Origin of the sequence: Jiangella asiatica (genome assembly GCF_004349065.1) — a bacterium.
GTDB lineage: Bacteria > Actinomycetota > Actinomycetes > Jiangellales > Jiangellaceae > Jiangella > Jiangella asiatica.
The window spans coordinates 57,672-113,528 of sequence record NZ_SMKZ01000021.1 but is presented as its reverse complement, the minus strand read 5'-3'; the positions used below and the strand labels follow the sequence as shown (position 1 = coordinate 113,528).

Below are 55,857 nucleotides of genomic sequence, written 5' to 3'. Positions count from 1 at the left end.
CGTGCGGTCGCGGTGCAGCCACCGCAGGTCGACGACGGCGGGGCTCTCGACCACCTGCTCCTCGCCGGCGTCGGGTACCTCGACGACGGCCAGCACCGGCAGCCCGGGCGATGCGGCCTCGAGGATGGCCGCCACCGCGGGCAGGCCGGTCTCGTCGCTGAGCATCACCAGAGCGTCGGCCTCGAACGATGGCACGGCGTGCGGGCGCGGTCCGGTGAAATCGATGGTGTCGCCGGGCCGTGCGTCGCGCGCCCAGCGCACGAACAGCCCGTCGCCGTGCAGGACGACGTCGATGTCGACGGTGCCGGCCGCGGCGTCGAGCCGACGGATCGTGTAGGTACGGCTGGGCGGTCGGGCGCCGCTCGTGCCGCCGGTGTCGACGTCGGCCGGCGGCGACAGCCGGAGCACGAGGTTGGGGCAGGACGGATCGAGCGGCAGGTGGGGCGCGTCGATCGCGAGGGTCAGCCGCAGCATGGCCGGGGTCACCGCCGCCGAGCCGACGACACGCAACCGACCGGTCGAATCCGCCACGCCCACGGAACCACCTATCGGGTCCACCGAAGCTGTCATACCACCCATCTCAGCAGGCCGCCCCCGCAGCCATGCGGCTGCGGGGGCGGTGCATGGTCCGAGACGGACTCAGTCGAACTCGCCGGCCTTCGCGCCCATCACGAATGCCGACCACTCGCCAGCGGTGAACTTCAGGATTCCACCGTTGGGGTTCTTGCTGTCGCGCACAGCCATGCCACCGTCGGTCAGGGGCGTCACCTCGACGCACTGACCGCCGTCCCCGTTGCTGTAGCTGGACTTGCGCCACACGGCGCCGGCCAGCTCCGACACCTCGCTCATAACTCCTCCAATACGTGGCGGATCATGTCCGCCGATTCGTCGGGAGACAACGCCTGCGCCCGGAGTACATCCATCCGGTCGACGGCATCGCTCACGACTCCTGCCTCCGTCATGATATGGCCACCGGTAGGGCCTTCGTAGTACAGGACCGGTTGTCCGTTGAGGCGATCAAATATCGTCATCTGCCCGTTCAGCGCGGCATGTGCCCCGGCGGCGAAAGGCATCACCTGAATGGTGATATGCCGCATCTCGCCCATTTTGAGTAGATGTTCGAGTTGATCACGTATGACATCCGCGCCACCGATCATGCGCCGGAGGGCGGCCTCGTCGATTACCGCTCGCAGTCGGGGCGGATCATCGCGCCGCAAGATTTCTTGGCGCCTCATCCGGGCCTCGACCTGGGTGTCGACATGGTTGTCATAGGCCATCCTGACGCCCGCCAACAGCTCTCGTGCATACGCCTGTGTCTGCAACAAGCCTGGCGGGAAGGTCTGTTCGTACGTGTGTATCGACTTCGCCCGTTCTTCCTCCTCGATGAACCCTCGATACTTCGCGGGCACCGACTCGCGGCTGACCAGTTTCCAGGCTCGCAGCAGGAGACCGTCAGTACCCAGGATCTCGTCGCAGCGTTCCGCGAACTCCCGCTGCGGTGGACGCTGCGCGGTTTCCACATTAGCCACGGCTCCGCGCGAGTAGTTCAGCTTTTCGGCCAACTGCTCTTGGGTGAGACCGGCACGGTGACGCGCGCGCGCCAGCTCACCACCGAAAAAGGCGGCGGCGGAATCCGGATCATGATCTGTCACGGCATCTCCCGGCGATGTCACAAAGTCGCGGTCGGCGTCACAAGGTGCGGACGTGACAGCCGAATTGTTCCCGCGGCGGCCTCAGATCATGCACGATACTTCGCCAAGGACCGCGGCGCAGGGTTTCGCCGACCTCAGGCCGGCACGTAGGGGCTGCCCCCGCCCGTCGCGGTGTCCGACACGACGGAGGAGAGATGTCCGGCTTCACGGCTCGAGCCCACGGGTACGGACTCGTCGACTGGAGCACCGCTGAGGTGGACGCTTACGCGACCAGGCTTCTGCACGCCCATGTCCCTGGGCGGCACTGGATGCCGCATCGGTCGTCGTCGTGCCGGGAGTGCGGTGAGACTTGGCCGTGCCCGGCGGCTACGTGGGCCGGCCAGTGGAGTGACAGCGCGACCAAGATCGAGAGTTGGTCGCGCAGCTGACCTGGTGAGAGAGATGACATCCATCCTCGTTGTGTCCGTCCTGCCCATGCTGTGGATCGCTTGCGTGATCATCTCCTGGGATCGCCACCGGCACCACTCATGACCGCCCACCCCTGACCGCTGACGTCAGTCTCCGGACCGATCCACCAGCGGAGTGCCCGGCGACACGCGGTCGCGACGGCGGACGGCCTCGGTGATCCGCCGCACCGGGTAGGCGGTCATCGCGAACGCCGACACCGACACCACTCCCGCGGCGCCGTACTCGTAGTGCATCGTCTCGCCGACCGGGCCGTACCCGCCGCCGCCGCTGAGGCGCAGCGTCCTCTCGTCGACGACGTCCAGGATCACCGGCTCGGCCGTCGGGTCCTTTTGCGTGGGGTCGAGCAGGTAGAGCCGGCCGGCGAGGTCCACGACGTCGAAGACCCGCCAGAGGTTGGCGAACCGGCCGGTGAACCGGGCCGGGTCCACGGGTGTCCCGCTCTGCGGCTCAGCCCGCTGGGCGAGGTTGACCAGCCGAAAGAGGCCCTCGGCGAGCATGTGGGCCGGACCGTCGATGGCGTTGGTCAGCACCGATACTGCGATCTGCCCGACCGGGTCGAACGACGTGCGGGTGATGTGCCCGGGGTAGCCGCCGCCGTGTCCGAAGACCAGTCGCTCGCCCAGCATGGCCCGGCCGAAGCCGAGACCGTACTCGGCGTCCGCGCCCTCGATCTTCCACTCCGCGCGCTGCATCAGCCGTTTCGACGCGTCCGAGACGAGTCGGGCGTCACCGAGGAAGTGTGCCGACGCGTAGTGCACGAGGTCCTCGGCGGTGCTGAAGAACCCGGCCGCCGCGGCCATCGCCGCGGTGTCGACGTGATCGATCGGGATGCGGCGGTCAGCATAGGTGAGCGCGGTGTAGCCGGTGGCGTAGTCGCCGGCGCGCGCCATGTCGTACTCGGGCCCGGTGTTGGCCAGGTCGAGCTCGTCGACGATGTGCTCGCGCACGTACTCGTGGTAGGAGCGGCCGGACGCGGCTGCGATGATCATCCCGAGCATCGAGTAGCCGATGTTCGAGTACTTGAACCGTTCGTTGGCCGGCAGCACCTCGGCCCCGTCGAGCAGGATCGCACGCAACCGGTCCTCGTCGGGGAAGGCGTGGACGAGCTGCCAGAAGTCGGCGTCGCGGCTGTCGCGCACGACTCCTCCGCCGTGCCCGAGCAGGTCGCGCACCGTCACCGTCGCCAGCGGCCGGCCGGACAGGAACGGCAGCCATTGGCCGGCCTGGTCGTCCAGCCGGAGCGCACCGCGCTCGACCAGCTGCAGAACGGCGGTAGCCGTGAAGGTCTTCGAGTGTGACGCGATCCGGAACAGGTGTCGCGGCGTCAGGGTCGTGGCGCTCTCGACGTCGGCGCAGCCGTGCGCCGTGGAGAGCAGCAGCTTGTCGTGGTGGAGCACGGCTGCCTGGAGGCCGGGGACCCGGTCGTACTGTTGGCGGAACGCCAGCCACGTGTCGAAATAGCGGGTGGCGTCGGCCACGGCGGTGTGGGAGGGGTCGGTCACGGGTCCTGACCTTATCGACCGCAATGACCGTAGTGTGACCATGATCGTCCCGATGTAGAGGAAAAGCTGTGATTTCTGCGTTTCGCTGGTTCCGGATCGCCGCCGTCGCCGAGGCCGTCTCGTGGGCGGGCCTGCTGGTCGGCATGTTCTTCAAGTACGTCGTGGTGGAGAACGAGATCGGGGTCCAGGTATTCGGGCCGGTGCACGGCGTGATCTTCCTCGTGTACCTGGTCACGGTGCTGGCGATGTGGTGGACCGAGCGCTGGAGCATGACGAAGACGCTGCTCGGCCTGACCTGCGCGATACCGCCGTTCATGACGGTGTGGTTCGAGCGCCGCGTGCTGCGCGAGCGGCAGGCCACCGACCGTGACCCGGACGAGATGGCCGTCTCGTAGGGTCTGTCCACATGGGAACGGCACTCGTCACCGGGGCCACGGCGGGCATCGGCCGGGCATTCGCGCGAGCACTGGCCGCACGCGGTCACGACGTCGTCCTCGTCGCCCGCGACGCGGACCGGCTGCTGTCGGTCGCGGCGGAGCTGCGCGGCGCGTACGGCGTGGGCGCCGAGGTGCTGCCCGCGGACCTGGCCGGCGACACCGAAGCGGTCGAGAAGCGGCTGCGCTCGACGGAGCGCCCCATCGACCTGCTGGTCAACAACGCCGGCTTCGCGCTGGGCCGGTCGTTCCTGAACAACGACATCGCCGACGAGGAGCGCATGCTCGACGTGCTCGTGCGTGCCGTGCTGCGGCTCACCCACGCGGCACTGCCCGGCATGATCGAGCGTGGGCACGGCGCGGTGGTCAACGTGAGCTCGGTGGCGGCCTGGGTGCCGCGGGGCACCTACAGCGCGGCCAAGGCCTGGGTGACGGCCTTCAGCGAGGGTCTCGTGCCCCAGGTGGCCGGCACCGGCGTGCGCGTCATGGTACTGGCGCCGGGCTACACCCGCACCGAGTTCCACGCCCGTGCCGCCATGAACATGTCGCGGCTGCCGTCGTGGATGTGGCTCGACTCCGACGCCCTGGTCGTGGCCGCGCTGCGCGACCTCGACAGTGGCCGGACGGTGTCGGTGCCGGGCCTGGTCTACCGGCTGGCTGGAGCCGTGCTGCCACGGCTGCCGCGCCGGCTGGTCCTGGCGCTGGGACAGCAACACCCGGCCAGGCGGAGCCGTTCCCGTCCGTCCCAGTGATCATCAACAGTCGGCAACGCTATGACGTCGCCAACGGTTGATGCTCATGGGAGATTCGCGATGACCTCCGCGAGCGCCGTCGCGAGGTCGTCGCCGTCGTCGACGGTGCTGACCGGCCAGGCGCGGGCTCGCGCCGAGCGGGCCCAGAAGTCCACCGGGCCGACGCCGGGCACCAGGCCGCCCGTGCTGACATAGGCGCACGGCGCGTCCGGCCAGTCCGGCGCCGGCGGCAGCCGCTCGGTCCAGAAGTCGTGGTCTCGTGGACGCGCCGCGGCCGGCGGCCACGTGGCGGTGCCGGGCTCGTGCAGCGCGGCGTGCGCGGCGTCGGCGGTGTCCGGGTCGGCGGCGCGCAGCAGGTCCAGTTGGCTGGGCGCACCGGGTCGGGGCAGGGTGGCGTCGACGAACACGTAGCCGCCCACGTGGCGCCGTGCGGCCCGCTGGGTGCGGGCCAGCGCCGGCAGGAGCGGGCCGGCCGTCCCGTGCCCGACGACGACGAGCGGCCCGCGCGGCGCCGACGCGTGCAGCGGCGCGGCCAGCGAAGCCACCCACCCGACGGCGTACGGCGGCCGGTCCGCGGCGCCGTCCGGTGCGACCGCGGAATACGGCAGCCGGCTGGCCACGTCCGCCCAGACAGAGTCCGGGTCGAGCGGGCCGGGTACGAGGACGACGGTGCCGGGCATCACGCCCGACAGCCTGCCGTACGCTGATGGCTCGTGAGTGCCTGGGATGAGCTGCGCCGCCACATCGTCGAGAAGGCCGTCGTGCACGGCCGGGTCGTGCTGTCGTCGGGCCAGGAGGCCGACTACTACGTCGACCTGCGCCGCATCACGCTCGACGGCGCCGCCGCACCGCTGGTCGGCGACGTCATGCTGGACCTCGCCGAAGGGCTGGACTTCGCCGCGGCCGGCGGGCTGACCCTGGGCGCCGACCCGGTCGCGGCCGCGATGCTGCACGCGGCGGCCCGGCGCGGCAACCGCCTGGACAGCTTCGTGGTGCGCAAGGGCGAGAAGCAGCACGGGCTGCGCCGGCGCATCGAAGGCCCGGACGTCACCGGCCGCCGGGTGCTTGCCGTCGAGGACACCTCCACCACCGGTGGGAGCGTGCTCACGGCCGTCGAGGCGCTGCGCGAGGCCGGCGCGCAGGTGGCCGCCGTCGTCGTCATCGTCGACCGCGGCACCGGCTCACGCGAGCGCATCGAGGCGGCTGGATTCGAATATCGCGCCGCATACACGAGCGAGGACCTCGGCCTGTAGATTGACGCCGTCACCCATTGCCGAGGGCACGCGAGATGGCGCTGACAAGGCCCGCGACTGCCCATGCCGTGGGTTGTTCATTCGACGACGTCACATCGAGGACCTGAACCCATCATGCGAAAGCTTGGAATCTCTGCGCTCATCGCCGCCACCCTCTTCCTGACTGCCTGCGGCGGTGACGACGAGTCCACCGACGACGAGACCACCACCAGCGAGGAGTCCGCCGGCGGCGAGGAGACCCCCGAGGAGACCGCAACCGACGACGCGGCCGAGGACGATGCCGCGGCCGACGAGGGCGGCACCGACCTGTCCGCGGCCGTGCTGGCCGCCGAGGATCTCCCGGCCGACGTCGAGATCATGCCGTTCGACGCCACCATGGTCAGCGACATGGGCGCGAGCATGGCGGGCATGCTGGAGGGCATCACCTACGAGCCGGCCGACTGCCAGGGCTACGCCGACGACCCGCTGCAGCGCGACGGCGTCGAGAGCGCCGGCATCAGTGCCATCAGCGGCACCGACGTGTTCGTCAGCGCCGTCTACACCGGCGCCAGCGCCGACGACGTCGCCGCGGTCGAGGACTACTACGGTCGGTGCGCCGAGATCGCCATCTCCGGCGAGGCCGCGGGCCAGCCGGTGGACATGACGCTGACCACCGAGATCGTCGACGCCCCGGCCGTCGACGCCGATGAGGCGATCGCGATCGAGACAACGACCGTCATGCCCGGGGTTCCGGAGACGCCGATGCGCATCATCTACATGATCGACGGCGACCGCGGCGTCTACGTGGCCGGCAACCCGGAGTCGGCCGTGTTCGAGCTGGACGCGCTGGCCCCTGCCGCGCTGGACAAGCTGCGCGCCGCGCAGGGCTGACCCGGGCACGAAGCACCGCCACCGACGGGGCGTCGTCAGTACCTCTCGAAGGTGCTCGCGCCCCGCCGGTGGTGTGAACGGCCCCGGCCAGGTCGTCCGGGTGGTCTCCATGGCCGCCACCGTACGGGGCGGCACCGACAGGCCAGCCGGGCACGAACTACGGTGTGTCCCGTGAGCGACGAGGCGGAGGTGCCGCCCGGGGTCGGGCCGTGGGACGGGCCGTGGCCGGACGACCCCCGGTACGACCACGACCTGCTGGCCGGCGGTGACCGGCGCAACGTCGTCGACCGGTACCGCTACTGGACCACCGAGGCCATCGTCGCCGACCTCGACCGGCGCCGGCACCCGTTCCACGTCGCCGTCGAGAACTGGCAGCACGACTTCAACATCGGCTCGGTGGTCCGCACCGCGAACGCCTTCCTCGCCGCCGAGGTGCACATCGTGGGCAAGCGCCGCTGGAACCGCCGCGGCGCCATGGTCACCGACCGCTATCAGCACCTGCGCCATCACGCCGACCTCGACGCGCTGGCGGCCTTCGCCCGCGAGCACGGGCTGCAGGTACTGGGCATCGACAACCTTCCCGGCGCGGTACCCCTGGAGACCTATCCGCTGCCGCGGGCGTGCGTGCTGCTGTTCGGGCAGGAGGGCCCCGGGCTGTCCGAGGCCGCGCGGGAGCATGTCGACGCCGTCCTGTCGATCGCGCAGTTCGGCTCGACCCGGTCCATCAATGCCGGCGCCGCCGCGGCCATCGCGATGCACGCCTGGGTGCGCACGCACGCCACCGTCGGAGCCGGACATGGCTGAACGGGTGGTGGTGATCGGCGCGGACGCCGCCGGCATGAGCGCGGCGTCCCAGGCGCTGCGGACGGCCGAGCGCACGGGCCGCGGCCTGGACGTCGTCGCCGTCGACCGCGGGCACTGGACGTCCTACTCCGCCTGCGGCATCCCGTACTGGGTGGCCGGCGACGTCGCCGGCCCGCACCAGCTGGTGGCGCGCACGCCCGAGGAGCACCGGGCCAACGGCATCGACCTGCGGCTGCTGACCGAAGCGGTGGAGCTGGACCTCGACGCGGGGTGGGTGGAGGTGGTCGACCACGCGGCGGGACGACGCGAGCGGCTGGGCTTCGACCAGCTGGTGCTCGCCACCGGCGCGGCGCCGATCCGGCCCGACGTCCCCGGCGCCGACGCGACCGGGGTGTTCGGCGTGCAGACGCTCGACGACGGCGGCGCGGTCATCCGGTACCTCGCCCGCGACGTGCGCCGGGCCGTCGTCGTCGGCGCCGGCTACATCGGCCTGGAGATGGCCGAGGCGATGGTCCGCCGGGGCCTCGCGGTCACCGTCGTCGACAGGTCACCTGAGCCGATGACGACGCTCGACCCCGACCTCGGCCGGCAGGTGCACGAGGCGATGGAGGGCATGGGCATCGACGTCGTCACCGAAACCGATGTCGAGAAGTTCGAGATCGACGGAGACGGCGTCGTGCGCGCGGTGATCACCGACGCGGGCATCTTCGACGCCGACGTCGTCGTCCTGGGCACCGGGGTCCGCCCGGCCACCGAGCTCGCCAGGGCCGCCGGTCTGCCGTTGGGCGCGACCCGCGGGCTGCGCGTCGATGACGGTATGCGGGTGGCCGACGGCGACCGCGTCGTCGACGGCGTCTGGGCGGCCGGCGACTGCGTGGAAGCCTGGGACCGTGTGCGGCGCGACTGGGTCCACGTGCCGCTCGGGACGCATGCGAACAAGCAGGGCCGGGTGCTCGGCACCAACCTCGGTGGCGGATCGGCCCGGTTCCCCGGCGTGGTGGGGACGGCGCTGACCAAGGTGTGCGACCTCGAGCTGGCACGGACCGGCTTGACCGAGGACGACGCCCGCGCGGCCGGCCTGGACATCATCGCCGTGACCGCGGAGTCCACGACCCGCTCCGGCTACTTCCCGGGCGCGATGCCGATCACCGTCAAGGTGGTGGCGGAACGGCCCGGCGGCCGGCTGCTCGGCGTGCAGATCGTCGGCCGCGACGGGTCGGCCAAGCGCATCGACGTGTGCGCGCTGGCGCTGTGGAACGAGATGACCGCGGCCGAGCTGGCGATGACCGACCTGTCCTACGCGCCGCCGTTCTCCCCGGTGTGGGATCCGGTGCAGATCGCCGCACGCAAGGTCGCCGATCGGCTGTGACCCGGGTACACCCTGAGACGGCTCTCAGGGTCACCCGTGGCGGCGGCATCGGGGAGGGTCGTGCTGGGGTACGACACGCGACGTCGTACCGTCGCCCGACGCGCTGGACGGGTCGCGGGCGGTAGCGTCGTGCCGTGCCTGTCATCCAGACCGAGGAGCTGACGAAGCGGTTCCCGGCGGTCACCGCGCTCGATCGGCTCACCATCGACGTCGAGCCGGGCGTCGTCGGGCTCGTCGGCGCGAACGGCGCGGGCAAGTCCACCCTGATCAAGATCCTGCTCGGGCTGTCGGAGGCGACGTCCGGGCAGGCGCGGATGCTCGGCCTCGACGTCACCACCGACGGGCCGAAGATCCGCGAGCGGGTCGGCTACATGCCCGAGCACGACTGCCTGCCCGGCGACGTCTCCGCCACCGAGTTCGTCGTGCACATGGCCCGGATGTCCGGGCTGCCGGCCGACGCCGCGCGTGAGCGCACCGCCGACACCCTGCGCCACGTCGGCCTCTACGAGGAGCGGTACCGGCCCATCGGTGGCTACTCCACGGGCATGAAGCAGCGGGTTAAGCTGGCCCAGGCGCTCGTGCACGATCCGGAGATCGTGCTGCTCGACGAGCCGACCAACGGGCTGGACCCGGTCGGCCGCGACGACATGCTGGCGCTGATCCGCCGCATCTACACCGACTTCGGCATCACCGTCCTGGTCACGTCGCACCTGCTCGGTGAGCTCGAGCGCATCTCCGACCACGTCGTCGTCATCGACGCCGGCCGGCTGCTGCGCTCGTCGTCCACGTCGGAGTTCACGCGGACCAGCCAGTTCGTTGCCGTCGAGGTGACGGCCGAGCCGGACACCGTCGCCGGCCAGCTGAAAGCCGCCGGGCTCGACGTCGTGCGCGACGGCCATCTCATGGTGGTGCCGCTGGAGGACGAGTCCGTGTACGACATCGTCCGCGACACTGTCGCGCAGGTCGGCGTCGGGCTGATCCGGCTCGAGCAGCGGCGGCACCACATCGCCGAGGTCTTCGGGGAGAGGGGCTCGCAGTGAGCCAGCAACAGCCCGCCGGTGTCATCCACGACATCGGCTACCGCGGGTACGACGGGCCGAGGCTCGGCCGCGGCGCCGTTGCCCGGGCACTGTACGTGCACAGCCTGCGCGGCGCGTTCGGCCTGGGCCGCTCGGCGCGCGCCAAGGTGCTGCCGATGCTGCTGCTCGGCGTCATGTGCCTGCCCGCGTTCATCATCGCGGTCATCGCCAACGCCACGTCCAGTGTGCTGACGGAGCTGCCGCTGCCGTACTCGCGCTACGCCGTGGTCGCCCAGGGCATCCTGACCATCTTCCTGGCCGCGCAGGCGCCACAGGCGGTCTCGCGCGATCTGCGGTTCAAGACCGTGCCGCTGTACTTCTCCCGGCCGCTGGAGCGCTCGGACTACGTGCTGGCCAAGTTCGCCGGGCTGTCGACGGCGATGTTCCTGCTGCTCGCCGCGCCGCTGCTGATCATGTACATCGGCGCGCTGCTGGCGGAGTTCCCGGCCGGACGCGAGACCACCGACGTCGCGCTGGCGCTGGTCGGCGCGGTGGCGTTCGCCATCGTGTTCGCCGGCGTCGGGCTGGTGATCGCGTCACTGACCGCCCGCCGCGGCTTCGGCGTCGCCGCCATCATCACCGTCTTCGCGCTGAGCTTCGCCGCCATCAGCTCACTGCAGGGCATCATCCGCTACGTCGAGGACGACGCCACGCTGGCCGGCTGGCTCGGGCTGTTCTCACCGATCACGCTGGTCGACGGCTTCCAGACCTGGGTCCTGGACGCCTCGTCGTCGGCGGTCGCCCCGCCGCCGGGTTCGGCCGGCGGCGTCGGGTACGTGCTGGTGACGTTCGGGGTGATCGGCGCCTGCTGGGCGCTGCTGAACCTGCGCTACCGGAAGGTCTCCTCATGAGCACAGGGCTCGCCGGGTCGTCGGTGCTGTCGGTCGACGCCGTCTCCCGGTGGTACGGCAACGTCGTCGCCGTCAACGACGTCACGATGACCATCGGACCGGGTATCACCGGCCTGCTCGGCCCCAACGGCGCCGGCAAGTCCACGCTGATCGGCATGCTCAGCGGGTTCCTGGCGCCATCGGCCGGGTCCGTCACGCTCGACGGCGCCGCCGTCTGGAAGAACCCCGAGGTGTACCGCACCATCGGGCTGGTGCCGGAGCGCGAGGCGGCCTACGACTTCCTCACCGGCTGGCAGTTCGTGCTGGCCAACGCCGAACTGCACGGGCTGCCCGACTCCGGCGCCGCGGCCAAGCGCGCGTTGGCGACGGTGGAGATGGAGTACGCCCAGCACCGGCGGGTCGGCGAATACTCCAAGGGCATGAAGCAGCGGGTCAAGATGGCCTCCGCGCTCGTGCACGACCCGGCCGTGCTGCTCCTGGACGAGCCGTTCAACGGCATGGACCCGCGGCAGCGGCTGCACCTCATGGATCTGCTGCGGCAGATGGGCGCCGAGGGGCGCACCGTGCTGTTCAGCTCACACATCCTGGAAGAGGTCGAGCAGCTCGCTCAGCAGATCGAGGTCCTGGTGGCCGGGCGGCACGCGGCGTCCGGCGACTACCGCGAGATTCGCCGGCTCATGACCGACCGGCCGCACCTGTACGTCATCCGCTCCACCGACGACCGCGCCCTGGCCTCCGCTCTGATCGCGGACGGCTCCACCGCCGGAGTGCAGCTGGACGAGGACGCCGGAGTGCTGCGCGTCGAGGCCGTCGCGTTCCTGCGGTTCACCGAGCTGCTGCCGCGGGTGGCCCAGCGCGCGGGCATCCGGCTCTACGAGGTCTCGCCCTCCGACGAGTCCCTGGAGAGCGTCTTCTCCTACCTGGTGAAGAGTTAGGGGTTTCGCGATGAACACGACAGTCGCCCAGCTGACCGCCCGGGCGCTGCTCGGCGGCCGGCGGGCCTTGCTGCTGCTGGTGATGTCGGCGGTGCTGCTGGCGCTGGCCGTGCTGCTTCGCCTGTCCGTGGGCGTCGACCACCAGGTGACCGCCGACTTCCTGGGCGCGGTCGCGCTCGGCGCGCTGATCCCGCTGTTCGGGCTGATCGTCGGCACCGGCGTGATCGGCCCGGAGATCGACGACGGCTCCGTCGTCTACGTGCTGTCCAAGCCGATCTCGCGGCCGACCATCATCCTCAGCAAACTGGTCGTCGCGGTGGCGGCGACGGTGCTGTTCGCGGCCGTCCCCACCTTCGTGGCCGGCCTGATCATGTCCGGCACCGAGGCCGGGCTGGCCGTCGGGTTCGGAGCGGCCGCCCTGGTGGCGTCCGTGGCCTACAGCGCGGTCTTCGTCCTCCTCGCCGTCGTCACCCGGCACGCCGTCGTGTACGGACTGGCGTACGCGCTCATCTGGGAGGGCCTCGTCGGCGGGTACGTGCCCGGAGCCCGCACGCTCAGCATCCAGCAGTGGTCCCTGTCGCTGGCCGAGACCATCGTGGAGCGCGACCTCGTCTCGTCCGACGTCCGGCTCGCCGTCGCCGGAGTGCTGCTGGCGGTCGTCATCGTCGGCGCCACCTGGTACGCCGGCCAGCGCCTGCGCGTTCTCTCCCTCGCCGGCGAGGAGTAGACGCCCTGGTGCGTGCGGCGTGCCGCGTGCCGCGTGCCTTCCGCAGCCGAAATGAGGCTCCCGGCCATCACGAGGACTTCATGTGCATCACCAGGCCTACAAGCATGGTGCGACATGAGATTTCGTGCTGAACGTGATCATTTCGAGGTCCCCCGAGTGCCGAGAGGGCGTTGAGCAAGGGACGTTGTCATTGGGGGAGGCTATGGTTCGAACATCTGTTCACTCCAGTAGGGAGGTTGCGATGTTCGCCTGTGAGCCGCCGCCGGAGGCACGCGCCGTCACCCCGCTCCAAGTGCAGCAACGGCTCGACCAAGAGGATGCGTGGCTGCGCGAGACGGTGCTCCGGCACGGCTGGGCCGTCGAGTCGGTCTACGGCGAGGGGTGCTGGGGCCCGCCGGGGTGTCCGTGCGGGCTGCCGCGCGGTGGCGATCCGCCGTACGCCTACACCGTCGGGCTCCACGACTTCGGGCATCCGGAGCTGGTGGTGTTCGGCCTGGGCGACGAGACCGGCAGCCTCGTGCTCAACGCGCTGGGCGAGCGGGTGCGCGGGGGTGGGCGCATGCTGCCGGCCCGGCCGCTGCCGGTCGACGGCTGGCACCACCGCGTGCGCTTCTTCCCCTTCCACGACGTCGGCGGCCCGCCGTTGCTGACCTCGGCCCAGCGGTACTACCGCCGTACGGCTGACGATCCGGTCTCCGTGCTCCAGGTCGTCTGGGACGACCACCAGGGTCGCTTCCCCTGGGAGGGCGGGTACGACTTCCCGACCGGGCTGCAGCCACCACCGCGGGTGTTCCTCGGGTAGTCGCCGGTGCTCGCGGGCCGAGGTCGCGGGCCCCAGCCGGGCACGCGAGGCCGCGGCCTCGAAGCCAGGAGTCGGGGCCGCGGCCTTGGTCGAAGGACGGTCAGGAGCGCGCGGCGCCGGTGGGCGGCTCCGAGCGCGTCGACGTCTCGTCGTCCGCCGCGTGCCGGCGACGCCAGCGTCCGGTCACGCCGTGGCGTCCGGCGGGCTCGGTCGTGGTGTCGGCGACGGGCTGGTCGCCCGTCGCCTGCGGGGTAGCCGTGCCGTCGTCGGCGACGTCCTGAGTGGCCACTTTCTCACGCAGGTGCCTGATCTCGGTGCGACGGGCACGGGCGCGTCGCATCGCGGCCGCGAGGGCGACGATGCCCGCCAGCGCGACCAGTCCGGTAGCGATTCCGGCAACGAACACACCCCAGACCGGCAGCTCGGTGTCCAGCCCGAACTGGTCGATCTCTACAGTGCCGCCGCCGTCGCTCACCGCTATCACCACGGCAAGGACGGCAGCGGTCAGCATGAGCAGCGCAAGCACGATCATCATGGGTCCGACCTCCTATGGCCTCGCGGCCAGTCGAAGGAATCCTCAGCTGTCCGCGTACCCGCCACCGGCGCAGTCAAACGCCCATGATCGGAGCGGGCCGCTCGGGCGGCGGGTCAGCGCAGGAGATCCGCCGGCGAGGTCACCACCTCGTGGGCCCCGCCGTCCAGGAGCACGCGCGGGTCCGATCCCGAGCTCACCCCGATCACCTGGCCTACGCCCGCGGCGACGGCCGAGTGGACGCCGGGCACGGTGTCCTCCAGCGCGACGGCGTCGGCGGGCTTCACTCCCAGTGCGGCCGCGCCGGTCAGATACGGCTCCGGGTGCGGCTTGCCGAGGCTGGTCGTCTCCCAGGTGATGAGTGCGCCGAAGCACTCGCGCACCCCGAGCACGTCGCCGACGGCGTACTCCGCCCAGTTCCGCTGGGCGGAGGTCACCAACGCGATCGCGACTCCGTTCGCGTGCAAGTGCCGGACCAGTTCGGCCGCACCAGGTAGTGGCCGGAGCGGATGGGCGTCGTGGTCGACGTGCGCCAGCACGCCCTCGACCAGGGCATCGGTGTCCTCGCCGTCCCAGGGCCCGGCCAGCTGGGTGAACACGTCCGCGCCGCGACGGCCGGCGAACTGACGGCGGACCTCCGGCGCGACGACCCAGCCTCGCGCGGCGAAGTACGCACCGTACGCGGCCTGGTTGGCCGGTTCGCTGTCCACCAGCGTGCCGTCCAGGTCCAGCAACGCGGCGCTCCAGGAAGGAGTCATCGTGACCAGGTGAACAGCACACCGCCGGCCGCGACCGGTCCCTCCGCCTGCCGGGCCACGACGGAATCGGGTGCGGCGTCCAGCGCGATCACCGGTATGACTGGCGAGCGCCCGCCGGCCTCGACCGCCGCCGGGTTCCAGGTCACCACCGGTGCGCCCGCGCTCACGTCGTCGCCTTCGGCCACGTGCAGCTCGAAGCCCTCGCCGGCCAGCTGGACGGTATCTATGCCGAGGTGGGTGAGCACGCCGGCGCCGTCGGCGGTCTGGATGACGAACGCGTGCGGGTGCAGCTTGACCATTCGGCCGGCCACCGGCGCCACGGCCACCGCGACGCCGGTCCGGTCCGGGTCGACGGCCAGGCCGGGGCCGACCAGCTCCTGGGCGAACACTGGGTCCGGCACCTCGGCCAGGGCGACCACCCGGCCGGGCACCGGCGCCAACACGTCGAGCTGGGTCACGTCTCCTCCGGTCGCATCGGGCGCCGCCGCGGGTCCGCTCACATGAGGTCCTCGATGTCCGTGGCGATGGTGTCCGCCTCGGGACCGACCACCACCTGCACCACGGTGCCGGCTGAGATGACCCCGAACGCCCCGGCCGCCTTGAGCGCCTTCTCGTCCACCAGGGACGAGTCGTGCACCTCGGTGCGCAGGCGGGTGGCGCAGGGCTCGATCTCCACGATGTTGTCGGCGCCACCCAGCGCCGCCAGGATCTGCTCGGCCTTGTCCATGTGTCCTCCGTTGGGTCTGCGGGGCGTCGAGTTACGCGTCGTTGGCGGGGTCGGTCTGGGTGATCTTCGAGAGGCCGCGGGGCGCGTCGGGGTTCAGGCCGAGCCTGCGCGCCAGCGCCTCCACCGTCAACTGGGCCGGCACGACGAGCGCGAGCGGAGCCACCAGCTCGGGCAGGTCCGGGCCGGGTACGCACACGTCGACGGCGGCGGCGAAGCCGGAGTCGCCGCCGATGCCGATCGTCGCCGCGGCGCCGCGGCGACGCAGGTCGTGCGCGAGGTCGGTCATGCCGGCCACCATCGGCCCGTCGGCCGCCGAGACCAGCAGCGCCACGTGTTCGGCGTCGACGACGGCGATGGGTCCGTGCCGGAGGTCGGCGTAGGAGAGCCCGCGCACCGGACGCAGGCAGGTCTCCTCGAGCTTCAGGGCCGCCTCCAGTGCGGTCCCGAACGTCAGCCCACGGCCGCTGACCAGGGTCTCCGGCGTCGATGCGAGCCGTTCGGCGGCCTCGTCGACACCCGTCCGCAACGAGATCAGCCGCGAGACCTCGGCGGGCACCCGGTCCAGGTCGGCGTCAAGTGAGCCGGGCTTGGGTGCGAACGCGTCGGCCATCACAGCCATTGCCGCCAGCTGGGTGACGTAGGACTTGGTGGCCGGGACGGCGAGCTCGGCGCCGGCCCGAGTGACGAGGGCCAGGTCTGCCGCCGCGGCGAGCGAGCTGTCGCCGTCGTTGGTGACGGCGACCGTGCGGGCGCCGCGTCCGGCGGCCCAGGCCTGGGTCTCGACGATCTCGGTGGTCTCGCCGGACTGCGACACCGACACCACGATCGCCTCAGAGAGATCGAGTTCGGCGTGGTAGTGCGTGGCGACGCTCGGCGCCGCGAGGCCGCCGGGGATGCCGGCGTGCACCTCCAGCAGGTATCGGCCGTAGATGGCGGCGTTGTCCGAGGACCCGCGCGCCACGAACAGGACCACCCGGCGGTCCTCGGCCAGCGAGCGGAGCTCACCGCGCAGCGGCAGCAGCGCCTCGAGGGTGCGGGCGAGCGCCTCCGGCTGCTCGGCGATCTCGCGGGCCATGATCGTCTCGGTCACGCGGCAACTCCTGTCGATGGTGGACGGTGGTCAGGTGGTGCGCTTGCTCGCGGGTCCCGGCGGCGCGCCGCGGTGACTCGTGGTTCTCCGGCGCGGTTCCTCGGGCGCGGCTCGCGCTGTCGCGGTCAACCCGTGCCGGGGAGGATCCTCTGTCACGATGGTGCCTTGCCGGCGGCGCGGGACGACCGGGGGGTTGGGTCGGGCCACCGGCACCCACAGCGTGTATCGGTCCGAGCGGTACGCCGACCGGCTGTACTCGATGGCCTGGTCTCCGGTGAAGGCCCGCCGCGAGATCCGGAGCACGGGCTTGCCGGGCTTGATGGTCAGCAGCCGGGCTTCCTCGTGGTCGGCTTCGCCGGCGTCGATGGTGTCCTCGCCCCAGTCCGGGACCAGCCCGCGAGCGTCGAGCTCCACGTACACGCTGGACGGTGAGCCGTCGTCGAGGAAGCCGGGCAGCCGGACGGCCGGGAGCCAGGTGTGCTCGACGGCCATGGGCTCGTCGTCGGCGAAGCGGAGCCGATGCAGGTGGATGACCTCGGCGCCGGGCTTGACCTCGAGCGCGTCGGCGATGTCGGCCTCGGCGGGGATGATGCCGGCGGAGAGCACCCTGACGCCGGCCGTCATGCCGCGGCGGGTCATCTCCTCGGTGAACGATGCCAGCCGGATCTGCAGGTCGACCTTGGGCGGCGCGACGAACGTGCCGCGTCCCTGGACCCGTTCGAGGATGCCCTCGACCACCAGCGCGTCGACCGCCTGGCGCACCGTCATCCGGGACACGCCGAAGCGTTCGCACAGGACCCGCTCCGAGGGCACGGGGTCGCCGGGGCGCAGCTCGCTGCCGACGAGACTCCGCAGGTAGTCGCGCACCTGGAGGTACTTCAGCGTCGAACGGCGCAAGGACAGCACGGGACTCGCATCAGGTCGGGGCCCCGGGAAATGCCGGCAGCCGGTCGATTCGGGTCGCTCACCTCTTGACAAGCGCGGTGCGCAGCCACATTGTATGGCCCACTGGTCAAGACATCTAGACCAGTGCTTACCACTGGCCGAGATGCTCCGTGAAAGAGGCTCCGTGAACGTGGTCGACGGCCCGGTGCCCAAGCACCGGCAGTTGCGGGAGATCCTCCTCGCCATGATCGAGGGCGAGCTCGTGCCGGACGCTCCGGTCCCGTCCGAGCGCGAACTGGTGACGCGGTTCAAGGTCAGCAGGGCCACGGTCCGAGAAGCCGTCGGCCGTCTGGTCGCCGAGGGCCGGCTCTACCGTGTCCGGGGCAAGGGCACGTTCGTCGCCGCTGCCAGCATCGAGTCGCAGATGCATCTGTCGTCGTTCACCGAGGACATGCGCCGCCGCGGCCACAAGCCCTCCACCGTCGTCCTCGGTGCCGACGAGACCGCCGCGCCGCCGCCGGCCCGTGCGGCGCTCGGCCTGGACGTCACCGACCGCGCCTACCGGATCGAGCGGCTGCGCTCCGCCGACGGCGCGCCGATGGCGCACGAGGTGTCGTGGCTGCCGGCCGCACCGCTGCCTGGGCTGCTCGAACGCGAGCTGACCAGCTCGGTGTACTCGATCCTGGCGCACGACTACGGCCGTGTCCTCGACTCCGCCGCCCAGACGGTCTGGGCCGAAGGCGCCGACCCGTTGCGGGCCCGGCTGCTGCGGGTACCCCCCGCGGCGCCGCTGCTCGTCTTCCGCAAGACCTCCTACGCCGCTGGCCGGCCGATGGAGCACGTCACCTCCTGGTACCGAGCGGACCGGTACCAGGTCCACATGACGCTGGAACGCACCCCACATGCCGGCCCGAACCGCGGGCCGGCACACATGTAGAGGAGAACGCACGTGTACCGTCTCATCCTCGATCTCGGTGCGGGGGTGCGCCCATGAGCGCCGCCACCGCGACCGCGACCGGAAAGCGCGGCTTCCCCGGCCTGGCGGTGCTGCAGCGCATCGGCCGCAGCCTGATGCTGCCGATCGCGGTGCTGCCGGCCGCGGCCCTCCTGCTGCGACTCGGCTCGAACGACATGCTCGGCGGCGAACCGGGCACCGTCCCGGAGGGCCTGCCCGCCGGCCTCGCCCAGTACGACGGGCTGCACTGGCTCCAGCCGGTGTCCGAGGTCGTGGGCGCCGCCGGCGCCGGCATCTTCAACAATCTGCCCCTGATCTTCGCCCTGGGTGTCGCCATCGGGTTCGCGCGCAAGTCCGACGGCTCGACGGCGCTGGCCGCGGTCGTCGGCTACCTGGTCTACAAGAGCGTCTCGGACGTGATGTCGCCGTACGTCCTCGGCGAGGCCGCGGAGGGTGAGGAGCAGGAGCTCATTAACTTCGGCGTGCTCGGCGGCATCATCATGGGCATCGTCGCGGCGTTGCTGTGGCAGCGCTACTACCGGATCAAGCTGCCTCCGTACCTGGCGTTCTTCGGCGGGCGGCGGTTCGTGCCGATCATCACGGCGTTCGTGGCGGTGTTCATCGCGGTCGCCATGAGCTTCCTGTACCGGCCGTTCGACGCGGGGCTGACGAACTTGGGTGAGTGGGTCACCGAGAACGACGTGCTGGGCGGCGGGCTCTACGGGTTCTTCAACCGCCTGCTCATCCCGCTCGGCCTGCACCACATCCTCAACTCCTTCCCGTGGTTCCAACTCGGTGAGTACACGCCGCCAGGCGGCGAGCCGGTCCAGGGCGACATCCTGCGCTTCCTCAACGGCGACCCGAGCGCCGGCGCATTCATGACCGGCTTCTTCCCGATCATGATGTTCGCGCTGCCCGCCGCGGCACTGGCGATCTGGCAGACCGCGAAGCCGGCACAGAAGAAGATCGTCGGCGGCATCATGCTCTCCGCCGCGCTGACGTCGTTCTTCACCGGTGTCACCGAGCCGCTGGAGTTCTCGTTCCTGTTCGTCGCGTTCCCGCTGTACTTCATCCACGCGGTGCTGACGGGCACGGCGCTGGCGCTCACGAACGCGCTGGGGCTGCGTGACGGGTTCGGCTTCTCCGCCGGCTTCATCGACTGGGCGCTGAACTTCCGGATCGCCGAAGGGCCGTTGTGGCTCGTGGTCATCGGGCTGGGCTACGCGGCGGTCTACTACTTCCTGTTCCGCTGGGTGATCACCAAGTGGAACCTGCGCACGCCCGGTCGCGAGGAGGACGCCGAGGCGGTCGAGGCCTCGCTCGGCGAGGAGGCCGCGGAGATCGTCCAGGAGGAGCGCACCCCGGCGGCGGCCACCGTGGCACCGTCGTCGGCCAGTACGACGACGACGGCGCCCGCGCCGCCGGACAGCGCGGCGAGGCCGGACGTCTCCGGAGGCCCGGACGGCGCGGAGGGCTCGGACGGGCGGGGCGACGACCAGAACCAGCGCCGGCCCGAGTAGCAGCACCACGTGTGATCGCCGGCACGTTCCACCGCGAACGTGCCGGCGATCGCGATGATTGGCGCAGACTGAGGACGAGAGGAGCGCGCAGTGGCAGTCATCAGCGGAGTGGGGGTCAGCCCCGGTCGTGCGGTCGGGCCGGTGGTGCGCATGCCGGACCCGGTGGCCGAGCCGGCACCCGATTCCCGGCTGTCCGACGGTGCCGACGTCGCCGCCGAGGCCGCCCGGATCGCCGAGGCGGCCGATCTGGTCCGCGCCGACCTGGAACGACGGGCGGCGACGGCGCACGGCGAGGGCTCAGCGGTCCTCGAGGCCACGGCGCTGATGGCGGCCGACCCGGCCCTGGTGTCGGCGGCGCAACGCAAGGTCGAGGAGGGTCTCGCCCCGCCGCGTGCGGTCTGGGAGGCCGCCGCCGAGGTCGCCGCGATGCTGGAGTCGCTGGGCGGCTACATGGCCGAGCGGGCCCGAGACGTCGGTGACGTGCGCGACCGGATCGTCGCGGTCCTGGAGGGGCGGCCGGCACCGGGCGTGCCCGAACGGGCCGAACCGTTCGTGCTGACCGCCCGAGACCTCGCACCGGCCGACACCGCGACGCTGGACCCGTCCACCTGCGTGGCGCTGGTCACGGCGGAGGGCGGCCCGACGTCGCACACCGCAATCCTGGCCCGGGCGCTGGGGCTGCCGGCGGTGGTCGCGGCACGCGGTGTCCTCGACGTCGTGGCGGACACGGTCGTGTTGGTGGACGGCTCGGCGGGCACTGTCGAGGCCGACCCGTCGCCGGCCGCCGTCGACGCCGTCTGGGCGGCCGCCACCCGCGTGCGGCACTTCGACGGCACTGGCCGTACCGCCGACGGGACGCACATCCAGCTGCTGGCCAACGTCGGTGACCCGAAGGGCGCGGTGGCCGCGGTCGAGGTCGGCGCCGAGGGCGTCGGACTGTTCCGCACCGAGTTCTGCTTCCTCGACCGGGCCGAGGAGCCCACCGTCGACGAGCAGACCGAGCAGTACCTGGCGGTGCTGGAGCCGTTCAAGGGCCGGAAGGTGGTGGTCCGCACGCTCGACGCAGGCGCGGACAAACCGCTGCCGTTCCTGACCGACGCCGACGAGGCCAATCCGGCGCTGGGCGTGCGTGGCTACCGGACGGCGGGCCGGCACCCGCAGGTGCTGGACCACCAGCTCGACGCGGTCGCCCGGGCCGCGCAGCGTTCCGGCGCGGACGTGTGGGTGATGGCGCCCATGATCGCCACCGCGGCCGAGGCGGCGGCCTTCGTCGCCCTCGCCGGTGAGTACGGGCTGTCCACGGCCGGGGTGATGGTGGAGGTCCCGGCCGCGGCGCTGACCGCCGACGCTGTGATGGAGCACGTCGCGTTCGCGAGCATCGGCACCAACGACCTCACCCAGTACACGATGGCGGCCGACCGGCTGCTCGGCGACCTGGCGGAGCTGAACGACCCCTGGCAGCCCGCCGGGCTGCGGCTGGTCCGGTTGACCGCGCAGGCCGGCGCGCGACGGGATCGGCCGGTCGGCGTGTGCGGCGAGGCGGCCGCCGACCCGGTGCTGGCGGTCGTCCTGGCCGGTCTCGGCGTCACCAGCCTCTCGATGACGCCGCGGGCCATCCCGGACGTCGCGGAGGCTCTGCGGTCGGTGACGATGGACGAGTGCGTGCGGTTGGCGGGGCTGGCCGTCGACGCGCCGGACGCGCGAGCCGCTCGCGACGCCGTCCGGGCCGAGCTCCCCACCACCCTGTGATGGCCGATGCCATGGAGCGGGAACAGAGCGGCACCTAATATTCTCCGACGGTAAGACATAAATCGTCTATTCGTTGACGAAATCGAGGTGCCATCGATGCCGCTCGTCGTGCAGTTCACCGGAACCCGGCAGGTCGGCGTCGCCGACGAGCCCTCGCCGCCACTCGGCGCTGGGCAGGTCCGGATCGCCACCTGGTACTCGGGCATCTCGGCCGGAACCGAGCTGACCGCGTACCGCGGGTCGAACCCGTACCTGACGAAGACCTGGGACGCCGGCGCGCGGCTGTTCGTCGACGGCTCGCCGTCGTTCTCGTATCCGGTCTCCGGCTGGGGCTACCAGGAGGTCGGCCAGGTCACCGAGGCGGCGCCCGACGTGTCGTCGCCGCGGGTGGGCGACGTGGTCTACGGCATCTGGGGTCACCGCGCCGAGTCCGTGGTCCCGGCCGCCATCGCTGCCCACCGGCTGCTGCCCGAGGGCGTCTCGCCGCTGCACGGTGTCTTCGCCCGGGTCGGTGCCATCGCGCTGAACGCGGTGCTCGCCGCGGACGTGCACCTCGGCGAGCACCTCGCGGTGTTCGGCCAGGGAGTCATCGGGCTACTGGCGACTCGCCTCACCACGCTCAACGGCGGCACGGTCACCGCCGTCGAGGGCATGGCCGACCGGGCGGCGCTCGCCTCTCGGTTCGGCGCCGCGCAGGCCGTCCGTCCGAACGTCGCCGGTGGCGCGGCCGCGGAGGTGCGGCGGGTCACCGACGGCGTCGGTGCCGACACCGCGATCGAGCTGAGCGGCAACTATCGGGCGTTGCACGAGGCGGTTCGATCCGTGCGCCCGGCCGGCCGGGTGGTGGCCGCTGGCTTCTACCAGGGGGAAGGTGACGGGCTGCGGCTCGGCGAGGAGTTCCACCACAACCGCGTCGAGATCGTCGCCAGCCAGATCGGCGGCACGCCGGGGGCGCTCGGCGACCGCTGGAACCACGACCGGCTGCTGCGCGTGTTCATGTCCTTGGTCGCCGACGGGCGGATGGGTGTCGGGCCGCTGGTGTCGCACGTCGTGCCGGTGACGGAGGTGGCGTCGGCGTTCGCACTGCTGGACGAGCGCCCGGCCGAGGCGCTGCAGGTGGTGCTGCGTTTCCCCGCCGCGCCGGAGTAGGCGGCCTCCACCAGGGCCCCGCAGCCCTCGGAATGATCACGTTCAGCACGAAATCTCGTGCCGCACCATGCCTGTGAGCCTCGTGATGCGCGCAAAGTCCTCGTGAGGGCCGCGCGACGCCACCGCGTAGAACCGTGGCCGTGCTGGTTCAGGGATGCCTGGGAACAACCCGTTGACGGGATATGGGATATCCGATTAGCGTCAGGCGAGATGGGGGATTCGCGACACAGGGAGGTGTCATGCGTAGAACAGGCGGGCGGGCCGGAGCAGCATGGACGGCACGCGTAGCGGCGGTGCTCGTCACCGCGGCCGTGCTGGCCGCGTGTGGAAGCGGCGACTCCGACGACGAGACCAGCGGGGACGGCGGCAGCACCACCGTCTCGCTGTGGCATTTCTACAACACGCCCGACACCCCCACCGGTGCGGCCCTCCAGAACCTGCTCGACCGGTACGAGGAGGAGCACGAGGGCGTCACCATCGAACCACGGCACATCCCGTACGCCGACTTCGCCCGGACGCTGCTGCAGGCCGCGGCCGGCGGCGACCTGCCGGACATCGCCCTGATCAACGCCTTCACCACGCAGTCGATGGCCGAGGCCGGCGTCATCCAGGACCTCTCCGACCGGGTCGAGGATTGGGGTGAGCAGGACGCCTACTTCGAGACGAGCTGGAACACCACGCAGGGCGACGGCTCCACCTACGGCATCCCGCACGTCGCCGACGCGTACGCCGTCTACTACAACGAGGCCATGTTCGCCGAGGCGGGACTCGAGCCGCCCACCACCTGGGCGGAGATGCAGGATGTCGCCACCCAACTGGCCACCGGCGACCGGTACGGCCTGGCGTTCAGCGGCATCGAAGGTGATGAAGGTGCGACGGCGCTGATCATCCGGATGCTCGCCGCGGGCGCCGATCCCTCCGACATCGACTCGCCCGAAGGCGTGGCGGCACTGACGCAGTTCTCGGACATGATCGCCGCCGGTGCGGTATCCAACGGTGTGCTCACTTGGACCGAGGAGGACGCGAAGAACCAGTTCGCCAACGGTCAGGCGGCGATGATGATCAACTCTGCCACCTATGTCAGCGTGTTGGCCGAGGAGTACCCGGAGCTGCAGTGGAACGTCGCGCTGCTGCCCTCGGACGCCGAGGCCTCGACCTTCCTGAGTGCTGAGAACCTCACGATCTCGGCCACCAGCGAGAACGCCGACGCGGCGTGGGACATCATCACCTGGATGCAGGAGCCGGACGTGCTCGCGGAGTACCTGCCCGAGCGCAACAAGCTGGCCGCTCGCGACGACGTCGACACCGGCGACGACCCGATCCGGGCCGTCTTCGCCGAGCAGCTGCAGCACGCCTGGGCCCCGGAAGGAACGCTCGCGGCCGCGTCGTCGGAGGTCTTCACCCATATCCAGAGCGCCATGCAGGCCGCGGTCAGCGGTGCGGCGAGCCCGGAGGACGCCCTCGCCGACGCCCAGGCGAAGATCGACGAGGCGCTGGCGAACGTCGAGTGACTGCCGTGACCCAGACGGAAACCCGGGACGCCGCGGTCGCTCCTCCCCGGAGCGGCCGCGGTGGCCTGCGCGGTCGTGCCCCCGGCCGCTGGACCGGCTACCTGTTCGTGGTTCCCGCGGTCGTCTTCGTCGTCGCGACCGTGCTGTACCCGCTGATCTTCAACATCGACCTCAGCTTCCGCGACGTCGGCGTGGCCCAGATCGTGGCCGGCGACGCCGAGTGGGTCGGCTGGGAGAACTACGCCGACCAGCTCGGCCGGGACGAGTTCTGGCACGCGCTGGTCACCTCGCTGCTGTACACCGGGTTGGCGGTGGCGTTCGCGTTCGCGCTGGGGATGGCGCTGGCGGTCTATTTCAACCAACGCTTCCCGGGGCGCAACGTGATGCGCTCGCTGCTGCTGCTCGCGTGGATCCTGCCGACGGTGGTCAGCGCGAACGTGTGGCGGTGGATGCTCGACGGCAGCTACGGGCTGCTCAACACGCTGCTGGACGCGGCCGGGCTCGTCGACGGCGACATCTTCTGGCTGGCCCGGCCGGTGCCCGCGCTGTTCGCGGTGGTGTTCGCCACAGCCTGGTCGTTCACTCCGTTCATCATGATCCTCTTGCTGGCCGGCCTGCAGGGCATCCCCGACACGCTCTACGAGGCGGCCACGATCGACGGTGCCGGCGCCTGGCGGCGGTTCGTCAGCGTGACCATGCCGTTGATGCGGCCGGTGAACCTGACCGCGCTGCTGCTCTGCTTCATTTACACGTTCAAGACCTTCGACACCGTGTTCCTGATGACCCGGGGCGGGCCGGGCGAGGCGACCATGGTCCTGCCGATCTACGCCTACAACGAGGCGTTCGAGTTCTTCCGGTTCGACACCGGCGCGGTCGCGACGACGCTGATGCTGGTGGTGCCGCTGGGCCTGTCGGTCCTCTACTTCCGCTACCTGCGCAAGGAGGAGACGGCATGACGGCCACCGTGACCTCGACCCCGTCGGCCATCACTCCGACGGCGCGCGCCTCGGCCGGCCCCCGGCGGCGCTGGTGGCTGAGCGCGGGCGGGCTGCTGATCACCGTCGCCTACCTGCTGCCGGTGTACTGGATGCTGGCGACGTCGCTGAAGCGGCCCTCGGAGATCTTCGCCACACCGCCACACCTGTTCCCGACGCCGATCAGCGTCGCGTCCTACACCGACACCGTCGCCAACCATCCCGGAATCGGCCAGGGCCTGATCAACAGCACGATCATCGGCGTCGGCACCACCCTGCTGACGCTCGTGGTCGCGGTGCCGGCGGCCTATGGCCTGGCCCGGCTCAAGATCCGGTTCGTGCCGCTGCTGATGCTGTTGTTCCTGATCGTGCAGATGATCCCGGCCGTCAACATCGCGCTGCCGATGTTCGTCATCTTCAGCCGGGTGGACCTGGTGAACACCTACACCGGGCTGATCCTTGCCACCAGCTCGCTGGCCATCCCGCTGGCGGTCACCGTGCTGCGGCCGTATTTCCTGTCGGTGCCGGGCGAGGTGATCGACGCGGCCAAGGTCGACGGCTGCACGACGTGGTCGGCGTTCCTGCGCATCGCGCTGCCGGTGTCGGTGCCCGGTCTGATCACCGTCGCCGTCATCAGCTTCCTGGGGGCGTGGGGCGAGTTCGTGTTCGGCCTCGCGCTGGCCTCCGACGAGTCGATGCAGCCCATCACGGTCGTGCTGGCAGGGCTGACGAACTCCTTCGGGACGCGGTGGAACGACTTGATGGCGGCCTCCGTCGTCGTCGCGCTGCCGATCATCGTCGTCTTCGTCTTCCTGCAGCGCTACATCGTCGGCGGCCTGACCGCCGGCGCCAGCAAGAGCTGATCCATCGACGAGGAGCCCTGGATGACCACAGACACCGCGGACGAGTTCGAGCTCTGGGCGGCGACCCCCACCCCGTTCCGGCCAGACCAGACGCTCGCCGCCGAGGTCGTCCCCGCCCAGGCCCGGCATCTGCGGCGGCTCGGCATCGACGGGGCGTTCGTCGGCGGCACCACCGGTGAGTCCATGGCCCTGACGGTGGACGAGCGAGCCGAGCTCATCACCGCGTGGGCCAAGGAGCGCGCCGATGACCTGCTGGTCGGTGCGCACGTCGGCGACCTCAGCGTCGTCGACGCGCGCCGGCTGGCACGGCATGCCGCGGACGCCGGAGTGGACCTGATCGCCGCAGTGGCGCCGTTCTACGGCGAGCCGCCGTCGGTCGGTGCGATCGTCGACTACCTGGCCGAGATAGCCGCGGCGGCACCGGACGTGCCGCTGTGCTACTACCACATCCCGTCGATGACGGGGCTGCGCGCGGCGCCGTCCGCCGTCGTCGCCGAGGCGTCCGCTCGCATCCCGAGCCTCACCGCGGTCAAGTTCACCGACGGCGACCTGCTGGAGTTCGTCCGGACCCGGGAGGTGTCCGAGAACGTCCGGGTCTACTTCGGCCGCGACGAGCTGCTGCCGGCCGGGGTGGCCTTCGGCGCTACCGGCGCCATCGGCAGCCTGTACAACGTGCTGGCGCCGGTGGCCCGCGAGGTCCGCGCGGCCATCCTGGCCGGCGACGTCGAGCGGGCGCTGGCGCTGCACCGACCGTTCCGCGACATCGTCGCCGTCGCCGACCGCTGGGGCTCGATCGTCGTCGTCAAGGAGCTGATCAACCGGTTCGGTCCCGACGCCGGTCCGGCTCGGGTGCCGTGGGGGCGGCTGAGCGAGGACGCGCAGGCCGCCGTGGACCACCTGGTGACGGCGCTGCGCGCGGTGGCACCCGAGACGGAGGACGGCGACGCGGTCTGACAGGCTGTGCGGGACCGACCGCCCAGCCTTCTCGACGGAGACCGCATGGACGACCGCATGGTGGTGTTGACGCGCGCCGGGGTGAGCCTGGTGCTCGACCTGGCGACGCCAGGACTGCCGCGGGTGCTGCACTGGGGCGCCGCACTCGACGGACTCGACGACGACGCGCGCACCGCGCTGCGCAGCGCCGCACTGCCCACCCGGCGGGGTGGCGCGCCGACCGAGCCGGCCGCGCCGACGCTGCTGCCGGCGCAGGTCGACGGCTGGGTCGGCCGCCCGGGTGTCGCGGGCAGCCGCGGGCGTGCCTGGTCCCATCCGCGGCTGGTGCCCTTCGACGTCGCCGTCGACGACGCCTCGGTCCGGGTCCGCTCGCGTGACGATGCGGCCGAGGTGTCGGTGGTCAGCGAGCTGGACCTGGACCCGTCCGGCGTGCTGCTGGTGCGGCACACGCTGACCAACGCCGGTGACACCCCCTGGTCGGTCGGTGGCGTGCGTGCCGTCCTCCCGCTGCCGGACCACGCCCTGGAGCTGATGCACTTCACCGGCCGCTGGAGTCTGGAGAAGGCGCCGCAACGGGAGGCGTTCGTCCACGGCATCAGGTCCTTCGAGAGCCGCCGCGGCCGCACCGGGCACTCCAGCACCGGCCTACTCATCGCCGGATCGGCCGGCTTCGGGTACGGCGCCGGCGAGGTCTGGTCGGTGCACGCGGGCTGGAGCGGCTGGACCGTCCACGACGCCGAGCGGATGGCCGAGGGATGGTCGACGCTGGGCGCCGGCGAGCTGCTGGCTGGCGGCGAGGTCGAGCTGGCGCCGGGGGAGTCCTACGCGACGCCGGTGGTGTACTTCGGCTACGCCGACGACGGCCTGGACGGCCTCGCGCAGCGGCTGCACAGCCACCTGCGCGCCCGGCCGCAGCACCCGTCGACGCCACGGCCCCTGGTCCTCAACACGTGGGAGGCCGTGTATTTCGACCACGACGTCGACAAGATGAAGCGGCTCGCCGATGTCGCCGCCGCCGTCGGCGTCGAGCGGTTCGTCGTCGACGACGGCTGGTTCCTCGGCCGCCGCGACGACCACGCCGGGCTGGGCGATTGGTACGTCGACCCGGACGTGTGGCCGCAGGGCCTGCACCCGCTGGTCGACCACGTCCGGTCGCTGGGCATGCAGTTCGGGCTGTGGGTCGAGCCGGAGATGGCCAATTCGCGATCTCGGCTGGCGCAGGAGCACCCGGAGTGGCTGCTCCACCTGCCCGAGCGCACCCCGCGCGAGTGGCGCCACCAGCACGTCGTCGACGTCGCCGACCCCGACGCCTACGCGTACCTGCTGAAGCGACTGGACGACCTGGTCAGCGAGTACGACATCGCCTACCTCAAGTGGGACCACAACCGCGACCTGCTCGAGGCCGTGCACGACGGCCACGCCGGCGTGCACGAGCAGACCCTCGCGGTGTACCGGCTCCTCGACGAGCTGCGGTCCCGGCACCCCGGCCTGGAGATCGAGTCCTGCTCGTCCGGCGGTGCCAGGGTGGATCTCGGCGTCATCCAGCACACCGACCGGGTGTGGGCCTCGGACACCAACGATCCGATCGACCGGCAGGCGATCCAGCGGTGGACCAAGCAGCTGCTACCGCCGGAGCTGGTCGGCGCCCACGTCGGCCCGGCCGCCACCCACGTCACCGGCCGCGTCACCAGCCTCGAGCTGCGCTGCGCGACCGCGCTGTTCGGCCACGCCGGCATCGAGTGGGACATCACCGAGTGCGACGACGCCGAGGTGGCGACGCTGACGCGGTGGGCCGCCGAGTACAAGCGGCTGCGCCCGCTGCTGCACACCGGCCGCACGGTCCGAGCCGAGGACACCCATCCGGAGCGGCTGCTGCACGGGGTCGTCGGCGACGGCCATGCCGTGTTCAGTTACGTCACGCTCGCGACGCTGCGCACCGACATCCCGCCCCGGCTGCGGCTTCCGGGCCTGGACCCCGGCGTGAGGTACCGGGTGGTGGCGCTGCCGGCGCTGTCGAACTCGGTGTCGCGCTTCGGCGTCCCGCCGCGGTGGCTGGCCGACGGCGGCATCGAACTGCCCGGCCGGGTGCTGTCGACGGTCGGCCTCCAGGCGCCGCTGCTCGGAACGGGCGAGGTGCTGACGCTGGAGCTGACCGCGCTCTGACGGCGCGGGCTCACGCGGCAGGGGTTGGTGCCGGACGGAGCCGGCCCCCGTGTCACGCGTCGCTGGAGGCGTCGCGCAGCTCGGCGACAGCGCGAGCGTCTCCACGCCGGCCGCGCGGGCCCGGGCGACTGTCTCGGTGTCGCTGTCGCCCGCGGCAGGTTCCAGGACCGCCGCCACATGTAGCCCGACCAGTGACAGTACCGGTCGGAGCAGGCCGGTGAACCACTGCCGTAGCGCTTCGACCAGGAGGTGGTGCCGTCGCGCGTAGATGCGCCGCATCCGGCGCACGTGCCGGGCCAGTCATCGAGCACAACCTCGACGTCGTCGCCGCGGCCGACTGGATCATCGACCTCGGTCCCGAGGCCGGCCACGACGGCGGGCAGGTGGTGTTCGAAGGCACACCGGCCCAGCTGGTCCAGGACGGCACCACCCACACCGGCGTGTACCTGCGCCGTCACCTCGCCGGCCGGTGATCGCCGGCGGGTAGGGTTCGTTCGTCGTTCCGTTCGAAGGGAGTGGATGCCCGTGCCCGCGAAGTCCGCCGGTTCGTCGAGCGCCTCGCAGCCGGCGCTGGTGTCCGCGGTGCCTGTCGCGAAGGCAACCCGCGGTCGCCGACCTCGGAAGCCGGCGATGCCGGTTCCCGACGGTGCCGTCGAGGTGTTCACCGACGGCGCCTGCTCCGGGACGCCCGGGCCCGGAGGGTGGGCCTGGGCGGTCGACCGCGACCGGTTCGCCGCCGGGTCCGAGCGCAGCACCACCAACCAGCGCATGGAGATCCGGGCGGCACTCGAGGCGGTACGGGCGCTGTCCGGGCCGCTGGTCGTCGTCAGCGACTCCGCCTACGTGGTCAACTGCTTCCGCGACGGATGGTGGCGCAACTGGCGGGCGCGGGGCTGGGTCACGTCGGCGCGCACGCCGGTGGCCAACCGCGACCTGTGGGAGCCCTTGATCGACCTGATCGATGACCGGGGCGACATCGTCTTCCACTGGGTCAAGGGTCACTCCGGCCACCCGATGAACGACCTCGTCGACGAGTTGGCTGTCGCCGCCAAGCTGGCCCAGTCGTAGGGCCCGCGGCCGCCGTGGTGAGCGCGCCGATCCCCGCCGACGTTCCCGATGCCCTGGTCGCGTCGTACGGACGCGACGACGCCGGGCGGGCCTGGCTGGCCGGGCTGCCGCGGCTGATCGCCGAAACGCTGGAGCGGTGGGAGCTGCGGCCGGACGGGCCGTCCGGCAACGGCATGGCCTCGATCGTCGTGCCGGTGATCCGCCCGGACGGCACCCGTGCCGTGCTGAAGCTGCAGCCGGTCAGCGACAACAACGCCGGTACCGTCCTCGGCCTGCGCACCTGGCCGGCGACGGCATAGTCCGGCTGCTGGACCACGACGCCGACACCGGCGCCATGCTGCTGGAACGGCTTGATGCCGGCCGGCCGCTGTCGACGGTTGCGGACGACGCCACCGTCATGACGACCGTCGCGCGGGACCAGCAGCGCCTCGACGACATCCTGGCCGCCATCATCGCGATCCGGTACACCTGACCAGAGGCGACTCGGTGGCCCGGTCGGGCAGGCCGCGACTACGGAGACGCTTCCGGAAGAATGATCGGCTCGGACGCGGCGGCGTTCCCGATGCCGGCGGCGTCGGCGCTCTCGGAGCTTCCGTCGTCGGTCGGCCCATCGCCGTTGGACGGCTGCGTCTGCGCGCCGTCCTGAGAAGACAGCGCCGTCGACACGAGAGCGGCGGGAACGTGTGGGCGATGGTCGCCTGGCTCGGGCTCGGGTCGCAATCGTGGTGGCGCGGCGGACCAAGCCTTCAGGTGCTGCATGACCTCGCCGTAGAACGCGTCGACAGCGCCGAGCACGGCGTCGATGAACGTGCCTCGGCCGCGGCCACGTTTGAGGCCCATGGGACTGCTCTTCGCCACCCGGAACGACCGCAACTCCTTGGCCGGGTCCGCGACGAGCACGCTCGGGTTCTCACGCACCGCGACCAGCAGTTCCGCGGCGCCGACGCCGCGGCCGTGTGCGACGAAGGCTTCGACACGGAGATCGTCGGGCGCGTTCTTCAACTGCCGGACCAGCCAGTTCACCCGTGTCGTCGGGCGGCCTTCGCGAGGAGCGTCGATGTCGACATGGCAGGTGATGCGGCTTGCATGCAGATCAGCGGTGAGGACGAGCTCTCCGACGGTATCCGGAATACGGATCGCGCCGGTCAAGGTGCCGTGTTCGACCAGGCTGCCGAGGAGGGCTTGTGTCCGCAGCGACGGGTCGGCGAGCTCCTTGCGGGACAGGACCGGGGTAACCTCGGTGCCCAACTGCCGACCCAGTCGCAGGCTTGCGAATCTCAGCAGGGCATCGAAGCGGTTGGTGACCTCGCTGACGCCTTTGTCGGTCGGCCGGAGGGTTCCCGCCGCTACCGCGTTGCGGGTGGCGACCCAGCTTTCACCCATGTCGTCGAACTCCAGAGCACCCGAGCGTGGATGCTCCAGATAGCGGATGAGCTCGCCGAGGATCCAGGCCTGATCCGGGTCGGCCACTCCACGGAACTCCTTCTGCATCACCGCCTCGGTGAGGACGTTGGTCCACGAGAGGTGCTGGAGCGCGACTTTGCGGAGCTTGCGCCGGTCGACCTTCGTCGGATGTTGCCCGGCGACGGCGGGAATCTCGTTGGAGATCGTGAGGACGGCGTCGAAACCGTGATCCCGGGCGATGTCGAGATAGTTCTCGAGCTGCTCGGCGACCAACTCGTTGCTGCCGGTCTTGACCTCGACGAGGGCGGTCCAGGTGCGCTGGCCGCGGCTGACTCTGACGAGCCCGTCCGGGAAGAGCTTCTTCTCGCCGAGGACGAACGGGACCTCGATAAAGGTCTCCACGTTCCCCGTAGGTGCCCCGAACGGCTTCGTGAGCGCGCGGCCGAACTCACGAACCGCGGTCATGACGGCCAGCAGGGCAGACGTGGCCCGACGCTCCTGCTCTTCTGCTCCGTTGATGCCCGACGTCGGTATCAGCCGTGCTTCATGCCAGGTCTCTTCGGTCATCGGATCCCCCAGGAATGTCGTCACCCCGTGCCGAGCGCAGAGTACCGGTGAGGTCGGACATTTCTGGGTCGGCGACGTTGCTCTCGTCCTACTCGGCGAGCCGACGCCGTCCTGCCTCGGCTGCCGCGCGAGAGGACTCGTCCTTGCCGGCGATAGCCAGGCTGCGGTCGATCTGTGTCGTCACCGACGAGGCGTCGGGGCGCTGCGGGTGCTCCGGTACCGAGATCGAAGGCTTCACATCGTCATCATGACCCGGTCCGCCGCGGCGTGATCAGCAGCTAGTCGACGATGAACCAGTTGCCGTCCTGGTAGGCCAACGTGGTGTCGCCGAGCTCTTCCTCGTCGAGGGTGGCATCGGCGACGATCGCTTCCACCGGGATGATGACCTGGCCGGCGGTGCTGTCGTCGACCAGATTGGGGTCGACGGTGGCCGTCTGCAGCGCCGTCGACTGCTCGGGCGAGGGCATCTCCACGACTATCGCGAACGTCGACTCGCAGGGGCCGAAACCCTCCGCCTCGGCGATCGCCGCGGCCGGGCCGGCGATCTCGCACATCGTCGCGACGTCCTTGTTGCCGAGGGCGTGCAGGAACTCCTCGAACCGAGCGATCGCGCCCTCGGTGGTGTCGGGGGCGGCGCCGGTCCCCGAGGGGGCGGAGGTGTCGGCCGGCGTTGGCGCGGGGGTCTCGGGGGCCGTCGCCTCCGGGGTCTCGGGCGCAGTCGCCGTCGCGGAGTCCGTCGGGTCCGTGGCGACGGTCTCGCTCGCCGACGGGGCGGAGGTGGTGTCGTCGTCGGCGGACGGGCTGTCGTCGCTGCCGCAGGCCCCGAGGACGACGGCGAGTGCGATGGCGGCGGGTGCCGCGACGCGGCGGAGGATCGGCTGCATGATGGCGTGGATTCCCGGGGTCGGAGACGGACGCCGCAGGCTAACACGGTGTCCGGCGAGGCGTGCCGCCGAGCGGCCCCGGTTCCGAAGCCGGGGCCGCGGACACACTGTCACCACCGGTGGGCGACGTCGATCACCAGCCGCGAGCCCGAGCCCGGGCCGTCGAGCGTGAACCCCCGGAACGGGAGCCGGGCGCGGACCCCGAGGCCGATGGTCGTCCGGCCCTCGAAGCTGCCGGCCCAGGAAGCCTGCCGGAACGTCTGCCACCCGGAGACCGCGACCAGCTCGCGCCGGTTCGCCGGGCGGTAGGTGGCCGCGCCCCGTGCGTCGTGGGCGGGTGCGACGGCGACCACCTCGAGGTATGCGCCGCCTCGCAGCGCCACCGGCTGCCCGGAGCCGTCCATCGTCACGGCCGGCACGTACCGCACGGCATACCCGTCGGCGTCGCCGGCGAAGTCCAGCACGAGGCGGTCGAAGCAGGGATGGCGGCCGGCCCGGACGCCGACCAGCGCGGCGGTGTCGGTGGCGCGGGCCTGTTCGGGCAGCGAGCCCCAGACCAGGCCGCAGGACGGGCCGGCCTTCCCGGCGGCGGTGGCTGCCAGGCCCGGCACCGCCATCATCCCCACGATCAGCGCCAGCAACCCGGACAGGATCACGAATGTACGCTTCATGACGATCACCCCTTCGGGCGTCAAATGCGAGATATGCCGGTATGACGCTCGACGGGGCGGTCGGGTTGACATCGATCTGGGGTCAACCGGACGCGACGACGAGGAACTCGCCGTCCGGGTGCCCGACGGGGTCGCGGTTCCAGCCGCGGATCGTTGAACTCGGCTTCTCGCGCGGGACGGGACGCGACGCTAACGATCCCGGTCCCGCCGCCACGCGTTGTGAAGAGCTCGAGCGGGTCAGGACCGCCGAAACAGCGAGCCTCCGGACGTGTCGGAGGAGAACCGCGACGGCTTGATGCGCTGTACGCCGGAACCGTCGGCGTGCCGGGCGCCGCCGGCCGGCGGCGGGGCCGGGACGCTAGAGCGGTCCGGTGCGGTCCAGCCGGCTCAGGATGGGTGCGTAGTGCTCGGACAGCGCGTCGTGGACGCCGTCGACGTCGCCGTCCATCGCTGCCTGGTAGATGGCGTAGTGCTGACGGTAGGTGTCGGTAGGGCGGTCGTCGGCGATCTCGGCGCGCTGGGCGACCGCGTGGCTCATGGTCAGCCAGAACGCGTCGAGGAGCTTCAGCGCGACGGCGTTGCCGGCGTCGGCGAACAGGGTGCGGTGGAAGCGGCGGTCCTCGGCCAGGACGTCCTCGCCCCGGTCGGACTTGGTCTTCATCTCGCTGAGGATCTGCGCGAGCTCGGCCTTGGTCTGGTCGCTCAGGTTGGCCACGGCCCGGGCGACGAGGTCGTTCTCGACCGCCCGGCGCACCTCGAGCAGGTCGGCGAGCTCGCTGAAGTCGAACAGCAGGTTGAACGGAAGGTTGTCGATGAGCAGTGACAGCGAGAAGTCCTTGACGAACACCCCGCTGCCCCGGCGGGTCTCGAGGATGCCCAGCGACACGAGACCCTTCACCGCCTCGCGGACGGAGTTGCGGCTGACGCCGAGCTGTTGCGCCAGCGCCCCTTCGGCGGGCAGGCCGTCACCGGCTCGCAAGCCGTTGGATAGGATGTAGTCCCGCAGCGCCGTCTGGACGGACTCGTGCAGGCTCGGCGGTCGCGGCAACGCTGTCAACTGTCTCAGCTGTTCCCCCTGAGCCACGTGAAACTCCTCCTAGCACTGGCAATGATTTGTAGGATAACCGAGTAATGTCCGATGGCACAAGGAACCACCTGCGGAAACAGCGACGCTGCAGGCGGACGAGCCACCTGCAGCGTCGGCGCGGAAAGACCAGGCTACTCGTCAAGGTCGCGTTCGAGCAGGCTGACGAGCGCGTCGAGTGCTTGGTCGGCTTTGTCCCCGTCGGCGGACAAGACGACCTCGTCGCCCTGCTCCACGCCGAGCGTCATGATCGACAAGATGCTGGCAGCGTCGACGGGGTCACCGTCCGGCTTGCGGATGGTCACCTTCGTCGGCTGCTCCGCCGCGGCCTTGACGAAGACGGCGGCGGGCCGGGCGTGCAGGCCCGCCTTGCTCGCGACGACTGCGGTGCGCTCTGGCACGGCGTCTCCTCTGGTGAGGTCGGGGTGGTCCGGGATCTCAAGCCTATCGGGGCCAGCCACCGCCCAGTCCCCCTCGCCGTGTCGATCACGGAGTAGGTCAGCTTCCCGCTCTCCCGGAGGCTGACCTACTCCATGATCAACACGAGGGGGTTGTGGGAGTTGCACCGACGGGCCGACGGGCCGCTTTCGCGTTACCGGGGCGTTACGGTGAATACTGGGCCTGACATGCGAGCCCCCCGTCGCCGTGGGGCAGTGAGACCGGACGGCCGGGCACCTGCCGTCCGACCGGAACGGAGCGTCTATGCCCATCGCCACCCCCGAGGTCTACGCCGAGATGATCGACCGGGCCAAGGCCGGCTCGTTCGCGTACCCCGCCATCAACGTGACGTCGTCGCAGACCCTGAACGCCGCCATCCGCGGCTTCGCCGACGCCGAGAGTGACGGGATCGTCCAGATCTCCACCGGGGGTGCCGAGTACATCTCCGGCCCGACGGTCAAGAACCGCGTCCGCGGCGCCATCGCGTTCGCCGCGTTCGCGCACGAGGTCGCGAAGAGCTACGACGTGCAGATCGCACTGCACACCGACCACGCGCCGCTCGACGCCGTCGAGCACTGGGTGAAGCCGCTGCTGGCCGCCTCCACCGAGCGGGTCAAGGCCGGCCAGGCGCCGCTGTTCGGCTCGCACATGTGGGACGGCTCGGCGGTGCCGCTGGACCAAAACCTCAAGGTCGCCGAGGAACTCCTGGCGCTGTCTGCGGAGGCGACGACCATCCTCGAGATCGAGGTCGGCGTCGTCGGCGGCGAGGAGGACGGCGTCGCTCACGAGATCAACGACAAGCTCTACACCACGGTCGAGGACGGCCTGGCCACCGCCGAGGCGCTGGGCACCGGTGAGCGCGGCCGCTACCTGACGGCGCTGACCTTCGGCAACGTGCACGGCGTCTACAAGCCGGGCAACGTCAAGCTGCGCCCGGAGATCCTGCGCGACATCCAGCAGTCCGTCGGCGAGCGCTACGGCAAGGAGAAGCCGTTCGACCTGGTGTTCCACGGCGGCTCCGGCTCCACCGCCGAGGAGATCTCGGCGGCGGTCGACTACGGCGTCGTCAAGATGAACATCGACACCGACACGCAGTACGCGTTCACCCGCCCGGTCGTGGACCACATGTTCACCAACTACGCCGGCGTGCTCAAGGTCGACGGCGAGGTCGGCAACAAGAAGGCCTACGACCCGCGCGCCTGGGGCAAGCTGGCCGAGGCCGGGCTGTCCGCCCGCGTCGTCGAGGCTTCGCAGCAGCTGCGCTCGGCCGGTCAGAAGCTGCGCTGATGACCGGAGAGAACCTGCTCGGCGGTCCGCCGGAGACGTTCCTGCCCGACGACCCCGAGGCGCGCGAGGCGCTGGCGTCGGGCGTCGACCCCGCCACCGTGGCCGCCGCGCATCCGGCGTTCTCGCTGGCCTGGGCGGAGCTGGCCGACCGCGCGTTCGCGGCGGGCGACGCGGTGACGTCGTACGCGTTCGCCCGCACCGGCTATCACCGCGGCTTGGACCAGCTGCGCCGCAGCGGCTGGAAGGGCCAGGGCCCGATCCCGTGGGAGCACGAGCCCAACCAGGGGTTCCTGCGGTCGCTGAACGCGCTTGGCCGGGCGGCCGAGGCCATCGGCGAGACCGACGAGGCCACCCGGTGCGCGCAGTTCCTGCGCGACTCCAGCCAGACCGCGGCCGAAAAGCTCCGGTGATCGACAGGGAGCAACTGGCCCCGCAGGGGTAGCCGCTCCCTGCCGATCACACCTCGAACCAAGGGGGATGCTCCAGCAATGCCCGCGATCGTCCTGGTCGGCGCCCAGTGGGGCGACGAAGGCAAAGGCAAGGCCACCGACCTCATCGGCAGCTCGGTCGACTACGTGGTGAAGTTCAACGGCGGCAACAACGCCGGCCACACCGTCGTCATCGACGGCGAGACCTACGCGCTGCACCTGCTGCCGTCGGGCATCCTGACGCCTGGGGTCACGCCGGTCATCGGCAACGGCGTGGTGATCGACCTCGCGGTGCTGTTCGCCGAACTCGACGGGCTGGACGCGCGCGGGGTCGACACGTCGAAGCTGGTCGTCAGCGCCAACGCGCACCTGATCCCGTCGTACAACCGGACGCTGGACAAGGTCACCGAGCGCTTCCTCGGCAAGCGCCGCATCGGCACCACGGGCCGTGGCATCGGGCCCACCTACGCGGACAAGATGGCCCGGGTGGGGCTGCGGGTTCAGGACCTGTTCGACGAGAAGATCCTGCGCCAGAAGGTCGAGGGCGCGCTGGACCAGAAGAACCAGCTGCTGGTGAAGGTGTACAACCGGCGCGCGGTCACCGTCGACGAGGTGGTCGACGAGCTGATGAGCTACGCCGACCGCTTGCGGCCGATGGTCACCGACACGTCGCTGCTGTTGGCCGACGCATTGGACGAGGGCCGCGTCGTCATCATGGAGGCCGGCCAGGCCACGCTGCTCGACGTCGACCACGGCACGTACCCGTTCGTGACCTCGTCGAACGCGACCGCGGGCGGGGCGTGCACCGGTTCCGGTGTCCCGCCGACCCGGATCGACAGCGTCATCGCCGTGCTCAAGGCCTACACGACGCGCGTCGGCGAGGGACCGTTCCCGACGGAGCTCTTCGGCGACGAGGGCGACCGGTTGCGCAAGGCCGGCGGCGAGTTCGGCACCACTACGGGCCGCCCGCGCCGCTGCGGCTGGTTCGACGCGGTCATCGGCCGGTACGCCACCCGCATCAACGGCACGACCGACCTGGTGCTCACCAAGCTCGACGTGCTGACCGGGTACGACCCTGTGCCGGTCTGCGTCGCCTACGAGGTCGACGGCGTCCGCCACGACGAGATGCCGATGACGCAGACGGAGTTCCACCACGCCGTCCCGATCTTCGAGTACTTCGAGGGTTGGGACGACGACATCACCGGCGCCAGGTCGATGGGCGACCTGCCGTCGGCCGCGCGCCGCTACGTCGAGGCGGTACAGGACCTCTGCGGCGCACCGGTGTCGGCGGTCGGGGTCGGGCCGGGTCGCGAGGAGATCGTGGCCGTGCGCGACCTGGTGCGCTGAGGCACGCCTAGCCTGCCGCGGCCCCGGTGCGCCGGGCCATCAGCCGGCCGCGGTCGGACGTCTCCAGCGTGGCGAATCCCATGCGCTCGTAGAACCCGATGGCGCGGGTGTTGGCTGCGCCGACGCCCAGGTGCACTCCGGGCGCGCCGGCGTCGTGCAGCGCGGTGAGCAACCGCTCCATGAGCGCGCGGCCCATGCCGTGTCCCTGGACCCGGGGCAGCATGTCGATGTGCAGGTGGGCCGGGTACTCGTCGACGACGGACGGGTCGGCGCGCCGCGGCTCGTGGATGAGCGCGACGCAGCGGGCGTCCGGTGTGCCGTCGGGGAACGCCTCGCGCGGGTACCGCTCGCGCAGCGGCGGCCACCACTCCCGCTCGCAGGACTTCGAGAACTCCGTCGTGTCACGCGCACCCAGCACGTACCCGGCCACCGCGCCGTCGTCGACCACGAACGCCAGCGAGGGCTCGAACCGCAGGTACGGACCGACGAAGATCTCGCCGAGCACCCGCGGGTCGGCGTACAGGTGCGAGGCGTCGCCGCCGTTGTCGCCGGTGCGCAGGCAGATGTCGTAGAGCGCCGCGTCGTCGCCGGGCGCGTAAGGGCGGACGATCACGAAGCGGCTCCTCCGGGGACGGCGGGGGCGGCCGGATCCGGGCCGGTCAGGCCGCGCAAGGCCGTGTCCATGACACGGTCGACGACGGCGTCGAGGCTCTCGGGCGGCACCTCGGACAGCGGTCCGTCGAGGACCAGCCGGGACATGCCGTGCACCACGGACCAGGCGGCGAACTCGGCCAGGGGGCGGCGCGCCGCGGGCATCCGGCCGGTGGCCACGAGGTCGTCCATGGTCTGCGCGACAAGCGAGAGCGGCCCCGACGACCGGTCGAACCGAACGGCGCCCTTCTCGCTGAACGCGACCCGGAAGACCCCGGGCTCGGCCAGCGCGACGCTCACGTAGGCGCGGCCGAGTGCCTCGAGCCGCCGCACCGCCGTCTCGCCGGGGTCGCCGGTGTCGGGGACGGCCTCCAGCCGCGACCGCATGGCGTCGTAGAGCGTCTCGAACGCGCGGTCCTTGACGGCGACCAGGAGCTCCTCGGCGTTCTCGAAATGCCGGTACGCGGCGGTGGGGCTGACGCCCACCTCGCGTGCCGCGGCGCGGACGCCGACGGCGTCGGGCCCGCCCTGCTCGGCCAGCCTCGAACCGGCCGCGACCAGTGCGTTGCGGAGGTCGCCATGGTGGTAGGTCGACCGCGTCGTCGTCTCGGCCATCGCCTCCGATGTTGACACCCATCCACATCGGGTGGCAAGTTAACACCCACCAAGTTAACGCGTGACTACATTCCGGCGCCGGCCGGCTGACATCTGTGGGGAATGATCATGCTTCAGCGTCTCGCCGCCTTCGTGGTGCGCCGGGCTCGTGCGGTCCTGGCCGTCGCCGTCGTGCTGCTCGTCGGTGCCGGCGTCGTCGGCTCCGGTGCCTTCGGCCAGCTTCAGTCGGAGGGCTTCAACGACCCCGCGGCGGAGTCGGTCGCCGCCGCCGACCTCATCGAGCAGGCCGGTGGGCTGGCCGACCTGGTCCTGCTCGCCGACGCCGTGTCCGGGGGCGTCGACGGCACCGCGGCCAGTGCGGCTGGTTCGGACCTGACCGAACGGATCGCCGCCGATCCCGCGGTCCGGGACGCGCGGTCGTACTGGACCACGGGTGCGCCCTCGCTGCGGACCGAGGACGGCGGCCAGGCGCTGGTGCTCGTCACGCTCGACGACCCCGACGCCGACGCCGCGCCTCTCGTCGAGGAGTACGCCGGCGACCAGGGCGAGCTGTCGGTGACGGCCGGCGGCCGCGCCGTCGTGCAGGAGGATGTCGTCGAGCACGTCGCCGCCGACCTGCTGGTCGCCGAGGCCATCGCGGTGCCGCTCATCCTCGTGCTGCTGCTGTTCGCGTTCGGCGGCGTGGTGGCCGCGCTGCTGCCGCTGGCCATCGGCGCGGTCGCGATCCTGGGGACGTTCGCCGAGTTGGCCGTGCTGGCGTCGATGACCGACGTGTCGGTGTTCGCGATCAACCTGACGACGGCGCTGGGCCTCGGGCTCGCGATCGACTACGCGCTGCTCGTCGTCGGGCGGTTCCGCGAGGAGCTGGCCCGCGACGGAGACGTCGGTGCCGCCGTCGTGCGCACCATGGGGACGGCGGGGCGCACCATCGTCTTCAGCGGGCTCGCGGTCGCCGCGGCGCTGGCCGCTCTGCTGGTGTTCCCTATGTACTTCCTTCGCTCGTTCGCCTACGCGGGCATCGGGGTCGTGGTCATCTCCGTGGTCGCGGTGCTGACCGTGCTGCCGGCGCTGCTGACGGTGCTGGGCCGCCGGGTCGACGCGGGCCGGGTGCCGTGGGCACGGGCGGCCCGCAGCGCGGCGGCTCCCGCCTGGGGCCGGCTGGCCGCCGGCGTGATGCGCCGCCCGCTGCTGGCGGTCGTCCCGGTCGTGGGTGTACTGCTCGCGCTGGCCGCCCCTGTACTCGGTGCCACGTTCGGGATGCCCGACGACCGCGTGCTTCCCACCTCCGCCGACAGCCGCCAGGTCGGCGACGCGCTACGCGACGACTTCCCGGCCGGAGAAGTCAACGCGCTGGACGTGGTGACGACCGGCCCGGTCGACGACGCCGAGCTGGCGGCCTACGCGGGGCGGCTGTCGGACCTGCCGGACGTGGAGCGGGTCGACGCGCGGGTCGGCACGTTCGCCGACGGCGCCCAGGTCGCTCCGGGCGGTGCGACCGAGGGCGCGCCGGGCGGCGGCGCCGCCGCGGCGGACCATGAGCTGCTCACCGTCGTCACCGCCGCGGACCCGGCGTCGGACACGGCACGCGACCTGGTCGGCACCGTCCGGGCGGTGCCGTCGCCGGCGGGCGCCGAAGCGCTGGTGGGCGGCTCGAGCGCGGAGCTGGTGGACACGATGGACTCCGTCGCGGCCGGGCTGCCGCTGGCCGGCGGCATGATCGCGGTGACCACCTTCGTCATCCTGTTCCTGTTCACCGGCAGCGTCGTGCAGCCGGTGCGCGCCTTGCTGTCGAACGTGCTGGTGCTCGGTGCCACCTTCGGGGTGCTGGTGATGATCTTCCAGGACGGTGCGTTCTCCTCGATCCTCGGCTTCACGCCGGTGCCGCTCAACACCGCGATGATCCTGCTGTTGTTCTGCATCGTCTTCGGCCTGTCGATGGACTACGAGGTGTTCGTGATGAGCCGCATCCGCGAGCGGGTCGAGGCCGGTGCGAGCATCCACGACGCGACGGTGGCCGGGCTGGCCCGGACCGGGCGCATCGTCAGTACCGCGGCTGCGCTGCTCGCGGTGTCGTTCTTCGCTTTCGTCACCGGGCAGGTGAGCTTCCTGCAGATGTTCGGCCTGGGTTGTGGCCTCGCGATCCTGCTGGACGCCACCGTGGTGCGCGGGCTGCTGGTGCCGGCGTCGATGCGGCTGCTGGGCCGGCACGCCTGGTACGCGCCGCGGGCGCTGCGGCGGCTGCACGCTCGGGTGAGCCTCAGCGAGGCCTGAGCCGGGTGGGATCATGGCGAGCGTGAACGACGTCGCCATCTCCGCCGTCCCGCTCGAGAACCGCTGGGTCACCCTCGAACCGCTCAGCACTGATCACGTCGGCGATCTCATGGCCGCCGCCACCGACCCGGACGAGATCTTCCGGTGGATGCACATGTGGCGGATCGGGGCGGCCAAGAGTTTGCACGGCGTCGTGTCGGCGATGGTCGAGGGCGGGCGCTGGGGCGACATGGCGCCGTGGGCGATCCGCCGTCAGGCCGACGGCCGGATCGTCGGCTCCACGTCCTACCTCGACATCGACGCCCGGAACCTGCGGGTCGAGATCGGCGCCACCTGGATCGGGCCGGAGTGGTGGCGCACCGAGGTCAACACCGCCGCCAAGCTGCTCCTGCTGGAGCACGCGTTCGACACGCTCGGCCTGGAGCGGGTGTCGCTGAAGACCGATCACCTGAACGAGCGCTCGCGGACGGCGATCGAGCGGCTGGGCGCGGTGCGCGAGGGCGTCCTGCGCCACCATATGCGCCGCCCCGACGGCACCTGGCGCGACACGGTCTACTACTCGATCCTGGCCGCGGAGTGGCCGGATGTCCGCGACCGCCTCACCGCCGTGCTCACCTCGCGCGCCTGATCGCCGCAACCGCGCTCACCGAACCGGCGTCAACGCGGTGCGGTCCTACCACCGTCGGCGCACGGTGCCCTTGGACCCGGCTACCAGACTCGCCGCCGGCACATCGTCGGCCACGATCGTCCCGGCCGCGACAACGGAGTCGCGACCGATGCTGACGCCAGGCAGGATCGTCGCGCCGGCACCGATCCACACGTTCTCCGCCACATCGATGGGCGCACCGGTGAGGAACTGTCGCCGCTCGTCAGGGTCCACCGGGTGGCCCATCGTGATGAACGTGGCTTTCGGGCCGACCATCACACCCTCGCCCAACCGGATGCCGGCGTAGTCGAGGAACGTGCAGCCCTGATTGATGAAGACACGCTCCGCCAGGTCCAGACGAAGGCCGTGATCCGTATAGAAGGGCGGGTAGATCGTCACCCTCGCCGGGAGCGGGCGGCCAAGGATCTGCTCGAGCAGTGCCGCCTTGCCCGCCTCGTCATCGAACGGGAGGACGTTGAGACGAGAGGTCAGCTCCGTGACCCGCAACACCCTCTCGCTCATCGCTGTGAACTCGGCACCCAGAACGCGCTCGCCACCGGCTTGGAACCCCGGGTCGTGGATCAGCATGAAGCGGTCGTTGGTCATGCGAGCAGGCGAGTGCGCAGCGCGTCGGTGTCCGACGTCGTCCAGCCGTGCCGGCCCAGCCAGGCCAGCGGGCCGCCGAAGCGTTCGTCGACGGTGTCGAGGAACGTGACCATCGACTCCGCTCGCGGCAGGTTGCTGTCGACCGGACGGCCGTCGAGGTCCGCCGCGTACGTGGCGGTGGCCCGGAGCCGGCCGATGATGGCTTCGATGCGTTCGCCGGTCTGGACGTAGTCGGCGATGATCGCGTCGCGCTCGACCCCAGCCACGGACAGCGCCAGCGCGCAGACCACACCGGTGCGGTCCTTGCCGGCGGCGCAGTGCACCAACGCGGCGCCGCTGCTGGTGGCCATGGTGCGCAGCGCGGCGACGACGTTGTCCGGCCGGTGGCGCAGGTAGTTGACGTAGTAGGTGCCGGTGTCCTGCCGGATGGTGTTGCCGTTCTGGCGGGTCCACGGCAGCACGGACTCGGCCTCGACGTCGGTACGCTCGCCGACCTCCGGGTACAGCGACAGGTGGTGGACGGTGACGTCCGGCACGGTGGTCAGCGGCCCCGGGCCTTCGGACGCCACCTCGACGCCGGTACGCAGGTCGAGGACGTCGCGGACGCGCAGTGCGCCGGTGAGCCGCTCGATGTCGTCGTCGATCAGATCCTGGAGGTTGTCCGAGCGCAGCACCCGGCCGAACCGGGTGGCACCTCCGTCCGTCGTGGGCAGCCCGCCGAGGTCACGGACGTTGACCGCGCCGACGAGGTCGATCCATCGCTGAGTCATCGCTTGTCACGCTAACTCATGGCTGTGCTCGTCGAGCGCGGCGACCAGCCGATGGACATGGGCGGGAGTGGCCGTGGCGGGCCGGAGACGGATCAGGTACGGACGGTGTAGGTGGCGGCGTCGCCGGCCCGATAGGGTCGGCGGACGTGAAGGTACTCGTCATCGGTTCCGGTGCCCGAGAGCACGCTCTCGTCCGCTCTCTGCGGCGCGACCCCGAGGTGTCCGAGGTGCACGCGGCGCCCGGCAACGCCGGCATCGCCGTCGACGCAGCCGTCCACCCGGTGGCCGCCGACCGGCCCGAGGCGGTGGCCGACCTGGCGGCGCGGCTCGACACCGACCTCGTCGTCATCGGTCCGGAGGTACCGCTGGTCGCCGGCGTCGCCGATGCCGTCAAGGCCCGCGGCATCGCCTGTTTCGGCCCGTCCGCCCGCGCGGCGAAGCTCGAGGGGTCGAAGGCCTTCGCCAAGGAGGTCATGGCCGCCGCCGGCGTCCCGACCGCGATGGCCGTCGTGTGCGACACCCGGGCCGAGGTCGTGGACGCGCTGGACCGCTTCGGCCCGCCCTACGTCGTGAAGGACGACGGGCTCGCCGCCGGCAAGGGCGTCGTGGTCACCGACGACCGCGACGCGGCGCTGGCGCACGCGCAGGCGTGCGGCACGGTCGTCGTCGAGGAGTACCTCGACGGCCCGGAGGTGTCGCTGTTCTGTGTCACCGACGGCCTGGCCGTCGCCCCGCTGACCCCGGCGCAGGACTTCAAGCGGGCCTACGACGCCGACGCCGGCCCCAACACCGGCGGCATGGGCGCGTACACGCCGCTGCCGTGGACGCCGCCGGGGTTCGTCGACGACGTCCTCGAGCGCGTGGTCCGGCCGACCATCGCCGAGATGCACCGCCGCGGCATCCCGTTCGCCGGCCTGCTCTACGTCGGGCTCGCCTTGACCTCGCGCGGCGTGCGGGTGGTGGAGTTCAACGCCCGCTTCGGCGACCCGGAGACCCAGGCCGTGCTGGCACGCTTGCGCTCAGGTCTCGGCGGGCTGCTGCGCGCCGCCGCCACCGGCACGCTGGCACAGCACCCGGAGCCGGTGTGGCGCGACGGAGCGGCGGTCACCGTCGTCGTTGCCGCACACGGCTACCCGGCCTCGCCGCGCACCGGCGACCGGATCCACGGCCTGGACGAGGCGGCCGCGGTGAAGGGCGTCGACGTGCTGCACGCGGGCACCCGGCTCGACGCCGAGGGTTCGGTCGTGTCCAGCGGCGGGCGCGTGCTGTCGGTCACCGCCGTCGGCGACGACCTCGCCGAGGCGCGTCAGCGTGCCTACGAGGCAGTCGACCTGATCCGCCTCGATGGCAGCCATCACCGGCGCGACATCGCCGCGGCGGCGGCGCGGTCATGAGCACGCAGCGGCCGGGCCGGCCCATCCGGTATGTCGCCGACCTGCCCCAGCCGCCGCGGGCGCTGGTGATGGGGGTGGTCAACGTGACGCCGGACTCCTTCTCCGACGGCGGCTTCTGGTTCGAGCCCGGTGACGCCGTACGGCATGGCCTCGATCTCATCGCCCAGGGCGCCGACATCGTGGACGTCGGCGGCGAGTCCACCCGGCCCGGCGCCGTGCGGCCGTCGATCGACGAGGAACGCCGCCGGGCACTGCCGGTCATCCGCGAGCTGGCGGCAGCCGGTGCCGTGGTCTCCGTCGACACCATGCGCGCCTCCGTCGCCGAGCAGGCACTGGAGGCGGGCGCCCGGTTGGTCAACGACGTCTCCGGCGGCCAGGCCGACCCGGACATGCTTCGGGTCGTCGCCGACGCGGGGGTGCCGGTCGTGCTGATGCACTGGCGCGCACACTCCGACCGGATGCAGCAGCTCACCGACTACGACGACGTGGTCGCCGACGTCATCGGGGAGATGCGGCCGCGGTTCGACGCCGCCTTGGCGGCCGGGATTCGGCCCGAACACATCGTCTTCGACCCGGGCCTGGGCTTCTCCAAGACCTGGGAGCACAACTGGACGCTGCTGGCCCGGCTCCACGAACTGGTGCGGCTGGACTTCCCGGTGCTGGTGGCCGCGTCCCGCAAGACCTTCCTGGGTGAACTGCTCGCCGACCCCGCGACTGGCGAACGCCGCCTGCCGATCGGCCGCGACGCCGCCACCGACGCGCTGTCCGTCCTGGCGGCGCTGGAGGGCGCATGGTGTATCCGGGTGCACACGGTGCCCGCGACGCTGGACGCGGTGCGGGTCGCTGCCCGATTGGGCATGGAGGACGGATGAGCGTGTCCAATGCCACGACCAAGGGGGAGGCGGCCGGCCGGGCGCTGCGACTAGTGTCGTGGCGTGCTTGACCGCATCGAGCTGCGCGGCCTGACCGCGACCGGACGCCACGGCTGGCTCCCTCACGAACGGGAGACCGGTCAGCTGTTCCGGGTCGACGTCTCCGTGAGCGTCGACACCCGGGCGGCGGCGCGCAGCGACGACCTGACCGACACCGTCGACTATGGCAGTCTTGCTGAACGGGTGGTCGGCCTCGTCGAGGGGGAACCGGTCAGACTGGTTGAGACCCTCGCCCAGCGCATCGCAGACCTCTGCCTGGAGGATCCCAGGATCGAGGATGCCGAAGTGACCGTGCACAAGCCGGAGGCGCCGATCTCGGTGCCATTCGACGACGTGACCGTGACGATCCGAAGGGCCCGAACGTGACCAATGTCCCCAACCCCAACGTCGTCGACGCCGACACCCTGACCGGTGATCTGCGCCCGCTGCGTCGCACCGCGTTCGCACTGGGCAGCAACCTGGGTGACCGGCTCGAGTTTCTCCAGGCGGCCGTCGACACGTTGACGGACTCCTCGGAGATCGTGGCCGTGGCAGTGTCGCCCGTGTACGAGTCCGAGCCAGTGGACGCCCCCTCGGACTCCCCGAAGTTCCTCAACGCCGTCCTGGTGGTCGACACCACTCTCTCCCCGCGCTCGCTGATGGAACGGGCGCAGTCCACCGAGTCCGCCTACGGGCGCACCCGAGACGTGCCGAACGGCCCGCGCACCCTGGACATCGACGTCCTGGCCGTCGGTGACGTCACCGCTGACGACGAGGACCTTCGGGTACCGCACCCGCGGCTGGCCGAGCGGGCGTTCGTGCTGATCCCGTGGGCCGACGTCGACCCAGAGTTCCGCATCCCCGGCCTCGGCCGGGTGCTCGACCTCAGCTCCGCCGTCGACGCCACGGGCGTCCGCCGGCTGGAGGAGAGCCTCGAGTTCCCCGCCTGACACGACCGGAGCGGTTCCGTGCAGAAGACGAAGATCGGCTCGCTGATCTGGGCCGCCCTGGTGGCGGTTCCGATCGGCTGGTCAATCAGCCGGCTGGTCGACGCCGCCTCGGGTTCGCTGCCGCCGGTGCCGTGGGTGCTGCCGCTCCTGCTGCTGTTCCTCGCCATCGCGATGTTCGCCGGCGCCCGGGCGGTGCGCGCCTGGATCACCGAGCGGCGCTTCGACCAGCGCATCGACGCGCTGCGAGTGGCTCGTTCGGTGGCGCTGGCCAAGGCGTCGGCGTACTTCGGCGCCGTCGTCGCCGGTGGTTACGGCGGCCTCGGACTGCTGGCGTCGACCATGCTCGACGTGCCGATGGGCCGCAACCGCGCCGTACTCTCCGGCATAACGGTGGTGTGCGCGGTGGTGCTCTCCGTCGCCGCGGTCCGGCTGGAGCGGGCCGGCGAGGTGCCGCCGCCGGCGGAGGACGAGAACGGCGACCTGGCCGCCTCCTGATCAACGCGCCAGGAAGTCCGCCAGCAGAGCCGTGAGCTGTTCCGGCCGCTCCAGCGGCGGCAGGTGGCCGGTGTCGGGCAGGTCCACCCGCCGGGCGCCGGCGATGCCGTCGGCCAGCATGCCGGAGACGTCCTGGATGTAGGAGAGGTCGGCCAGGCCGTTGACCACGAGGGCCGGTGTGCGCACCTCGTGCAGCCGTCCCTTCGCCGGTGGACGCAGCCCGACCTCGGTGTACGCCGGGCCGGACCACTCGCGCTGGAACACCAGGCGGCACATCGTCAGAGCGCGTTCCCACACCCGCGGGTCGAGGTCGCCCCGCTCACGGTCCGGGCCCACGACCATCAGGGCGAGCTGCGCCTCGGCCATCGCGGTGACGTCGTCGGCGTCGACGCTCGCGGCGGTGCGTTCGCGGTAGGCGCGCAGCCGCTGCGGCGGCAGCGCGGCGTGAATGCGAGCTCGCGCCAGCTCGCCCATCTCCGCCGGCCACTCGTGCCCAGACAGGCCCGACGAGACGAGAACCAGCGATGTCACCCGGTCCGGCGCGGTCAGCGCGACGTCAACGGCGTAGGCGCCGCCGTAGGAGCACCCGACCAGGGTCGCGCGCTCGATGCCGAGGGCGTCCAGCAGCCCGAGCAGGTCGGCGTAGTGCGCGAACTCGCCGCTGGCGTCACCGGAGCCGCCGTACCCGCGCCAGTCGTACCGGACCACGCGATGGTGTGCGGACAGGGCGGTGAACTGGTGGTCCCACATGCGCCGGTCGGCGAGCCCGGCGTGGACCAGCACCACCGCGGGGCCGGCGCCGGCGTCGTCGTAGGCGAGGTCGCCACCGTTGACCCGGATCGTAGGCATGAGCCGACGCTAGCGCGGCACCTGGCCGCCTCCGGCTCCGGTTCGCGACGGGCGAAGCCGGTCGGCCAGGGGGCATCGCGGTAGCCATGTCGACGAATGCCGGCTCGGCCGACGCGGTGACGGTGACCTGTGCCGCGCTCGCCGGTACCGCGCTGCTGGGCGGGGTGGGTGCGCTGGCCGTCCTGCGCTCGCCGCGATCGTCTGAAACCGCCGGTGTGGCGCGGCGTGTGAAGTCCGATTCGCGTCGTACAAGCAGGTACGGTGACGCCCATGGCCTCCGTCCGTCACCGCCGCCGCCTCACCGCTGTCCGCGTGCTCGCCGTCTTCGCCCCTGCTCTGGCGATGGGGCTGGCCGCGGCCGCCTTCGTTGCCGATGGGCCGTGGCCTCGGCTGGCCGCCGCGGAGGGTGCGGTCGTCGCGGCGGTCCTGGGCGCGTTCGTCCTGCGGCTCGAGCGGCGGCTGCGGGTCGAGGTGGCGACGGTCCGGGCCGAGCAGGCGGCGGAGTACTCCGAGGCACACGCGCGCTACTCCGAGGAGCACCGCGAGTTCACCGACCACATGGTCGGGCTGCTCGATGTCGCCTCCGAGCGCATCGACGTCATGCGATCCAAGCTCGACCTGCTGGAGGCCGAGATCGCGGCCGCACGCAGCGCCCGCCCGGGTGCCTCCACCCCGAGCGTCGAGCTGGCCCGGCTGGCCGAAGGCGCGGAGTGGAACGACCTGTGGCCCGACCTCAGCGAGGCCCCGACGGTGGTCGACCTCATCACGTGGGAGGACAAGAACACCGACCTGCTGCCGGAGGCCGACCGGCGCAAGGCGAAGTCCGCACCGGTCGAACCGCAGGAGCGCAGCGCCTGACCTACGCGTGACGGCGGAGCTTCTCCAGGCGCTCCAGCGTCGTACGTTCTCGCGTGCTACTGCGGCTTCGCGCCGGGGCTTCTGACCCGGTTGGGGGTGCAGCGCCCGAGCTCAGGCGTCTTGCACCGTCTCCAGCAGCACGGCGGCGCGCGGCACGTCCTGCACCTCGGCTTCCACGGAACGGCGCAGAGCGGTGTGCAGCGTGGCCGGCGTCAGCACGCCGACGTAGCGGTCGTCGTCGTCCAGCACCGCGATCCAGCCGGCGTTCCACTGCAGCATCTCCGCGAACGCCACCTTGAGGGTGTCGTCCAGCTCGACCCACGCCTCCATCCGCCGGGCCCGATCACGGACCCGGCCGCTGCCGGTCAGCATGTCGCGGCCGACCCACCCGGCCAGCTTGCCGTCGCCGTCCAGCACCACCGCCCACCGTCCCGAGCCCAGTACGGAGCCGGCGTCGGTGAGGTCGTCCTCGGCACGCACGACGGGTGGATGCTCGAGGTCGGCCTGGGTGATGGGGGTGACGGACAGCCGCTTCAGGCCGCGGTCCGCACCCACGAAGTCGGCGACGAAGTCGGTGGCCGGCGCGCCGAGGACGGCGGCCGGGGTGTCGTACTGCTCCAGCAGGCCGCCCTGCTTGAAGACCGCGATGCGATCGCCGAGCCGGACCGCCTCCTCGATGTCGTGGGTGACGAAGAGGATGGTCTTGCGCACGTCGTCCTGCAGCCGCAGGAACTCGTCCTGCAGCTGTGACCGGACCACCGGGTCGACGGCGCTGAACGGCTCGTCCATCAGCAGCACCGGCGGGTCGACGGCGAGTGCGCGGGCCACGCCGACGCGCTGGCGCTGGCCGCCGGAGAGCTCGTGCGGGTAGCGCGGGCCGTGCACGGCGGGGTCGAGCCCGACCAGCTCCATCAGCTCGCGGGCGCGGTCGGCGCGCTGCCGGCGCGCCCAGCCGACCAGCTCCGGCACGACAGCGATGTTGTCCTCGATGGTGCGGTGTGGGAACAGCCCGACGTTCTGGATGACGTAGCCGATGCCGCGACGCAGCGCCACCGGGTCGGCTTGGGTGACGTCGACGCCGTCGACGTAGATGCTGCCGGCGGTCGGCTCGACCAGGCGGTTGACCATCTTCATGGTGGTGGTCTTGCCGCAACCGGACGGGCCCACGAGCACCACCAGCTCGCCGCGGCCGACCTCGAGCGAGAGCTCCTGGACCGCGACGGTGCCGTCGGCGTATCTCTTCGACACGCGGTCGAGACGAATCATCGGTTCTTCGGTAGCGTCGACGGAATGGCGCTCTTCGGGCCCGCTCATGACGCAACCCTGACTGACAACTGCCTCGCACGCAACGACTGGGTGTGTGGCGAGTACGTGCGAACCCGTTGGGACGAGATCCTCGACGCCCTCGGCCAGCACATCACCATCACGGTGCTCTCGGTGGCCATCGGCTTCGCCGTCGCACTGGTGCTGGCCGTCGTGGCGCGGCAGGTGCAGTGGCTGCGGGGGGCGATCCTCGGGACCTCGACGGCGCTGTACACGCTGCCGTCGCTGGCGTTGTTCTCCCTGCTGCTGCCGTTCACCGGCATCTCGGCGACGACGGTGGTGGTCGGGCTGGTGCTGTACTCGCTCACCATCCTGGTGCGTGGCATCCTCACCGGCCTGGACGCGGTTCCCGCCGACGTGCGCGAGTCCGCGGTCGGCATGGGCTACGACTCGCTGCGGCTGCTGCGCAAGGTCGAGCTGCCGCTGGCGCTGCCGGCGGTCTTCGCGGCGCTGCGGGTCGCGACGGTGTCCACCGTCGCGCTCACGACGGTCGGCATGATCGTCAACCACGGCGGCCTCGGCAACCTCATCTCACGGGGGCAGCGCAGCAACTTCCATGCCGAGGTGCTGACCGCGTCGGTGCTGTGTGTGGTGCTCGCGCTGGCGGCCGACCTGCTGCTGCTGGCACTGCAACGATGGCTCATGCCCTGGCGACGGGCGGTGAGCTCGTGAACGCGCTGCTCGACGGCCTGAGCTGGCTGGCCGACGGAGACAACTGGTCAGGCCCGACCGGTGTCGGCACTCGGCTGGTGGAACACCTGTGGATCACCCTCCTGTCCATGGTCATCGCCTGTGCCGTCGCGCTGCCGGTGGGGCTCTGGCTGGGCCACCTCGGCCGGGGCGGGGCACTGGCCATCAACATCAGCAATGTGGGCCGGGCGGTCCCGACGTTCGCGATCCTGGCGATCCTGTACATGACGCCGCTGGGCCTGTCCATGTGGACCACCGTCATCGCGCTGGTGCTGTTCGCCATCCCGCCCATCCTCACCAATGCCTATGTCGGGATGCGCGAGGTCGACCGCGACGCCGTCGAGGCTGCTCGCGGCATGGGCATGGCCGGCGGACAGCTGCTGCGCGGGGTCGAGCTGCCGCTGGCGATTCCGATGATCATGGGCGGCATCCGGCTGGCGACCGTCCAGGTGGTGGCGACGGCCACGCTGGCGGCGGTGATCTCCGGACCGGGACTCGGGCGCATCATCACCAGCGGCTTCAACCGGCAGGACGTTCCGGAGCTGGTCGGTGGAGCGATCATGGTCGGTGCGCTGGCGCTGGCCGTCGAAGGGCTGATGGCGTTGTTGCAACGCGCGGTCGACCCCATGCGGCGAGCCGGCCGGCGAGCGTCGAGACCCGATCGTGACCAGGGAATGCCGCTGGTTCAGGAAGAGGTTGTCGGTAGCGCGTAGTTGACTGACTGCATGCGGGCGCTGTCCAGGTGCTCGCCGGACACGCGTGGCGGCCCGACGCTGTCACGGGACACAGAAGGTGACACCCGGAAGGTGACTGTGATGCCCCTTACCATGCGCAGGCGAGTGGCCGTGCTCGCGGCGGCAGCAGGGCTGGCGCTATCGCTCGCGGCGTGCGGCGACAGTGACGATCCGTTCGAGGAGGACGGCGGTGGCGACGCCACCGCGACCGATGGCGGCGAGGGCGGTGGCGACCTCACCGTCGGCGGCGCCAACTTCACCGAGATGGTGATCATGCAGGAGATGTACGCCGCGCTGCTCGAGGACGCCGGCTACTCCGTCGACATCCAGTCGGTGGCCAACCGCGAGATCTACGCGCCGTCGCTGGAGAGCGGCGACATCGACATCGTGCCGGAATACCTGGCCACGTTCGCCGAGTACCTCAACGCCGCGGTCAACGGCCCGGACGCCCCGGCCGACGCGCCGGTCGCCACGGCCGACGCACAGGAGACGGTCGAGGCGGCCCGGCCGCTGGCCGAAGGGCTCGGGCTCACCATCCTCGACCCGGCCGACGCGGCCAGCCAGAACGCGTTCGCGGTGTCGCGGCAGTTCGCCGACGACAACGGCCTCACCACGCTGTCCGACCTGGGTGCGTTGGGGGAGCCGATCAAGCTGGCGGCGGTAGAGGAGTGCCCGGACCGGCCGTTCTGCGAGCCGGGCCTGGAGTCCGTCTACGGCATCGACATCGTCGACCCGCCGCTGGCAACCGGGTTCAGCACCAGTGAGACCAAGCAGGCCGTCCAGCGCGGCGACGCCCAGCTCGGCCTGGTCGGCACCACCGACGGCACGCTCGACCAGTTCGAGCTGGTGCTGCTCGAGGACGACCAGCAGCTCCAGCTGGCCGACAACCTCGTGCCGGTGGTGAACAGCGAGGCCGCCGCGGACGAGCAGATCGCCGAGGTCCTCGGGCAGCTGGCCGAGGTGCTCACCACCGAGGACCTCGCCACGTTGAACGCCCAGGTCGACGCCGAGCGCCAGCAGGCGCCCGATGTGGCCCAGGCGTACCTGGAGGAGAAGGGTCTGCTCTGAGCTCCATCAGCGCCTTCGACGTCCTGGACTGGCGCCGCCGGGTTCACGCGCTCTATGCCAGGGTGCGCGCGGCGGCCGATCCGGCTCAGGCGCACGCCGAGTGGGTCGCGGGCCGCGACGAGCTGGTCCGCACCCACCCGGCGTCGCCGGTACCGGCGGAGCGCCGGTCCGCGTTCGCCGGTCTCCGGCACGCGCCGTACGACTCCGCACTGCGCTTCGTCGTCGCGGTCGACACCGAGGTCGAGCCGCACCGGCTGGAGGTCCCGACCGCCACCGACGGCGTCGTGCCGTTCGAGCTGGTGGGCCGGCTGCACCTGCCGCTGGGCGATCTCGACGTCTGGTGGCTGGACTCCTACGGCGGCGGTGTCTTCGTGCCGGTCAAGGACGCCCTGGCCGGTGCGCGGACGTACGGCGGCGGCCGCTACCTGCTCGACACCGTGAAGGGGGCCGATCTCGGCGGCTCGGTCGCCGCGGGCCTCGTGGTCGACCTCAACTTCGTCTACAACCCATCCTGCGCCTACGACCCGGCCTGGACCTGCCCGCTGGCGCCGCCGGGCAACCGGTTGGACGTCCCGCTGGAGGCCGGCGAGCTGGTACCGACCTGAGGTCGCGCCACGGTGCGCCGCGGCCGTCGCCTGCCACGAATGGCCGGGCACAGGGGTAGCCTCGTGTGCCGTGGATCAGGACCAGCTCTTCGCGCCACCCGGTGAGGCCTGGCAGCAGGTGTCGCGCAAGCTCGTCTCGCTGCGCCGGCTGGTACTCATCGTCTCGGTGGTGATCGGCACCGCGGTCGCGGGTGTCGGGCTCGGCCTGCTCTTCGACGAGGTCGGGGTCGCGGTTGCCCTCGCCGGAGGGTTGGTGGCCCTGGTGTGGGGGCTGTGGCTCATTCCGCGCAACTGGCGGGCCTGGGGCTACGCCGAGCGGCTGGACGACCTCCTCGTCACCCACGGCGTGATGTACCGCAAGCTCACCGTGGTGCCATACGGGCGCATGCAGTTCGTCGACGTCGCGTCCGGGCCGCTGGAGCGCCGGTACGGGCTGGCCACCGTTCAGCTGCACACCGCGTCGCCGGCCACCGACGCGAAGATCCCGGGCCTCCCGGCGGCCGAGGCGGCCAGGCTGCGCGACCGCCTCTCGGCGCTCGGCGAGGCCCAGGCGGCCGGTCTGTGAGCGACGGGGAGCGCCCTGGCGACTCGGTGAACGGAGTGCGACCCGAGGACTCTGTGAGCGGAGTGCGACCCGAGGACTCTGTGAGCGGGGTGCGACCCGACGCCGCGGGCGACGACGAGACGAGCGAGCCCTCCGGCAAGGCGTCCCGAGTCGACCCGACGCCGGAGCACTTCAAGCGGCTGCATCCGCTGACGCCGCTGCTGCGCGGCTGGGCGTTCCTGGCCGCGGCCATCGCCTTCGGCGGTCAGGACGCGCTGCGCTCCGGTGAGATGGGCCGGTTCGGCATCACCGTCGTCGGCATCGCGATTCTCGGCATGGTCACCGGACTGTTGTCGTGGTGGTTCACCCGCTACGGCTTCGACGGGGACGCCCTGCGCATCGACTCCGGCATGCTCAACCGGCGCTCGCGGCGGGTCCGGCTCGACCGATTGCAGGCGGTCGACATCAACCGGCCGCTGGCCGGTCGCCTGCTGGGGGTGTCGGAGCTGCGGCTGGAGGTGGCCGGCGGCGGCAAGGCCGAGGCGCCGCTGCAATACCTCGCCGTCGACGACGCGGTCCGGCTGCGGGCCGAGCTGCTGGCCCGAGCCGCCGGCATCGACGCGGACACCCCGGAGGCGCCGGAGCGGGTGGTGCACCAGGTGCCGCTGGACCGGTTGGTGTGGTCGACGGTGCTGTCCGGCGTGTTCGTCATGGGCCTGGTGATCCTCGTGGGGATGGGGGTGGCCTTCGCGTTCGTGCCGAACCGTACGGCGACGATGGGGGTGGCGTGGTCGATGCTGCCCGGCATCATCGCGATCGGTGCCGCCCTGTGGAACCAGCTCGGCCGCAACTTCGGCTTCGTCCTGGCCGAGTCGCCCGACGGCTACCGCATCCGCAAGGGCCTGCTGGACACCCAGCACCAGACCGTGCCCCCGGGCCGGGTCCAGGGAGTAGCACTGCGCCAGCCGTTGTTGTGGAGGGTGAAGGGTTGGGTGAGGCTGGACGTGGACGTCGCGGGATACTCCGGAGAATCCACTGACGACAGTCAGCGCACCTCCACGTTGCTGCCGGTCGCAACGTTCGACGAGGCCGCGGAGGTGCTCCGGCAGGTGCTGCCCGGGTCCGACCCGTTGGCTGTGCCGTTGTCGACGGCGCCGCGGCCGGCGCGCTGGCTGCGTCCGTTCGGGTGGAAACGGCTGGCCTACGGCTTCGACGATCACGTCGTCGTCGTGCGCGAGGGCGTGCTGTACCGCAACCTGACCGCGGTGCCGCACGCGAAGGCCCAGAGCGTGCGCATCAACCAGGGGCCGGTCCAGCGACGGCTGGGGCTGGCCACCGTGCACGTCGACACCACACCCGGCCCGGTCGACG

General features: G+C 71.4%; 62 protein-coding genes and 1 pseudogene (2 of these 63 running past the window's edge). 40 read left to right on the top strand and 23 right to left on the bottom strand.

All coding sequences use genetic code 11. The features are described from left to right. From E1269_RS16205 to E1269_RS16190, 4 genes are all read right to left on the bottom strand, one after another. A protein-coding gene (locus E1269_RS16205) for a siderophore-interacting protein (protein WP_162606443.1) crosses the window boundary here: on the bottom strand, positions 1-531 show its 5' portion. Its footprint begins 201 nt before the window's first position; the window shows 531 of its 732 coding nt (coding positions 1-531); its start codon is at positions 529-531; its stop codon lies beyond the left edge, outside the window. A 108-nt stretch (positions 532-639) separates the two neighbouring features. Beyond that, complete coding sequence (locus E1269_RS16200) at positions 640-849, bottom strand: DUF397 domain-containing protein (RefSeq protein ID WP_131896294.1); 210 nt, start codon at positions 847-849, stop codon at positions 640-642. Further along, positions 846-1,652, bottom strand: coding sequence for a helix-turn-helix domain-containing protein (locus E1269_RS16195; RefSeq protein WP_162606442.1), 807 nt, complete (start codon positions 1,650-1,652; stop codon positions 846-848). Before E1269_RS16195 ends, E1269_RS16200 begins: the two co-directional genes overlap by 4 nt. A 554-nt stretch (positions 1,653-2,206) precedes the next feature. After that, on the bottom strand, positions 2,207-3,622 hold the full coding sequence (locus E1269_RS16190) for a serine hydrolase domain-containing protein (protein ID WP_203433710.1): 1,416 nt from the start codon (positions 3,620-3,622) through the stop codon (positions 2,207-2,209). A 68-nt stretch (positions 3,623-3,690) separates the two neighbouring features. On the opposite strand from E1269_RS16190, the gene E1269_RS16185 reads away from it, so the two are divergent. Together E1269_RS16185 and E1269_RS16180 are read left to right on the top strand one after the other, a co-directional pair. Beyond that, the gene (locus E1269_RS16185) at positions 3,691-4,017 is read left to right on the top strand and encodes a DUF3817 domain-containing protein (RefSeq protein ID WP_131896288.1); all 327 of its coding nucleotides are present in this window, start codon (positions 3,691-3,693) and stop codon (positions 4,015-4,017) included. An 11-nt stretch (positions 4,018-4,028) separates the two neighbouring features. After that, on the top strand, positions 4,029-4,808 hold the full coding sequence (locus tag E1269_RS16180; RefSeq protein ID WP_131896286.1) for an SDR family NAD(P)-dependent oxidoreductase: 780 nt from the start codon (positions 4,029-4,031) through the stop codon (positions 4,806-4,808). A 44-nt stretch (positions 4,809-4,852) separates the two neighbouring features. Here E1269_RS16180 and E1269_RS16175 read toward each other — a convergent pair whose 3' ends face one another. Beyond that, positions 4,853-5,491, bottom strand: coding sequence for a hypothetical protein (locus E1269_RS16175; RefSeq protein ID WP_131896284.1), 639 nt, complete (start codon positions 5,489-5,491; stop codon positions 4,853-4,855). Positions 5,492-5,521: 30 nt separating this feature from the next. Here E1269_RS16175 and pyrE point away from each other — a divergent pair, with 30 nt between their 5' ends. From pyrE to E1269_RS16130, 9 genes and pseudogenes are all read left to right on the top strand, one after another. Next, positions 5,522-6,061 carry an orotate phosphoribosyltransferase gene (gene pyrE, locus E1269_RS16170; protein ID WP_131896283.1) on the top strand — a complete coding sequence of 180 codons (540 nt, stop codon included), beginning with the start codon at positions 5,522-5,524 and terminating at the stop codon, positions 6,059-6,061. Positions 6,062-6,175: 114 nt separating this feature from the next. After that, positions 6,176-6,931 (top strand): DUF5642 family protein, encoded by a 756-nt coding sequence (locus tag E1269_RS16165; RefSeq protein ID WP_131896281.1) that lies wholly within the window; start codon positions 6,176-6,178, stop codon positions 6,929-6,931. A 171-nt stretch (positions 6,932-7,102) separates the two neighbouring features. Beyond that, a complete protein-coding gene (locus tag E1269_RS16160; protein ID WP_239000919.1) occupies positions 7,103-7,735 on the top strand; it encodes a TrmH family RNA methyltransferase in 633 nt (210 codons plus the stop codon). Then, on the top strand, positions 7,728-9,104 hold the full coding sequence (locus tag E1269_RS16155) for an FAD-dependent oxidoreductase (protein WP_131896277.1): 1,377 nt from the start codon (positions 7,728-7,730) through the stop codon (positions 9,102-9,104). Before E1269_RS16160 ends, E1269_RS16155 begins: the two co-directional genes overlap by 8 nt. 134 nt (positions 9,105-9,238) lie before the next feature. Then, the gene (locus E1269_RS16150) at positions 9,239-10,144 is read left to right on the top strand and encodes an ABC transporter ATP-binding protein (RefSeq protein ID WP_131896275.1); all 906 of its coding nucleotides are present in this window, start codon (positions 9,239-9,241) and stop codon (positions 10,142-10,144) included. Further along, complete coding sequence (locus tag E1269_RS16145) at positions 10,141-11,034, top strand: ABC transporter permease (RefSeq protein ID WP_131896273.1); 894 nt, start codon at positions 10,141-10,143, stop codon at positions 11,032-11,034. Before E1269_RS16150 ends, E1269_RS16145 begins: the two co-directional genes overlap by 4 nt. A gap of 83 nt (positions 11,035-11,117) precedes the next feature. Next, positions 11,118-11,969 (top strand): annotated as a pseudogene (locus E1269_RS16140) (ABC transporter ATP-binding protein); the annotation flags it as partial. A gap of 10 nt (positions 11,970-11,979) precedes the next feature. Continuing rightward, the gene (locus E1269_RS16135) at positions 11,980-12,696 is read left to right on the top strand and encodes an ABC transporter permease subunit (protein WP_131896269.1); all 717 of its coding nucleotides are present in this window, start codon (positions 11,980-11,982) and stop codon (positions 12,694-12,696) included. Between the two features lie 241 nt (positions 12,697-12,937). After that, a complete protein-coding gene (locus tag E1269_RS16130) occupies positions 12,938-13,498 on the top strand; it encodes a DUF4262 domain-containing protein (RefSeq protein ID WP_162606441.1) in 561 nt (186 codons plus the stop codon). A gap of 100 nt (positions 13,499-13,598) precedes the next feature. Here the strand turns inward: E1269_RS16130 and E1269_RS16125 are convergent, their stop codons facing one another. The 6 genes from E1269_RS16125 to E1269_RS16100 all read right to left on the bottom strand — a co-directional run bounded on the left by E1269_RS16125 (position 13,599) and on the right by E1269_RS16100 (position 17,502). Beyond that, the gene (locus E1269_RS16125) at positions 13,599-14,033 is read right to left on the bottom strand and encodes a hypothetical protein (protein ID WP_131896265.1); all 435 of its coding nucleotides are present in this window, start codon (positions 14,031-14,033) and stop codon (positions 13,599-13,601) included. A gap of 113 nt (positions 14,034-14,146) precedes the next feature. Further along, positions 14,147-14,788, bottom strand: a complete 642-nt coding sequence (locus E1269_RS16120; protein ID WP_131896263.1) for an HAD family hydrolase — start codon at positions 14,786-14,788, stop codon at positions 14,147-14,149. Next, a complete protein-coding gene (locus tag E1269_RS16115; RefSeq protein WP_239000918.1) occupies positions 14,785-15,246 on the bottom strand; it encodes a PTS sugar transporter subunit IIA in 462 nt (153 codons plus the stop codon). The genes E1269_RS16120 and E1269_RS16115 overlap by 4 nt, the downstream gene beginning before the upstream one ends. A 38-nt stretch (positions 15,247-15,284) precedes the next feature. After that, positions 15,285-15,515, bottom strand: coding sequence for a PTS sugar transporter subunit IIB (locus E1269_RS16110; protein WP_131896261.1), 231 nt, complete (start codon positions 15,513-15,515; stop codon positions 15,285-15,287). Positions 15,516-15,546: 31 nt separating this feature from the next. Then, on the bottom strand, positions 15,547-16,590 hold the full coding sequence (locus tag E1269_RS16105; protein ID WP_131896330.1) for an SIS domain-containing protein: 1,044 nt from the start codon (positions 16,588-16,590) through the stop codon (positions 15,547-15,549). Positions 16,591-16,635: 45 nt separating this feature from the next. Further along, positions 16,636-17,502, bottom strand: a complete 867-nt coding sequence (locus tag E1269_RS16100) for a GntR family transcriptional regulator (RefSeq protein ID WP_203433706.1) — start codon at positions 17,500-17,502, stop codon at positions 16,636-16,638. A gap of 151 nt (positions 17,503-17,653) precedes the next feature. Here E1269_RS16100 and E1269_RS16095 point away from each other — a divergent pair, with 151 nt between their 5' ends. The 12 genes from E1269_RS16095 (at position 17,654) to E1269_RS33430 (ending at position 30,868) form a co-directional block, all read left to right on the top strand. Continuing rightward, positions 17,654-18,427, top strand: coding sequence for a GntR family transcriptional regulator (locus E1269_RS16095; RefSeq protein WP_131896257.1), 774 nt, complete (start codon positions 17,654-17,656; stop codon positions 18,425-18,427). A 53-nt stretch (positions 18,428-18,480) separates the two neighbouring features. Further along, positions 18,481-19,965, top strand: a complete 1,485-nt coding sequence (locus E1269_RS16090) for a PTS transporter subunit EIIC (RefSeq protein WP_131896255.1) — start codon at positions 18,481-18,483, stop codon at positions 19,963-19,965. Positions 19,966-20,115: 150 nt separating this feature from the next. Then, positions 20,116-21,714: a phosphoenolpyruvate--protein phosphotransferase gene (gene ptsP / locus E1269_RS16085; RefSeq protein ID WP_420810645.1), complete on the top strand. Its 1,599-nt coding sequence runs from the start codon at positions 20,116-20,118 to the stop codon at positions 21,712-21,714. A 96-nt stretch (positions 21,715-21,810) separates the two neighbouring features. Beyond that, the gene (locus E1269_RS16080) at positions 21,811-22,863 is read left to right on the top strand and encodes a zinc-dependent alcohol dehydrogenase (protein ID WP_131896251.1); all 1,053 of its coding nucleotides are present in this window, start codon (positions 21,811-21,813) and stop codon (positions 22,861-22,863) included. 239 nt (positions 22,864-23,102) lie between these two features. Then, a complete protein-coding gene (locus tag E1269_RS16075) occupies positions 23,103-24,374 on the top strand; it encodes an ABC transporter substrate-binding protein (RefSeq protein ID WP_162606440.1) in 1,272 nt (423 codons plus the stop codon). A 5-nt stretch (positions 24,375-24,379) separates the two neighbouring features. Then, entirely contained in the window at positions 24,380-25,330 is a 951-nt protein-coding gene (locus tag E1269_RS16070) for a carbohydrate ABC transporter permease (protein WP_131896247.1), read from the top strand. Further along, positions 25,327-26,211 (top strand): carbohydrate ABC transporter permease, encoded by an 885-nt coding sequence (locus tag E1269_RS16065; RefSeq protein WP_131896245.1) that lies wholly within the window; start codon positions 25,327-25,329, stop codon positions 26,209-26,211. The genes E1269_RS16070 and E1269_RS16065 overlap by 4 nt, the downstream gene beginning before the upstream one ends. Before the next feature lie 21 nt (positions 26,212-26,232). Continuing rightward, positions 26,233-27,165, top strand: coding sequence for a dihydrodipicolinate synthase family protein (locus E1269_RS16060; RefSeq protein WP_131896243.1), 933 nt, complete (start codon positions 26,233-26,235; stop codon positions 27,163-27,165). Between the two features lie 45 nt (positions 27,166-27,210). Next, positions 27,211-29,328 (top strand): alpha-galactosidase, encoded by a 2,118-nt coding sequence (locus E1269_RS16055; RefSeq protein WP_131896241.1) that lies wholly within the window; start codon positions 27,211-27,213, stop codon positions 29,326-29,328. A gap of 525 nt (positions 29,329-29,853) precedes the next feature. Beyond that, the gene (locus tag E1269_RS16050; protein WP_203433704.1) at positions 29,854-30,396 is read left to right on the top strand and encodes a ribonuclease H family protein; all 543 of its coding nucleotides are present in this window, start codon (positions 29,854-29,856) and stop codon (positions 30,394-30,396) included. Between the two features lie 17 nt (positions 30,397-30,413). Continuing rightward, a complete protein-coding gene (locus E1269_RS33435) occupies positions 30,414-30,695 on the top strand; it encodes a protein kinase family protein (protein WP_239000916.1) in 282 nt (93 codons plus the stop codon). 35 nt (positions 30,696-30,730) lie between these two features. Continuing rightward, complete coding sequence (locus E1269_RS33430) at positions 30,731-30,868, top strand: hypothetical protein (RefSeq protein ID WP_239000915.1); 138 nt, start codon at positions 30,731-30,733, stop codon at positions 30,866-30,868. A 38-nt stretch (positions 30,869-30,906) separates the two neighbouring features. On the opposite strand, the gene E1269_RS16040 is transcribed toward E1269_RS33430, so the two are convergent. From E1269_RS16040 to E1269_RS33425, 6 genes are all read right to left on the bottom strand, one after another. Continuing rightward, positions 30,907-32,073 carry a hypothetical protein gene (locus E1269_RS16040; RefSeq protein ID WP_203433700.1) on the bottom strand — a complete coding sequence of 389 codons (1,167 nt, stop codon included), beginning with the start codon at positions 32,071-32,073 and terminating at the stop codon, positions 30,907-30,909. Positions 32,074-32,455: 382 nt separating this feature from the next. Then, positions 32,456-32,605: a hypothetical protein gene (locus tag E1269_RS32290; RefSeq protein ID WP_162606439.1), complete on the bottom strand. Its 150-nt coding sequence runs from the start codon at positions 32,603-32,605 to the stop codon at positions 32,456-32,458. 40 nt (positions 32,606-32,645) lie between these two features. Then, positions 32,646-33,251, bottom strand: a complete 606-nt coding sequence (locus E1269_RS16035; RefSeq protein ID WP_131896239.1) for a hypothetical protein — start codon at positions 33,249-33,251, stop codon at positions 32,646-32,648. Positions 33,252-33,361: 110 nt separating this feature from the next. Then, positions 33,362-33,922 (bottom strand): AMIN-like domain-containing (lipo)protein, encoded by a 561-nt coding sequence (locus E1269_RS16030; RefSeq protein ID WP_131896237.1) that lies wholly within the window; start codon positions 33,920-33,922, stop codon positions 33,362-33,364. A gap of 358 nt (positions 33,923-34,280) precedes the next feature. After that, entirely contained in the window at positions 34,281-35,006 is a 726-nt protein-coding gene (locus E1269_RS16025; protein ID WP_131896235.1) for a FadR/GntR family transcriptional regulator, read from the bottom strand. A 134-nt stretch (positions 35,007-35,140) separates the two neighbouring features. Further along, a complete protein-coding gene (locus E1269_RS33425) occupies positions 35,141-35,407 on the bottom strand; it encodes an HPr family phosphocarrier protein (RefSeq protein WP_131896233.1) in 267 nt (88 codons plus the stop codon). A 301-nt stretch (positions 35,408-35,708) separates the two neighbouring features. On the opposite strand from E1269_RS33425, the gene fbaA reads away from it, so the two are divergent. The 3 genes from fbaA (at position 35,709) to E1269_RS16005 (ending at position 38,506) form a co-directional block, all read left to right on the top strand. Then, on the top strand, positions 35,709-36,731 hold the full coding sequence (gene fbaA / locus E1269_RS16015; protein WP_131896231.1) for a class II fructose-bisphosphate aldolase: 1,023 nt from the start codon (positions 35,709-35,711) through the stop codon (positions 36,729-36,731). Beyond that, entirely contained in the window at positions 36,731-37,141 is a 411-nt protein-coding gene (locus E1269_RS16010; protein ID WP_203433698.1) for a DUF3151 domain-containing protein, read from the top strand. The genes fbaA and E1269_RS16010 overlap by 1 nt, the downstream gene beginning before the upstream one ends. A gap of 78 nt (positions 37,142-37,219) precedes the next feature. Further along, entirely contained in the window at positions 37,220-38,506 is a 1,287-nt protein-coding gene (locus tag E1269_RS16005) for an adenylosuccinate synthase (RefSeq protein ID WP_131896227.1), read from the top strand. Between the two features lie 7 nt (positions 38,507-38,513). On the opposite strand, the gene E1269_RS16000 is transcribed toward E1269_RS16005, so the two are convergent. After that, the gene (locus E1269_RS16000) at positions 38,514-39,119 is read right to left on the bottom strand and encodes a GNAT family N-acetyltransferase (RefSeq protein ID WP_131896225.1); all 606 of its coding nucleotides are present in this window, start codon (positions 39,117-39,119) and stop codon (positions 38,514-38,516) included. After that, a complete protein-coding gene (locus E1269_RS15995; protein ID WP_131896223.1) occupies positions 39,116-39,772 on the bottom strand; it encodes a TetR/AcrR family transcriptional regulator in 657 nt (218 codons plus the stop codon). The genes E1269_RS16000 and E1269_RS15995 overlap by 4 nt, the downstream gene beginning before the upstream one ends. A 108-nt stretch (positions 39,773-39,880) precedes the next feature. On the opposite strand from E1269_RS15995, the gene E1269_RS15990 reads away from it, so the two are divergent. Next, positions 39,881-42,043 carry an MMPL family transporter gene (locus tag E1269_RS15990; RefSeq protein WP_131896221.1) on the top strand — a complete coding sequence of 721 codons (2,163 nt, stop codon included), beginning with the start codon at positions 39,881-39,883 and terminating at the stop codon, positions 42,041-42,043. 13 nt (positions 42,044-42,056) lie between these two features. Then, positions 42,057-42,671 (top strand): GNAT family N-acetyltransferase, encoded by a 615-nt coding sequence (locus tag E1269_RS15985; protein ID WP_131896219.1) that lies wholly within the window; start codon positions 42,057-42,059, stop codon positions 42,669-42,671. A 45-nt stretch (positions 42,672-42,716) separates the two neighbouring features. On the opposite strand, the gene E1269_RS15980 is transcribed toward E1269_RS15985, so the two are convergent. Then, positions 42,717-43,295, bottom strand: a complete 579-nt coding sequence (locus E1269_RS15980) for a sugar O-acetyltransferase (protein WP_203433696.1) — start codon at positions 43,293-43,295, stop codon at positions 42,717-42,719. After that, positions 43,292-44,065 (bottom strand): tyrosine-protein phosphatase, encoded by a 774-nt coding sequence (locus E1269_RS15975; RefSeq protein WP_131896217.1) that lies wholly within the window; start codon positions 44,063-44,065, stop codon positions 43,292-43,294. Before E1269_RS15975 ends, E1269_RS15980 begins: the two co-directional genes overlap by 4 nt. A gap of 146 nt (positions 44,066-44,211) precedes the next feature. On the opposite strand from E1269_RS15975, the gene purD reads away from it, so the two are divergent. The 5 genes from purD (at position 44,212) to E1269_RS15950 (ending at position 47,815) form a co-directional block, all read left to right on the top strand. Next, positions 44,212-45,459, top strand: coding sequence for a phosphoribosylamine--glycine ligase (gene purD, locus E1269_RS15970; RefSeq protein WP_131896215.1), 1,248 nt, complete (start codon positions 44,212-44,214; stop codon positions 45,457-45,459). After that, positions 45,456-46,331: a dihydropteroate synthase gene (folP, locus tag E1269_RS15965; RefSeq protein ID WP_131896213.1), complete on the top strand. Its 876-nt coding sequence runs from the start codon at positions 45,456-45,458 to the stop codon at positions 46,329-46,331. Before purD ends, folP begins: the two co-directional genes overlap by 4 nt. Before the next feature lie 63 nt (positions 46,332-46,394). Then, positions 46,395-46,757, top strand: a complete 363-nt coding sequence (gene folB / locus E1269_RS15960) for a dihydroneopterin aldolase (RefSeq protein WP_131896211.1) — start codon at positions 46,395-46,397, stop codon at positions 46,755-46,757. Continuing rightward, the gene (gene folK, locus E1269_RS15955) at positions 46,754-47,320 is read left to right on the top strand and encodes a 2-amino-4-hydroxy-6-hydroxymethyldihydropteridine diphosphokinase (RefSeq protein WP_131896209.1); all 567 of its coding nucleotides are present in this window, start codon (positions 46,754-46,756) and stop codon (positions 47,318-47,320) included. The genes folB and folK overlap by 4 nt, the downstream gene beginning before the upstream one ends. Positions 47,321-47,338: 18 nt before the next feature. Beyond that, complete coding sequence (locus E1269_RS15950; protein WP_131896207.1) at positions 47,339-47,815, top strand: DUF3180 domain-containing protein; 477 nt, start codon at positions 47,339-47,341, stop codon at positions 47,813-47,815. Here the strand turns inward: E1269_RS15950 and E1269_RS15945 are convergent, their stop codons facing one another. Next, entirely contained in the window at positions 47,816-48,664 is an 849-nt protein-coding gene (locus tag E1269_RS15945) for an alpha/beta fold hydrolase (RefSeq protein ID WP_131896205.1), read from the bottom strand. It abuts the gene before it with no gap. Between the two features lie 270 nt (positions 48,665-48,934). Here E1269_RS15945 and E1269_RS15940 point away from each other — a divergent pair, with 270 nt between their 5' ends. Continuing rightward, positions 48,935-49,522, top strand: a complete 588-nt coding sequence (locus E1269_RS15940) for a hypothetical protein (protein WP_131896203.1) — start codon at positions 48,935-48,937, stop codon at positions 49,520-49,522. A 111-nt stretch (positions 49,523-49,633) separates the two neighbouring features. On the opposite strand, the gene E1269_RS15935 is transcribed toward E1269_RS15940, so the two are convergent. Continuing rightward, on the bottom strand, positions 49,634-50,788 hold the full coding sequence (locus E1269_RS15935; RefSeq protein ID WP_131896201.1) for an ABC transporter ATP-binding protein: 1,155 nt from the start codon (positions 50,786-50,788) through the stop codon (positions 49,634-49,636). A 24-nt stretch (positions 50,789-50,812) separates the two neighbouring features. Here E1269_RS15935 and E1269_RS15930 point away from each other — a divergent pair, with 24 nt between their 5' ends. From E1269_RS15930 to E1269_RS15905, 6 genes are all read left to right on the top strand, one after another. Then, positions 50,813-51,517 (top strand): ABC transporter permease, encoded by a 705-nt coding sequence (locus tag E1269_RS15930; protein WP_131896199.1) that lies wholly within the window; start codon positions 50,813-50,815, stop codon positions 51,515-51,517. Continuing rightward, entirely contained in the window at positions 51,514-52,248 is a 735-nt protein-coding gene (locus E1269_RS15925; protein WP_203433694.1) for an ABC transporter permease, read from the top strand. Before E1269_RS15930 ends, E1269_RS15925 begins: the two co-directional genes overlap by 4 nt. A 102-nt stretch (positions 52,249-52,350) precedes the next feature. Then, on the top strand, positions 52,351-53,337 hold the full coding sequence (locus E1269_RS15920; RefSeq protein ID WP_131896195.1) for an ABC transporter substrate-binding protein: 987 nt from the start codon (positions 52,351-52,353) through the stop codon (positions 53,335-53,337). 62 nt (positions 53,338-53,399) lie between these two features. Beyond that, a complete protein-coding gene (locus E1269_RS15915) occupies positions 53,400-53,942 on the top strand; it encodes a DUF1684 domain-containing protein (protein ID WP_203433692.1) in 543 nt (180 codons plus the stop codon). Between the two features lie 70 nt (positions 53,943-54,012). Further along, positions 54,013-54,507, top strand: a complete 495-nt coding sequence (locus E1269_RS15910) for a PH domain-containing protein (RefSeq protein WP_239000913.1) — start codon at positions 54,013-54,015, stop codon at positions 54,505-54,507. 80 nt (positions 54,508-54,587) lie between these two features. Next, a protein-coding gene (locus E1269_RS15905; RefSeq protein ID WP_131896191.1) for a PH domain-containing protein crosses the window boundary here: on the top strand, positions 54,588-55,857 show its 5' portion. The gene runs 194 nt beyond the window's last position; the window shows 1,270 of its 1,464 coding nt (coding positions 1-1,270); its start codon is at positions 54,588-54,590; the stop codon falls past the right edge of the window.

Coding starts and splice junctions, on each gene's coding strand:
- E1269_RS16200 (WP_131896294.1), bottom strand. CDS start 849: ATGAGCGAGGTGTCGGAGCTGGCCGGCGCCGTGTGGCGCAAGTCCAGC.
- E1269_RS16180 (WP_131896286.1), top strand. CDS start 4,029: ATGGGAACGGCACTCGTCACCGGGGCCACGGCGGGCATCGGCCGGGCA.
- E1269_RS16165 (WP_131896281.1), top strand. CDS start 6,176: ATGCGAAAGCTTGGAATCTCTGCGCTCATCGCCGCCACCCTCTTCCTG.
- E1269_RS16155 (WP_131896277.1), top strand. CDS start 7,728: ATGGCTGAACGGGTGGTGGTGATCGGCGCGGACGCCGCCGGCATGAGC.
- E1269_RS16135 (WP_131896269.1), top strand. CDS start 11,980: ATGAACACGACAGTCGCCCAGCTGACCGCCCGGGCGCTGCTCGGCGGC.
- E1269_RS16130 (WP_162606441.1), top strand. CDS start 12,938: ATGTTCGCCTGTGAGCCGCCGCCGGAGGCACGCGCCGTCACCCCGCTC.
- E1269_RS16125 (WP_131896265.1), bottom strand. CDS start 14,033: ATGATGATCGTGCTTGCGCTGCTCATGCTGACCGCTGCCGTCCTTGCC.
- E1269_RS16120 (WP_131896263.1), bottom strand. CDS start 14,788: ATGACTCCTTCCTGGAGCGCCGCGTTGCTGGACCTGGACGGCACGCTG.
- E1269_RS16110 (WP_131896261.1), bottom strand. CDS start 15,515: ATGGACAAGGCCGAGCAGATCCTGGCGGCGCTGGGTGGCGCCGACAAC.
- E1269_RS16105 (WP_131896330.1), bottom strand. CDS start 16,590: ATGGCCCGCGAGATCGCCGAGCAGCCGGAGGCGCTCGCCCGCACCCTC.
- E1269_RS16095 (WP_131896257.1), top strand. CDS start 17,654: ATGCTCCGTGAAAGAGGCTCCGTGAACGTGGTCGACGGCCCGGTGCCC.
- E1269_RS16090 (WP_131896255.1), top strand. CDS start 18,481: ATGAGCGCCGCCACCGCGACCGCGACCGGAAAGCGCGGCTTCCCCGGC.
- ptsP (WP_420810645.1), top strand. CDS start 20,116: ATGCCGGACCCGGTGGCCGAGCCGGCACCCGATTCCCGGCTGTCCGAC.
- E1269_RS16080 (WP_131896251.1), top strand. CDS start 21,811: ATGCCGCTCGTCGTGCAGTTCACCGGAACCCGGCAGGTCGGCGTCGCC.
- E1269_RS16075 (WP_162606440.1), top strand. CDS start 23,103: ATGCGTAGAACAGGCGGGCGGGCCGGAGCAGCATGGACGGCACGCGTA.
- E1269_RS16065 (WP_131896245.1), top strand. CDS start 25,327: ATGACGGCCACCGTGACCTCGACCCCGTCGGCCATCACTCCGACGGCG.
- E1269_RS16060 (WP_131896243.1), top strand. CDS start 26,233: ATGACCACAGACACCGCGGACGAGTTCGAGCTCTGGGCGGCGACCCCC.
- E1269_RS16055 (WP_131896241.1), top strand. CDS start 27,211: ATGGACGACCGCATGGTGGTGTTGACGCGCGCCGGGGTGAGCCTGGTG.
- E1269_RS33430 (WP_239000915.1), top strand. CDS start 30,731: ATGCTGCTGGAACGGCTTGATGCCGGCCGGCCGCTGTCGACGGTTGCG.
- E1269_RS16035 (WP_131896239.1), bottom strand. CDS start 33,251: ATGCAGCCGATCCTCCGCCGCGTCGCGGCACCCGCCGCCATCGCACTC.
- E1269_RS16030 (WP_131896237.1), bottom strand. CDS start 33,922: ATGAAGCGTACATTCGTGATCCTGTCCGGGTTGCTGGCGCTGATCGTG.
- fbaA (WP_131896231.1), top strand. CDS start 35,709: ATGCCCATCGCCACCCCCGAGGTCTACGCCGAGATGATCGACCGGGCC.
- E1269_RS16010 (WP_203433698.1), top strand. CDS start 36,731: ATGACCGGAGAGAACCTGCTCGGCGGTCCGCCGGAGACGTTCCTGCCC.
- E1269_RS16005 (WP_131896227.1), top strand. CDS start 37,220: ATGCCCGCGATCGTCCTGGTCGGCGCCCAGTGGGGCGACGAAGGCAAA.
- E1269_RS15995 (WP_131896223.1), bottom strand. CDS start 39,772: ATGGCCGAGACGACGACGCGGTCGACCTACCACCATGGCGACCTCCGC.
- E1269_RS15990 (WP_131896221.1), top strand. CDS start 39,881: ATGCTTCAGCGTCTCGCCGCCTTCGTGGTGCGCCGGGCTCGTGCGGTC.
- E1269_RS15985 (WP_131896219.1), top strand. CDS start 42,057: ATGGCGAGCGTGAACGACGTCGCCATCTCCGCCGTCCCGCTCGAGAAC.
- E1269_RS15980 (WP_203433696.1), bottom strand. CDS start 43,295: ATGACCAACGACCGCTTCATGCTGATCCACGACCCGGGGTTCCAAGCC.
- E1269_RS15975 (WP_131896217.1), bottom strand. CDS start 44,065: ATGACTCAGCGATGGATCGACCTCGTCGGCGCGGTCAACGTCCGTGAC.
- folP (WP_131896213.1), top strand. CDS start 45,456: ATGAGCACGCAGCGGCCGGGCCGGCCCATCCGGTATGTCGCCGACCTG.
- E1269_RS15945 (WP_131896205.1), bottom strand. CDS start 48,664: ATGCCTACGATCCGGGTCAACGGTGGCGACCTCGCCTACGACGACGCC.
- E1269_RS15940 (WP_131896203.1), top strand. CDS start 48,935: ATGGCCTCCGTCCGTCACCGCCGCCGCCTCACCGCTGTCCGCGTGCTC.
- E1269_RS15935 (WP_131896201.1), bottom strand. CDS start 50,788: ATGATTCGTCTCGACCGCGTGTCGAAGAGATACGCCGACGGCACCGTC.
- E1269_RS15930 (WP_131896199.1), top strand. CDS start 50,813: ATGGCGCTCTTCGGGCCCGCTCATGACGCAACCCTGACTGACAACTGC.
- E1269_RS15920 (WP_131896195.1), top strand. CDS start 52,351: ATGCCCCTTACCATGCGCAGGCGAGTGGCCGTGCTCGCGGCGGCAGCA.